We start from the raw sequence: 56,657 nt of genomic DNA, 5'->3' as shown, positions 1-56,657 counted from the left end.
ACGACGAAGCGCCGCACCTCGGCAGCGCGCAACCCCTCGACCAGGGCGTGGTTCAGGGCGAGGAAGGGACCCTCGGGGTCCGAGCCGTCCCGCGGCGGCGCACAGGCGCTCGCCACCGCGTCCGCGCCCGCCACCAGGAAGGTCACCTTCGCCGGGTCCGAGGCGTCCGCCGCGGCGGCGGTCACCCCCGGCACGGGCGACCGCCCGGAGCGGCTCACGGCCATGACCCGGTGGCCGCGCTGCACCGCCTCCCCGGCGATCCGGACGCCCACCATGCCCGTGGCGCCGAACAGCACGATCCTCATGAGGCCCAGCGAAACACGGCCCGGGGGCCCGCGCATCCCGACTTGCCCGCCACCCGGGCCAGGTGTGCCCTGGAGTACGGGGGGAGTACGGGGGGCGAGGCGACACGAGGAGAGGAGCGCTCATGACTCACGCGACACCCGCGTCGGGCACCTCGCGCACAGCCGTCACCCCGGCCCGCGGACCGGTCACCCGCTACCGGCCGCCCGACCTCTTCGACCACCGCGCACACCGGATGGGACGGCTGGCGGTCCCCGTGGCCCTCGGACTCGTCTACGGCTACTGGGCCGCCGCCAACCGCCGTGACGCCGGTGCCATCACCGGCTGGAACATCCTGTTCGGCTTCGTCTGCGCCGTGGTGTTCGCGGCGCTCTGCGCGGGGCTGTACCGGGTGGCGCCGCTGCTGCGGCGCGAACTGCACGCGGTGCTGTGGGCGGCGTTCGCCGGTATCGCGTTCGGCTTCCTGTACAGCCAGACCGGGCACAGTGTGCTGCGGTCCACGGGCGTCTCGCTCGCGGTCGCGGTGGCGGTGTTCGCGTTCAACTTCTACCGCTACTACACCCATGAGGACGCGGCGGGCCGCAGAATCACCTGACCCGGCGCCGAAAAGCCCGAGCCGGAGACCTGGCCGACCGGCCGGTCTCCGGTTCGGGCTACGTGTACTTCGCGTCGGCGTCGGTGCGTCGCGCCCAGGTCCGTCGCCCTTGGCGCACGAGACCCCGGTGCGGTGGCCCATGCCTGGGCGCCCGGGGCCTCATGCGTCTCCCTCACTCACCCGTCGCCCGGAACGTGGCCGCTCCCGGCGCCGGTCGAGGAGCCCTGCGAACGGGAGAGGACACGGCGGGCCGACGCACGGACCGCTCCCCATCGGATGCCGTCCGTTCCTCTCCCACCCACCAGGTAACACCCGTTCGGACGAACCCTCCACTGGAGAGGGCCAACTCCCCGGCCCGGGGCGGACCGGACGGTACCCCGCCTCCGGATCCCGCCCATCGGCCCCCTCGGACTCCCCGCGGGTTCCCCGCGGACTCCCCGCGGACTCCCCGCGGGATCCGCTCGGGCTGCCGTCGGGCTCCCATCGGCTTGTCATATCCACCCATTTGCAGTCATATCGCTGGCCAGAGATGCGGGAACGCGCTTCTCTGGTGACGTGCCTCGACGTGTCCGGAGCCCCCTGTCCGCCCTGCTGGTCTGCCTCGCATGCCTGCTGGTGCCGTTCGGCGTTCTCGCCATGTGGGCGAAGTACGGCGTCGAGGACAGCGCCCGCTACGCCGCCACCACCGCCCCGCTCGCCTCCGACGCCCAGGTGCAGGACGCGATCGCCAGCGCCGTGACCGACGGCATCATGCGCGAAGTGCACGTAGGGCCACCCCTCCAGGGATCCGTGCACGCCTTTGTGCACGACGCCGTCCGCTCGTTCACCGGCACCGATGCCTTCCGCTCCGCCTGGGACACCGCGAACCTCAACGCCCACGACGCGGTGATGCGCGCGCTGCGCGAGGACGACGACAACCCCGTCACCCTCGACCTCGCCCCCGCCACCGAGCAGATCAAACGGCAGCTCGCCGACGAACACGTCCCGTTCGCGGGACGCATCCCGGTCGCCCATACGGAGATCACCCTCCTCCAGTCGAAGGACCTGACAAAGCTCCGGAAGGGGTTCCACGTGCTCGAAGTCGCCGGTGTCTGGCTCCCCGTCGCCTCCGCCTGCTTCGCGCTGACCGGCATTCTCATCTCCGTCTCGCGCCGCCGCGCGGTCCTCGCGACCGGCCTCGGCACCGCCCTGGGCGCCGCGCTGCTCGCCGTGGCCATCGCGGTGGGCCGCAGGATGACGCTGGCGGACCTCCCGCCGGACGTCTCGCACCCCGCGGCGGGCGCGGTCTACGACGCGCTCACCGAAACGCTTCGCCTGGTCTCCTGGGTCCTGATGGGCGTCGGCCTCGCGGTCGCCCTGGGCGCCTGGCTCACGGGCCTGTACCTGCGCCGCAGGCGGGCGTCCACGTCCCCGACGCCCGTGACCACCACCGAGGAGCCGACGCAAGTCCGGGCCTGAACCATCGGGTCCACGGCGGCCACGACCACCCATTCGGCCTACATCATCCTGCGCGCCGCCTCAGCCGGGGGGAACCTGCGGATGAAGGGTCCCAAGGTCCCGAGGAGGCGGCCCCATGGTCCAGCACACCGCACGCACCAGCTCCACCCCGCACGCGAAGCACACGGCCTGGGCCACCGGCGGCACGGCGTTCGCCGGTGTGCTGATGATGGTCAGCGGCATCCTGGGCGTGCTGAACGGCATCGCGGGCATCGCCCTGAACGACATCTACGCCCGCGTCGGCAACTATGTGTACGGGTTCAGCCTCACCACCTGGGGCTGGATCCATGTGATCATCGGCGCCCTCGTGGCGGTCACGGGCTGGGGAGTGCTCCAGGGCCGCGACTGGGCCCGGGCGGTCGGCGTGGGCCTGGCGGCCCTGTACATGGTCGAGTACTTCATGTTCCTGCCGTACGCGCCGGTCTGGTCGGTCATCGCCATCGCCATAGGGGCCTTCGTGATCTGGTCCCTGGTCACGTCGAGCCGCACGGAAGGCATGCCCCGGTCCTCGATGGGCCCGCGCGACAGCCTCTGACTGCCCGGCACACGCCCCGCGGTGGGGCCCCTCCACGGAGAGGGGGCCCCACCGCGGGGCGTTCGGCATGGAGGAGACGGGGGCGCGAGGGGCGTTGCCCGTGGAACGGCCGGTAACGGCGAGATCGCGGTATTGACAACAGCGCTACCGATGACCGGACCCTGCCCAAGATCAGCACCTGCGGCAGCTAACCTTACGTGTCCGTCCTGGCCAGGGATTGACGGGCATCAACTCACGCGAAGGGTTGCGCACATGGGCATTCTCACTCTCCTACGGAATGCGTTCGGCCGCTCACGCAAGGGTCGCACCGCCGAGGAGGAGCCCTCGCGGGAGACAACGGCGACCACGGAATCGGCAGCGGCCGGCACGGTCGTCACCGAATCTCCGGCGTCACCGGAGGTCCCGGCCCAGGCGACCGGGCGGGACGACGAACACGAGCTGGTGTCGGCGGCGTTCGACCAGGTGACGGTCCCGAGGCAGGCGACCCCGAACGAGGGCCCCGCCACGACGGCCACGGAGGAACACCGCTCCACTCCGGACCAGAAGCCGGAACCGGAATCGGTATCGGAGCCGGAACCGGAGCCCGTGGCGGAGACCCCTACGGACACCGAGCCGGAGGCCGAGCCCGAAGCAGAGGCAGAGCCTGTGGCGGAGGCCGAGCCCGATGCCCCTGCGGACGCCGAGCCGGACACCGAGGCAGAGACTGAGCCTGTGGCGGAGGCCGAGCCCGAGGCGCAGGTGGAGGCCGACGCCCCGGTGGAAGCCGAGGCAGAGGCGCAGGTCGAGGCAGAGGCGCAGGCCGAACCCGTAGAGACGGAGCCCGAAGCGGAGGCCGAGCCCGGGGAGCAGCCCGAGGAGGTGGCGTCCGAGAGCGAGACGCCCGCCGAGGCGGCCACCGGGACCCCCGAGCCGGAAGCCGTCGAAGCCACCGAGCCCACCGCGGAGCCGGAACCGGAGCCCGCACAGGCCGAAGCCCCCGTAGCGGCCCCCACCGAGGCCACCCCGGAGCCTGAGCCGACGACGGCCGCGGAGCCTACGACCCCGGAGGCGACGACCGCGGAAGCGGAGCCCGCGCAGGAGCCCGAGCCCGCTCAGGAGCCGGAACCCGAGCCCGCGCAGGAAGCAGCGCCCGAGCCCACCCCGGAACCCGAGCCCACGGCCGCGGAACCGGAGCCCACCCCGGAACCGGCCCCCGAGGCCCCCACCCAGCCCGAGCCGATCACCGCCGAAGCCGAAACGGAGGCCGACGCCGAAGCAGAAGCCGAACCGGAGGCCGAACCCGAACCGGAAGCCGAACCCGAACCGGAAGCCGAACCCGAACCGGAAGCCGAAGCCGAGGCCGAACCCGCAGCAGAGACCGAACCCGAACCTGCGGCCGAAGAAGCCGGAACCCCCGCCCTCGGTCTCGACGGACTGACGTCGCGCGCCCCCGGTCTGGCTGCCGCCTACAAGGCCGCCGCGGGTGTCCTGGACCAGCGCGGCCTCACCGGCACCCGCGCCAAGGTCTATCTGGTGCTGGACCGCTCCGCCTCCATGCGGCCGTACTACAAGGACGGCTCCGCCCAGGCCCTCGGTGAGCAGGCGCTCGCCCTCGCCGTGCACCTCGACCCCGAGGCCGCGGTGCACGTCGTCTTCTTCTCCACCGAGGTGGACGGCACCGGGGAGCTGACGCTCGCCGAGCACGAGAACCGGATCGACGACCTGCACGCGGGCCTCGGCCGGATGGGCCGTACCAGCTACCACGTGGCCGTCGAGGCGGTCACCGGTCACCACGACGCGTCCGCGGACCCCTCGCTGCCCGCCCTGGTGATCTTCCAGACGGACGGCGCGCCGGACGCGAAGACCCCGGCCACCCAGTCCCTCACGGACGCCGCCAAGAGCCACCCCGGTGTCTTCTTCTCCTTCGTCGCCTTCGGAGACCCGGAGAACAAGGCCTTCGACTACCTCCGCAAGCTGAAGACGGACACCACGGCCCACTTCCTGGCCGGGGAGGCCCCGCGCGAGCTGACGGACGCCGAGGTCTACGAGGGCATCCTGGCGAACTGGCGCCCGTAGCACCCCGCACGGACCGCCGGACGATCCGTCCGGATATGCCGCCCGCTTCTCACCCCGTAAAACGGGAAGCGGGCGGCATACCCATGTCGGCTACGATTTCAAGGTTCGTAGACGACACGGACGGCATGAAGACTGCCGGTCGTCACCCCACGTAGCGACTTGGGAGCAGCCCGCGATGGCTCGACACCTCATCACCAGCGCCCTTCCGTACATCAACGGGATCAAGCACCTGGGCAACATGGTGGGGTCCATGCTCCCGGCGGACGTCTACTCCCGCTATCTGCGCCAGCGCGGCCACGACGTCCTCTACATCTGCGCCACCGACGAGCACGGCACCCCCGCCGAGCTGGCGGCCAAGGAGCTGGGCGTGCCGGTCGACCAGTTCTGCGCCCAGGCGCACGACGCGCAGAAGGCGGTGTACGACGGCTTCAACCTGGCCTTCGACTACTTCGGCCGCAGCTCCTCCCCGCAGAACCGCGAGATCACGCAGGAGATCGCCCGCGAGCTGAAGGCGAACGGGTTCATCGAGGAGCGGTCCATCCGCCAGGTGTACTCGAACGCCGACGGCCGCTTCCTGCCCGACCGCTACATCATCGGCACCTGCCCGCACTGCGGCTACGACAAGGCCCGCGGCGACCAGTGCGAGAACTGCACCCGCGTCCTGGACCCCACGGACCTGATCGACGCGCGCTCCGCGATCAGCGGCAGCAGCGACCTGGAGATCCGCGAGACCAAGCACCTCTTCCTGCTCCAGTCGGTGCTGGCGGGCGAGGTGGAGGCCTGGGTCGACGAGCGCGCCGACAACTGGCCGGTGCTGGCCTCCTCGATCGCCCGGAAGTGGCTCACCGAGGGCCTGCACGACCGGGCGATCACCCGCGACCTGGACTGGGGTGTCCCGGTCCCGGCCGACACCTGGCCCGAACTGGCCGCCGAGGGCAAGGTCTTCTACGTCTGGTTCGACGCCCCGATCGAGTACATCGGCGCGACAAAGGAGTGGGCGGACCAGGACCCCGAGAACCGCGACTGGCGCTCCTGGTGGTGGGAGTCGGACGCCGACGTCCACTACACCCAGTTCATGGGCAAGGACAACGTCCCCTTCCACAGCGTGATGTTCCCGGCGACCCAGCTGGGCACCCGCTCGCCGTGGAAGAAGGTCGACGTCATCAAGGCCTTCAACTGGCTGAACTACTACGGCGGAAAGTTCTCCACCTCGCAGAAGCGCGGTGTCTTCACGCACGACGCGCTGGAGATCCTGCCCGCCGACTACTGGCGCTACTTCATGATGGCGAACGCTCCGGAGTCGGACGACACGTCCTTCACCTGGGAGCACTTCACGGCCACGGTGAACAAGGACCTCGCCGACACCCTGGGCAACTTCGTCAACCGGGTGCTGTCCTTCTCCCGCAAGCGCTTCGGCGACGCGGTCCCGGAGGGCGGCGAGCCGGGCGAGGCCGAGGTGCGGCTCGGTGAGGAGATCGCGCGTCTCCTCGCGGAGTACGAGGAGCACATGGAGGCCATCCAGTTCCGCAAGGCAGCGGCCGCGCTGCGCGCCCTGTGGTCGGCGGGGAACTCCTACCTGGAGGAGAAGGCCCCCTGGCTGGAGATCAAGACCAACAAGGAGGGCGCGGCCCTCACCCTGCGCACGGCGATGAACCTGATCCACCTCTACGCGGTGGTCTCCGAGCCCTTCATCCCGACGTCCTCGGCGGCCATGCGCGCGGCCTTCGACCTGGCGGACGACACGGCTCCCTGGGTGACGCCGGAGGAGGCCAAGTCCCTCACCGCGGTCCCGGCCGGGACGCCCTTCACGGTGCCCCCGGTGCTGTTCGCCAAGCTGACCGACGACGACCTGGCCGCGTACAAGGAGCGCTTCGGCGGCGAGGCCGAGTAACACCCACACGCTCATGGTGCCTACGACAGTGGCCCGGAACCGTTCACCGGTTCCGGGCCACTGTCGTTACTGCCTACCGCCTAAGCACTTACCGCCTACTTCGGCTGCGGCTTCCGGACGGACAGGTGCAGCTCGCGCAGGCGCGTCTCGTCCAGCTCCGTCGGGGCGCCCATCATCAGGTCCTGGGCGTTGCCGTTGAGCGGGAAGGCGATCGTCTCGCGGATGTTCGGCTCGTCGGCCAGCAGCATCACCATGCGGTCGACGCCCGGTGCGATCCCGCCGTGCGGCGGGGCGCCGAAGCGGAAGGCGCGGAGCATACCGGCGAACTGCTCCTCGACGGTGTCCCGGTCGTAGCCCGCGATCTCGAAGGCCTTGAGCATGATCTCCGGCTCATGGTTCCGGATGGCGCCGGAGGACAGCTCGACGCCGTTGCAGACGATGTCGTACTGCCAGCCCAGGATGTCCAGCGGGTCCTGGGTCTCCAGCGCCTCCAGGCCGCCCTGCGGCATCGAGAAGGGGTTGTGCGAGAAGTCGATCCGGCCGGTCTCCTCGTCCTTCTCGTACATCGGGAAGTCGACGATCCAGCAGAAGCGGAAGACGCCGTCCTCGAAGTGGCCGGCCCGCTTGGCGGCCTCCACCCGCACCGCGCCCATGATCTTCGAGACCTCGTCGAACTCGCCCGCGCCGAAGAAGACCGCGTGACCGGCGGCCAGCTGGAGCCGCTTGGTGAGCTCCGCGACGTTCTCCTCGGTGAGGAACTTGGCGATCGGGCCGGTCAGCGAGCCGTCCTCACCGACGCGCACCCAGGCCAGGCCCTTGGCGCCCTGCTCCACCGCGTACTCGCCGAGCTGGTCGAAGAACTTCCGGGGCTGCGCCGAGACGTCCGGCACCGGCAGCGCGCGGACGTGCTTGCCCGCGAAGGCCTTGAACTCCGAGCCCTCGAAGATGTCCGTGATGTCGACGAGCTCCAGCTTGGCGCGCAGATCCGGCTTGTCGGAGCCGTACTTCAGCATGGCCTCGCGGAACGGGATCCGCAGGAAGGGGGAGGTGACATGACGGCCACCGCCGAACTCCTCGAAGATCTCCGTCATCAGCTTCTCGATCGGCTGGAAGACGTCTTCCTGCTCGACGAAGCTCATCTCGACGTCGAGCTGGTAGAACTCGCCCGGCGAACGGTCGGCGCGGGCGTCCTCGTCACGGAAGCAGGGCGCGATCTGGAAGTAGCGGTCGAAACCGGAGATCATCAGCAGCTGCTTGAACTGCTGGGGGGCCTGCGGCAGCGCGTAGAAGCGGCCGGGGTGCACCCGGGAGGGGACCACGTAGTCACGGGCGCCCTCGGGGGAGGTGGCGCTCAGGATCGGGGTCGCCATCTCGTTGAAGCCCATCGCCGCCATCTTGTGGCGGATGCTGGAGATCACGGCGGTGCGCAGCATGATGTTGCGGTGCATGCGCTCGCGGCGCAGGTCCAGGAAGCGGTACTCCAGGCGCCGCTCCTCGTTCACCCCGTCCTCGGCGTTGATCGTGAAGGGGAGCGGGGCGGCCGCGCCGAGCAGCTCGACCTCGCCCACCTCGACCTCGATCTCACCGGTCGGCAGGTCCGGGTTCACGTTCTCGGTGCCGCGGGAGACGACCTTGCCGTCGATGCGGACGGTCGACTCCTTGGAGACCTTGTCGAGGGCCTCGTACGCGGGCGTGCCGGGACGGGCGACGAGCTGCGTGATGCCGTAGTGGTCGCGCAGATCGATGAAGAGGATGCCGCCCAGGTCGCGCCGATTGTGCAGCCAGCCGCTCAGCCGGACGTCGCTGCCGACGTCAGAGGCGCGGAGCTCGCCGCAGGTGTGGGACCTGTACCGATGCATCGTCGTTCATCCAGTCTTCGCGGGTCGGGTCTTTCCCGGGGCCGCTCGCCCCGGCACCTCCGGGCGGGCACGGCCCGGACCTACCAAGGGTACCGGCCGCCCCGGCGTCACCTCCCCCCGATAACGGGGCGACGCTCCGCGAAGACATCCGGAGGCGATATGCACAGAGGCGCGGCAATCGTCATATTTTCACCTTCGGTGGCATGGTTCGATCACCTCTTCTTACAGTGGGGCAATGCGCACTGGTGAGCCCCCGCCCGCCGTGGGGGAGCTGCTGGCCGCTCTCGCGACCGGCCTGTGGCGCTACGACGCCGCCGCGGGGGTGGTCACCCTGGACGCCGAGGCCGCGCGGCTGGTCGGACTGCCCGCCCGGCCGACGCGGCTCACGGAGGCGGGCATCCGGGCCCGCTTCCACCCGGTGGACTGGAACGAGGTCGACGGGATCGTCCAGCTCGCGCTGGCCGAGGGCACCCTCGCCGAGGTCCGGATGCGGATCATGGACGAGCAGCGGCGGGTGGTCCGGACCGTCCGCAGCCGGTCCAGGCCGTCGGTGGACCCGAAGTCCGGGAGGTACCGGCTGATCGGCACCCTCCAGGAGGTCGGCGAGCCCCCGGGCGGGGCCGCGCGCTCCCCCGTCACCGGCGACTGGCGGCGCTCCCGGGAGGCGTTCCTGCTGGACGCGGGGCGGGCACTGGCCGAGGCGCGGTCCACGGAGGAGGTGCTGCGGGTGGCGGCCGGGCTGTCGATGCCCGGCTTCTCGCCGGACGGCCTCGCGGTCTTCGGGGCCGAGGCCGACCGGCTGACCGTCGTCGGCCACTACGGGCAGAAACCCGGCGACGAGGGACCCTTCACCCAGATGTCGCTGGACACCGACTACCCCGCCGCCGAGGTCGTCCGCACCGGCCGCGCCGTCTATCTGTCCTCGCCCCGCCAGTACCGCAGCCGCTACCCGGTGTGCTGGCCGCTCGCCGAGCACTTCAACCGCCACTCCTGGGCCTTTCTGCCGCTCACCGTGGCGGGACGCACGATGGGCGCCTGGATGGCGGCGTTCAAGAACCCGGTCACCTTCACACCCGACGAGCGCTCGGTGCTCACCACGGTCGCCCGGATGCTCGCCCAGGCCCTCTCCCGGGCCGGTGCCGCCGAGACGGAACGGGAGCTGACCGACGGGCTCCAGCGCTCGATGCTGCCGACCCTGGGCCCGCGGATACCGGGCATGACCGTGGCCGCGCGCTACATACCCACCGGCGGCGGCCTCCAGGTCGGCGGCGACTGGTACGACATGATCCAGCTGCCCGGTGCCCCCTCCGGCACGGCGGGCGGCCGCTTCGCGCTCGTCATCGGCGACGTCCAGGGGCACGACGTGCGCGCGGCCGGGCTCATGGGCCAGCTGCGGATAGCGCTGCGCGCCTACGCCTGTGAGGGCCACCGCCCGGACGCGGTCCTCTCCCGCGCCTCCCGCTTCCTGCACGGGATGACCTACGGCACCGAGGGCACCGACCTGCGCTTCGCGACCTGCCTCTACGCCGAGGTGGACCCGGCGAGCGGCACGCTGGAGATCGCCCGCGCCGGACACCCGGATCCCGCGGTCCGCATGGCCGACGGGACGGTGCTGATGCGGCCGACCGCGGGCGGGATGCCACTCGGGATCGACCCCGACGTCGACTATCCGACCACCCGGCTCGTCCTGGAGCCGGGCGAGGCCATGCTGCTGTGCACGGACGGGCTGATCGAGACCGGCGGCCACGATCTGGACACCGGCTGGCGGCGGATCCGGCAGATCATGGAGGAGCGCCACGAGGACGCGGAGGCGCTGGCCGACGCCCTGGCCCAGGCCGTCCACGGGCCCTCCTCGCACCATGCCACCGGGCCGCTGACCGACCGCCGCGAGGACGACATCGCGCTGCTGCTGCTCAGCCGCACGGACGAGCGGGGCCGCGCCGGGCGCCCCGCGCCGGTGCGGCGCACGATGCTGACGGTCGCGCAGGCCGAGCCCGAACGGGTCTCCGGCGCCCGGCGGCAGCTGCGCGAACTGCTGCACGACTGGTCCTCCCCGGACCAGGTGGACTCGGCCGAGCTGCTGGCCTCCGAGATGCTGACGAACGTCCTGGTGCACACCGACACGGACGCCCTGCTCGTCGCCGAGGTGTCCGCCGCCGGGAACGACAGCGACGGCCCTGGCGGGCGGCGGATGCGGGTGGAGGTCGCCGACGCCGGGGACGACCTGCCCCATCTGCGCCACCCCGGCGAACTGGCCTCCTCCGGCCGGGGCCTGCTCCTCACGGAACTGCTCGCGGACGCCTGGGGGGTGGAACCGCGGGGCCAGGGCAAGAGCACCTGGTTCGAACTGCACGAGCCACCACCGTGAGCCCCCGGCCCCTCGCTTCGCTCTCCCCACTCCTCACGCGGGCGGTTCCCCCCGCGCCGCCGCTTCCGGGCCGTCCCGCCCGTAGCGTTCCCGCAGTTCATGGCCGACGCCGAAGGCCGCCGCGGTCAGCGGCACCGCCAGCAGCATGCCGAGGATCCCGGCGACCGACGCGCCCGCGGTGAGCGCCAGCAGCACCGCCGCCGGATGCATCCGCACGGTGCGGCTCTGCACCACCGGCTGGAGCACATGCCCGTCCAGCACCTGCACGGCGACCACCACACCGAGCGCCCACAGGGCGATGACCAGCCCGCGGTCCGCGAGGGCGACCAGGATCGCGACCGCGCCGGAGAGGAAGGCCCCGAGGTAGGGGATGTAGGCGCCCACGAAGACCAGCGCGCCCAGGCCGATCGCCCCCGGCACGCGCAGCACCAGCAGCCCGATGGTGGTCAGCGAGGCGTCGATGAGAGCGATGACCGTGGTGCCCCGCATAAAGCCCTCGACGGCCTCGAAGGCCCGGCGCGCCATCGCCTCCACGGCGTCGCCGGTGCCGCCCGGGGCGAGCGAGCGGACCTGGTCGGCCACCCGGTGGGAGTCGCGCAGGAAGAAGAAGACGAGCAGCAGGGCGAGCACGGCCATGGCGATGTACTCGGCCACCACGCTGACCCCGCTGATCACATTGGAGGCGGCGGTGCCCCCGAACTTGGAGATCAGCTCCCGGGAGTTGGTGGTGAGATCGTCCAGGGAGGTGCCGGCCGCCCCGAAGTACCCCGCGAGCGATGTCGCGGCCCGCTTCAGCGAGGCCAGGATCTGGTCGCCGGTGTCCACCAGCGCGCCGACGACGATGTAGACGGCGCCGCCGACCACGACCACCACGGCGACGCAGGTGATCCCGGCGGCGAGGGAGCGGTGGACCCCGGCCCGCACCAGCCGCCGGTGCAGCGGCCCGAGGAGCGCGGTGCCGAGCAGCGCGAGCAGCACCGGCACCACGGCGGTACGGAACTGGGCGCACAGCCGGATCACGATCCAGACGACCCCGGCGACCAGCAGGATCGCGGCGCACCACGCGGCGAGCCTGCGGACGGGGTCGGGAAGGAGCTGCACCCTCCCAGCCGATCATGCGAGGGGCGGGCTGTCCTGTGCGGACAGCCCGCCCGAGTGAACGCCGCGGCGCGGTGCCGCCGCCGTGCCGCCGTTCCGCCTGCCCCCCGGTCAGGCGTCCTGCGGTCCGCTCGCGGTCATCCCGTGCACGGCGGGGACGGAGCCGAGGCGCCCCTTCTGGAAGTCCTCGAAGGCCTGCTGGAGTTCTTCGCGGGTGTTCATCACGAACGGTCCGTAGTGCGCCATGGGCTCCCGGATCGGCGCCCCGCCCAGCAGGATCACCTCCAGGTCCGGCGTGTGGGAGTCCTGCCGCTCGTCGGCGCGGACGGTGATCGAGGAGCCCGCGCCGAACACGGCGGTCTGGCCGAGGTGCACCGGCCGCCGCTCCGCGCCGACGCTGCCGCGTCCGGCGAGGACGTACGCGAGGCCGTTGAAGTCCTCCCGCCAGGGCAGGGTGACCTCCGCGCCCGGTGCCACGGTGGCGTGGACCAGGGTGATCGGCGTGTGGGTGATGCCGGGGCCCTGGTGGCCGTCCAGCTCTCCGGCGATGACGCGGAGCAGCGCGCCGCCGTCGGGGGTGGTGAGCAGCTGGACCTGGCCGCCGCGGATGTCCTGGTAGCGCGGGGCCATCATCTTGTCCTTGGCCGGCAGGTTGACCCAGAGCTGGATGCCGTGGAAGAGGCCGCCGGACACGACGAGCGACTCCGGCGGGGCCTCGATGTGCAGCAGGCCCGAGCCCGCGGTCATCCACTGGGTGTCGCCGTTGGTGATGGTGCCGCCACCGCCGTGGGAGTCCTGGTGGTCGAAGACGCCGTCGATGATGTAGGTGACGGTCTCGAAGCCCCGGTGGGGGTGCCAGGGGGTGCCCTTCGGCTCGCCCGGCGCGTACTCCACCTCGCCCATCTGGTCCATCATGATGAACGGGTCGAGGTGGCGGTAGTGGATCCCGGCGAACGCGCGGCGGACCGGGAAGCCCTCGCCCTCGAAGCCGCTGGGCGCGGTCGTGACACCGAGCACGGGACGGGACACCGCGTCGGCGGACGCGGCCACACGGGGCAGGGTCAGCGGGTTCTCGACGGTCACTGCAGGCATGTCGGTACCTCCTTGTGCTCCCACTTTAGTTGACTGTTGAACTTTCTGCCAGCCGTAACGCAGAAAGCCCGGAGGGCATTCCCTCCGGGCTTCCGTGCGGCAGCGGGCGACGTCCGCGCGTACGGCGCCTACCCGTACATCCGGCGCATCGCGAACTCCACCATCTGCTCGACCGCCTTCGCGTCGAACACCATCCGGTGCTCCCCCTCCATGTCGAGCACGCACCCGTACCCCGTCGGCAGCAGGTCGATCACCTCCGCCCCGGTGATCACGAAGTACTTCGACTCCTTGCCCGCGTACCGCCGCAGCTCCTTGAGCGAGGTGAACATCGGGATCACCGGCTGCTGGGTGTTGTGCAGCGCCAGGAAACCGGGGTTGTCACCGCGCGGGCAGTACACCTTGGAGGTGGCGAAGATCTGCTGGAAGTCCTCGGCGGACATCGACCCCGTGGTGAACGCGCGGACCGCGTCCGCGAGCGACGGCGGCGACGGCTCGGGGTAGAGCGGGGGCTGCTGGCCGTATCCGCCGGGCATCTGGCCGCCCGGCATCTGCTGCCCCGGCATCTGCTGCTGCGGCGAGGCGTACTGCTGCTGCGCACCCGTGTTCTGGTAGCCGTACATGCCCCAAAGAGTAGTGGGCCACATATGACCCATGAGGGGTTGCTTCTTATTACCGACGGGTAGCATCATCGGAGCTACTAGTCAGTACGCACCACCCGGACGCGAGGATCCAGTGCCTCGCCAATTCCTCTACGGAGCCGTCGCCATGGGGCACTACAAGTCGAATCTCCGCGACATCGAGTTCAACCTCTTCGAGGTGCTCGGCCGCGACAAGCTGTACGGCACCGGCCCGTTCGCGGAGATGGACACGGACACGGCCAAGAGCGTCCTCGAGGAGCTGACCCGTCTCTCGGAGAACGAGCTGGCGGAGTCCTTCGCGGACGCCGACCGCAACCCGCCCGTCTTCGATCCCGAGACGAACACCGCGCCCGTCCCCGCGTCCTTCAAGAAGAGCTACAAGGCCTTCATGGACTCCGAGTACTGGCGTCTCGGCCTGCCCGAGGAGATCGGCGGCACCACCGCCCCGCCGTCCCTGATCTGGGCGTACGCGGAGCTGATCCTCGGCGCGAACCCCGCGGTCTGGATGTACTCCTCCGGCCCGGCGTTCGCCCGCATCCTCTTCGAGGAGGGCACCGAGGAGCAGAAGAAGTGGGCCCAGATAGCCGTCGACAGGACCTGGGGCTCCACCATGGTCCTCACCGAGCCGGACGCCGGTTCGGACGTCGGCGCGGGCCGCACCAAGGCCGTCCAGCAGGAGGACGGCTCCTGGCACATCGAGGGCGTGAAGCGCTTCATCACCTCCGGTGAGCACGACATGGAGGAGAACATCCTCCACTACGTCCTCGCCCGCCCCGAGGGTGCCGGTCCCGGCACCAAGGGCCTGTCCCTCTTCCTCGTCCCGAAGTACCACTTCGACTTCGAGACCGGTGAGCTGGGCGAGCGCAACGGCGTCTACGCCACCAACGTCGAGCACAAGATGGGCCTGAAGGCCTCCAACACCTGCGAGATGACCTTCGGCGACCGCCACCCCGCCAAGGGCTGGCTGATCGGCGACCGGCACGACGGCATCCGCCAGATGTTCCGGATCATCGAGTTCGCCCGCATGATGGTCGGCACGAAGGCGATCTCCACCCTGTCCACCGGCTACCTGAACGCCCTGGAGTACGCCAAGGAGCGCGTCCAGGGTCCGGATCTGGCCAACTTCATGGACAAGACCGCGCCCAAGGTCACCATCACGCACCACCCCGATGTGCGCCGCTCGCTGATGACGCAGAAGGCGTACGCGGAGGGCATGCGCGCGCTCGTCCTCTACACCGCCTCCGTCCAGGACGCGATCGCGGTCAAGGAGGCGAACGGCGAGGACGTCTCCGCCGAGCACGCCCTCAACGACCTGCTGCTGCCCATCGTCAAGGGCTACGGCTCCGAGAAGGGCTACGAGCAGCTCGCCCAGTCGCTCCAGACGTTCGGCGGGTCGGGCTTCCTCCAGGAGTACCCGATCGAGCAGTACATCCGCGACGCCAAGATCGACACCCTCTACGAGGGCACCACCGCGATCCAGGGCCAGGACTTCTTCTTCCGGAAGATCGTCCGCAACCAGGGCGCCGCGCTGAACTCGCTCGCCGAGGACATCAAGAAGTTCCTGGCCATCGGCACCGGCGGTGAGGAGCTGGCGGGCGCCCGCGAGCACCTGGCCAAGGCCGCCGTGGAGCTGGAGGCGATCGTCGGCCTGATGCTGACCGACCTCGCGGCCGCCGCGGAGGACGCCAAGCAGATCTACAAGGTGGGTCTGAACACCTCCCGCCTGCTGCTGGCCTCCGGTGACGTGATCGTCGGCTACCTGCTGCTGAAGGGCGCCGCGATCGCCGCCGAGAAGCTCGAGACGGCCTCCGCCAGGGACCGCGCCTTCTACACCGGCAAGATCGCGGCGGCGAAGTTCTTCGCGGCCAACGTCCTGCCCGGCCTCACCCTGGCCCGCAGGATCGCCGAGGGCGTGGACCTGGACCTGATGGACCTGGACGAGGCCGCGTTCTAGTCCACCCGGTTTGCGGGCGTCGCAGCCGGACCGGTCGGTCCGCCGGGCGCCCGCCAACCTCCACATCCTCCTTACGAGGGCCCGCTCCCGACCACCGGGAGCGGGCCCTCGCCCGTCGTTAAGGTGAACCCATGAGCACAAGCCCTCGCTTCGACCGCGGACACACCGACGACCTCATGTCCTTCCTGGCGGCGAGTCCGTCGCCGTACCACGCCGTGGCGCACGCCGCCGAGCGGCTGGAGAAGGCCGGATTCCGACAGGTCTCGGAGACCGAGGCATGGGACGCCACCAGCGGCGGCAAGTATGTGCTCCGCGGGGGTGCGATCATCGCCTGGTACGTCCCCGAGGGCGCCGACGCGCACACCCCCTTCCGGATCGTGGGCGCGCACACCGACTCCCCGAACCTGCGGGTCAAGCCGCGGCCGGACAGCGGCGGCCACGGCTGGCGCCAGATCGCGGTCGAGATCTACGGCGGCCCGCTGCTCAACTCCTGGCTGGACCGCGACCTCGGCCTGTCGGGCCGGCTCACCCTGCGCGACGGCTCCACCCGCCTGGTGAACGTCGACAGACCGCTGCTGCGCGTGCCCCAGCTGGCCGTGCACCTGGACCGCTCGGTCTCCTCGGAGGGGCTGAAGCTCGACAAGCAGCGCCATCTGCAACCCATCTGGGGCCTGGGCGACGAGGTGCGCGACGGCGATCTCATCGCCTTCCTGGAGCAGGAGCTGAGCCTGTCCGCGGGCGAGGTCACGGGCTGGGACCTGATGACCCACTCCGTCGAGCCGCCCGCCTATCTGGGCCGGGACAAGGAGCTGGTCGCGGGCCCCCGGATGGACAACCTGCTCTCCGTGCACGCGGCCACCGCGGCCCTCGCGGCCGTCGCCGGCTCCGCCACCGGCCCCTCCTGCATCCCCGTGTTCGCCGCCTTCGACCACGAGGAGAACGGCTCCCAGTCCGACACCGGCGCCGACGGCCCGCTGCTCGGCTCCGTCCTGGAACGCTCGGTCTTCGCCCGCGGCGGCACCTACGAGGACCGCGCCCGGGCCTTCGCCGGCTCGGTCTGCCTGTCCTCCGACACCGGGCACGCCGTCCACCCCAACTACCCGGAGCGGCACGACCCGACCCACCACCCCCGCGCGGGCGGCGGCCCCATCCTCAAGGTGAACGTCAACAACCGCTACGCCACGGACGGTTCGGGCCGCGCGATCTTCGCCGTGGCGTGCGAGAAGGCGGACGTCCCCTTCCAGTCCTTCGTGTCCAACAACGCCATGCCCTGCGGCACGACCATCGGCCCCATCACGGCGGCCCGCCACGGCATCAAGACGGTCGACATCGGCGCGGCGATCCTCTCGATGCACAGCGCCCGCGAACTCTGCGCCGCCGACGACCCCCACCTGCTGGCGAACGCACTGACGGCATTCCTGGAGGGCTGACGCCGCCGGACCTGCGCCCCGGCCCGGTACAGCGGTCCCGACCGTCGCAGCGGCCGTGACCGGGGCTCGGTCGTCCGTGGGATCCCCCGGCATGGCCGCCGCCTTCCCGGGTACCCGGGTTGCGGGCCGGAAGGACCGGACCCACTGGGAGGGCAGGGCTCATGGGCCTGGGAGGATGCGTCATCCTGATCGCCGTGGGGGCCATCCTCGCGTTCGCGACCGACTGGCACATGCAGGGCGTCAACGTTCACCTGGTCGGCTTCATATGCATGATCGCCGGTCTGATCGGGCTCGCCACCTTCAGCAGCATCTACCGCCGCAGGCGGGTCGTGGTGCCGCCCACCCCCGTCGTCGAAGAGGAACGGCACCGCCCCGGCGACGGCTACGGCATCTGACCGGACACCTGCTCCTCCTCCGCGTCCATGCCCGCCAGCACCAGCGGAAGCCGGGCCGCCCCACCGTCCGTGACCCGGACCGGGACACCCCAGTCCTGCTGGTGGACGTGGCACGCCGGATACTCGTTCGCCGGGTCGTCGTCGCAGGACGCGGCCATCGCCGAGACATGCAGGACACCCTCGGACACGGACGGGTTCAGCTCCAGGTCGCGTGCCAGGTCCGTGCCGGCCCCCTCGCCCTTGAGCAGCAGCCCGGGCGGGGTCGAGGAGACCAGCAGACGGGTCGAGGGACCGTAGCGCGTGTCCAGCTTCTGTCCCGCCGGAGCCTGGAAGACCACGTCCAGCCGGAGCCCCCCGGGCGCCACCTCCGTCGCCGCGCGCCGGGTGCGGTGGGCGACCGCGTCGACCCGGACCGCCTCCTCGGGCAGCCGCAGCCGGGTCAGCCGGTGGCGGGCGGACTCCACCACCACGATGTCCTCACCCGCCAGCACCGCGTCCGAGGGCTCCCGCAGATCCGTCGCCAGGGTGGTCACCTCGTCCGTCGCCGGGTCGTACCGCCGCAGCGCATGGTTGTAGGTGTCGCTGACCGCCACCGAACCGTCCGGCAGCGCGGTCACGCCCAACGGGTGCTGGAGCAGCGCCTGTCCGGCCGCGCCGTCGCGGTGCCCGAAGTCGAACAGCCCCGTGCCGACCGCCGTATGGACCGCGCCCCGGCGGTCCACCCAGCGCAGGGCGCTCGTCTCGGAGTCCGCGAGCCACAGCCGCTCCCCGTCGGCGGACACCGCGAGACCCGAGGGCTGCGCGAACCATGCCTGTGCTCCCGGGCCGTCCACCAGCCCCTCGTTGGTGGTGCCCGCCGCCACCTCGACCGTGGCGGTGTCCGGGTCGTACGCCCACAGCTGGTGCACGCCCGCCATGGCGATCCACACCCGGCCGCCGAAGACCGCCACGTCCCACGGCGAGGAGAGGTCCACCTCCCGGGCCGGGCCGGACGTCGGGGAGCCCTGCCACCACTGGGCACCGGTGCCCGCCAGTGTGCCGACCTCGCCGGTGGCCAGGTCCAGGCGGCGCAGCGCGTGGTTCACCGTGTCGGCGACGACCACCGTGCCCTCGTCCAGCAGTGCCAGGCCCTGCGGCTCGCTGAACGCCGCCGCGTCGGCCGGGCCGTCCAGGAAGCCCCGCAGGCCCGAGCCGATCCGCCGCACCACCGTCTCGCCGTCCGCAGCCAGTTCCACCAGCTGGTGCCGGGTGGTGTCGCTGACCAGGAAGGTGCCGGAGGGCAGCAGCAGCGCCTTGCCCGGGAAGCGGAGGGTGGTGGGCTCCGGCTCCGGCGCCACATAGGGGCCGTCGCCGCGGCGCAGGGTGCCCTTGGCCGCGTGCTCCTGCTCCAGCTCCTCGACGAGCCGCGCTATCGCATGGGCATGGCCCTCGCCCGCGTGCTGGGCGACCACATACCCCTCCGGGTCGATGACCACGAGGGTGGGCCAGGCGCGGACCGCGTACTGCTTCCAGGTGGCCAGCTCCGGGTCGTCGAGGACCGGGTGCTCCACCCCGTACCGCTCGACGGCGTCCACCACCGCCTGGTGCTCCGCCTCGTGGACGAACTTCGGGGAGTGCACGCCGATGATCACCACGGTGTCGCGGTGCTTCTCCTCCAGCTCGCGCAGCTCGTCCAGGACGTGCAGGCAGTTGATGCAGCAGAACGTCCAGAAATCGAGGATGACGACACGTCCCCGCAGATCGGCGAGGCTGTACTGCTCACCGCCCGTGTTCAGCCAGCCGCCCTTGCCGATCAGCTCGGGGGCACGGACACGGACGCGACGCGGAGTGGAGTCGTTCATGGCTCAAGGGTGCCACCTGTGCGCGGCGGCCCGGGAAGCCTGTGGACAACCCGGTGACCGTGGGAAGCGGTTCCGTGCCACGGGAGGACGGCGGCCCGGAAACACCTCAGCCCCTCGGCGTACGGGCGGCGTTTCGGAACGGTCAGGGGGGAAGTCCTTCACGTATGAGATTCCTTGTGCGGGACCGGCTCCTCGGCATCGGCGACGACTACTGGATCGAGGACCAGCACGGCAACAAGGTGTTCCTGGTCGACGGCAAGGCGATGCGGCTGCGGGACACCTTCGAGCTGAAGGACACGCAGGGGCGGGTCCTGATCGACATCCATCAGAAGATGTTCGCCCTGCGCGACACGATGGTCATCGAGCGCGACGGCGAAGTGCTGGCCAAGATCAGGCGCAAACGCCTTTCCCTGCTGCGCAACCACTACCGCGTCGCCCTGGCGGACGGCACGGAACTCGACGTCAGCGGCAAGATCCTCGACCGCGAGTTCGCCATCGAGTACGACGAGGAGCTGCTGGCGCAGATCTCCCGCCGCTGGCTGACCCTCCGCGAGACCTACGGCGTGGACATCGTGCGCGAGGACGCGGATCCGACCCTGCTGATCGCGGTGGCCGTCTGTGTGATCCACCTGGCGGACAAGGAGCGGGAGGAGGACTGAGCCGCCCCACGGAACCCGCGGGGCCCCACGGCCCGGGCGCTGCACACCGGCCGGGCGCCGCAACCGGTCGGGCGCCGCACACCGGCCGGGCCCCGGGATTCCCGGACCGCCCGGTCCCTCGGGCCGCCGGGGCGCCGGGCCACCGGGCCGCCCGGGCCGCCCGGGCCGCTACCTGGTGACCGCGAACGCCAGCAGGATCGCCGCTGTCAGCTCCGGGTCGCCCTCGGCCTTGATGCGGTCCGCCACCAGGTCCGCGGTGACGCGGCCGCAGGCCAGGCGGACATAGGTCTCCCAGTCCAGCGTGAGCGACACCGCCGGGCCCAGCGAGGGCGTGCCGTCGACCGAGCCGCGCCCCTCCGCGTCGATCCGGACCGTGCGCAGGAACTCCACGGGTCCGTGGACGTCGAGGACGACCGCCGAACCGGCCGGTGCCCCGGCTCCCTCCGCCACCACGGCGGGCAGCGCGGCCAGCAGCTCGTCCCGGGCGATGAGCGCACCCGGCGAGTCCAGGTTCCCCGGCTGCCCCAGCGCCGCCCGGAGGTCCTGCTCGTGCACCCAGAGGTCGAACGCCCGGTAGCGCATGGCCTCCTCAAGGGTCTGCTCGCTGCCGAACGGTCCCCGCACCGTGGTGCCCGGGTCCCGCGACTCGTTCCGCAGCTGGCGGTTGCGGCGGATGACCGTGTACTCCAGCTCGGAGGTCATCTCCGGCGCCGTATGGTGGCGGCGCACATCGACCTGCATCTCCGTGTAGCGCTGATGCTCGTTCGTCACATGGAACAGGTCGCGCGGGAGGGTGTGGATCGGCCGGGGGTCGCCGAGCATCTCGCAGTCCATGCCGATGACATGGGAGACCACGTCCCGCACCGACCAGCCGGGGCAGGGTGTCCGCCGGTTCCACTCGCCTTCCACGAGTGACCCCACCAGCCCGGATATCGCTTCGATGGAGTGGGTCCAGGCGTCGGCGTAGGGCTGGAGGGTGGGATGCAGACTCACGGAACGGGACCCCTCGGGCGGTCGGTGCACGGGCGGTTGAACAGCTGTGTCGACGGGAGGCGACTGACGGCGGGTGTCGTGGAACGTTAAGTTACGCTGCTGAGAGGCACCCCGGCAGTGCTTTCGTGTGACGATCGTAGGCCTGAAGAGCAGGATCGAATGCCAGGACGGTGGTAGTGTGCGCGCCTCCCTGATTCAGATGCGGGTGGACAAGGACGAATCGGTAGCGGCACGTCGCCGACGGGCCGCCTCCCTGGTACGGGACCAAGCCGGAGCGGATCTCGTGGTGCTGCCGGAGCTGTGGAGCACCGGCGCCTTCGCTTACGAGGACTTCGGGACCGAGGCCGAACCGCTCGACGGGCCCACCCATGAGGCGATGGCGAAAGCCGCGGGCGACGCGGGCGTCTGGCTGCACGCGGGCTCGATCCCCGAGCGCGATCCCGAGGGCCCCCTCTACAACACGTCTCTCATCTTCTCCCCTTCCGGTGAACTGGCCGCCGTCTACCGCAAAATCCACCGCTTCGGCTTCGACGAGGGCGAGGCCGTGCTGATGGGCGCGGGCAGCGAGCTGGTGACGGTGCGTCTGCCGGAGACCACCATCGGGCTGGCCACCTGCTACGACCTCCGCTTCCCCGAGCTGTTCCGCTCGCTCGTGGCCGCGGGGGCCGAGACGCTGGTGGTCCCGGCGGGCTGGCCGGAGCGCCGCCGGTCCCACTGGACGCTGCTGGCCCAGGCGCGGGCGGTCGAGAACCAGGCGTACGTCCTTGCCTGTGGAACGGCCGGGACGCACGCGGGAGTTCCACAGGCGGGTCACTCGATCGTGGTGGATCCGTGGGGCGAGGTCCTCGCGGAGGCCGGTCCCGACGAGGAGATCCTGACGGTGGAGTTCGACGCGGGGAGGGTCGCGGCCACCCGGGAGCAGTTCCCGGCCCTGAAGGACCGTGTTCTGGGCCTGGACCGCCCCCGGCGCTGACCGGCGCTACGCCGGTACGTGGACCGTTTCCACCCGGCTGGCGACCAGCCGCTCCTGCTCCCTGCGGGCCGCCTGGCCGCGCAGCCGCAGGATCTGGCTGAGCCCAAGGGCCTGGAGGACGAACACGGCGGAGAACGCCACCCGGTAGTCGTCACCGGTCGCGTCCAGCAGCACGCCGATCGCCAGCAGGGTCGTCATGGAGGCGATGAAACCGCCCATGTTGGTGATGCCGGAGGCGGTGCCCTGACGCTCCGGCGGATTCGCCGGGCGCGCGAAGTCGAAGCCGAGCATCGAGGCGGGTCCGCAGGCCCCGAGCACCGTGCACAGCACGGCCAGCAGCCACATCGGGGCGTGCGGGCCCGGGCAGAAGAGCACGGCCGCCCACAGCGCCGCCGTCGCCCCGACCGTGCCGAGCGCCAGCGGCAGCCGCGCGGAGTGGTGCCGGGCCACGATCTGGCCGTAGACCAGTCCGACGACCATGTTGGACAGCACCACGAGGGTGAGCAGTTCCCCGGCCGTCGCCCGTGACAGGCCCTGGGCCTGGACCAGGAACGGCAGGCCCCACAGCAGCAGGAACACCATCGCCGGGAACTGGGTGGTGAAGTGCACCCACATGCCGAGGCGGGTGCCGGGCTCCCGCCAGGACGCGGCGATCTGCCGCCGCACATAGGCCGACCCGTGGTGCGGGAACGGCTCCGGCTCGTGCCCCTCCGGGTGGTCCTTCAGGAAGAGGAGCAGCAGCACCAGGACCACGACCCCGGCGAGCGCGCTGCCGCCGAACGCGGCCGTCCAGCCGATCCCGTGCAGCAGCCGGGCCAGCACCAGGGTGGAGACCAGGTTGCCCGCCATGCCCACCAGACCGGCGAGCTGGGCGACCAGCGGCCCCCGGCGGGCCGGGAACCAGCGGGTGCCCAGGCGCAGCACACTGATGAAGGTCAGGGCGTCGCCGCAGCCGAGCAGCGCACGCGAGGCGAGCGCCGTGCCGTAGGTGGGGGAGAACGCGAAGCCGACCTGTCCGGCGGTGAAGAGCACCACCCCCATGGCCAGCACCTTCTTGGTGCCGAGCCGGTCCACCAGCAGGCCGACGGGTATCTGCATGCCCGCGTACACCAGGAGCTGGAGTATCGAGAAGGTGGACAGGGCGGACGCGTTCACATGGAAGCGGTCCGCGGCGTCCAGCCCGGCCACGCCCAGGGAGGTGCGGAAGATGACGGCGACGAAGTAGACCGAGACGCCTATCGCCCAGACCGCGACGGCCCGGCGGCCGCCCGGCGGGTCCCCGGGCAGCGAGACCGGGCGGGAGTGGGGGGTGCGGGAGTTCATCGGACCTCACCCCGCGCCAGGTGGGAGAACCAGCTGACATGGCGGTGGACGACCTCCACGGCCGCCTCGGTGTCGCCGGAGCGCAGGGCCTGGAGGATCTCCTCGTGCTCGGTGAGCGTCTTGGCGATCCGGTCGGGGTGCGAGTGCATCACCGCGACTCCCATCCGCAGTTGGCGGTCGCGGAGCTGGTCGTAGAGTCGGGAGAGGATCTCGTTGCCGCCGCTGCGCACGATCTCGGCGTGGAAGGTGCGGTCGGTGACCGCCGCCCCGGCCAGGTCTCCTGCGGCGGCCTGCTCCTTCTGACGGGCGAGCAGTTCCTCCAGCCTGCGGATCAGGGCGGGCGGGGCGGGCACGGCCTTGCGGGCCGCGTGTTCCTCGACGAGCTGGCGGGTCTCCACCACGTCCGCGATCTCCTGCGCAGAGACGGGCAGCACCAGGGCCCCCTTCTTCGGGTAGAGCCGGATCAGCCCCTCGACCTCCAGCCGGAGCAGCGCCTCGCGCACCGGTGTCCGCGAGACCCCCACCGCTTCGGCCAGCTCTCCCTCGGTGAGCAGGGTGCCGCCCTCGTAACGCCGTTCCAGGACACCGCGTTTGACGTGGGTGTAGACCCGGTCGGCGGCGGGCGGCTGTTTGGCGGACGAGGTCTCGGGAACGGGGGCGGCGGGAGGCGCGGCAGGCATGCGCACATCATAGATACAACACGTACGCAAGCCGGTGGAACGTCCACCATGCGGACCTGGCACACTTCTTTTCTCAACCGTCCCGGCAACTGCACATCTTCTTGTGCTAGTTACGAGTCTCATGAGAAGGCGGTCGTGTCATCGGACCGTCCTTCAGGGGCATGTGGATGCATTCAGTGCATCAGAGACGCAATCGGAGCGTTCAACTTGATTACCGGCATTAAGGGCGCGCGAGTCCGCAGGGCGGCCGCAGCAGTGTTCACCACCGGCGCCGTGCTCTCCGCCGCCGCCCTCACCGCGGCACCCGCACAGGCCGTCACACAGCCCACGATCACCGCCAAGGGCGGCTTCGTGATGAACAACGGCACCGGCAAGAGCCTGTACACCAAGGCCGCCGACACCAAGCTGTCCACCGGCTCCACCACCAAGATCATGACCGCCAAGGTCGTGCTGTCCCAGTCCAATCTGAACCTGGACTCCAAGGTCACGGTCCAGAAGGCCTACAGCGACTACGTCGTCAAGAACAACGCCTCCCAGGCCCATCTGATCGTCGGCGACCAGGTCACCGTCCGTCAGCTGCTGTACGGGCTGATGCTGCCCTCCGGCTGTGACGCGGCCTACGCGCTGGCGGACAAGTTCGGCTCCGGCTCGACGCGCGACGCACGCGTGAAGTCGTTCATCGGCAAGATGAACACCACCGCCCGGAGCCTCGGCCTGACCAACACGCACTTCGACTCGTTCGACGGCATCGGCAACGGCAACAACTACTCGACGCCGCGCGACCTGACGAAGCTCGCGAGCAACGCCATGAAGAACAGCACCTTCCGCTCGGTCGTCAACACCAGGTCGACGCAGCAGAAGGCGACCACCAAGAGCAAGGGCTACCGCTACTACAACTGGTCGAACACCAACCCGCTGCTCGGCACCTACAGCGGCGCCATCGGTGTGAAGACCGGCTCGGGCCCGGAGGCCAAGTACTGCCTGGTCTTCGCCGCGACCCGGGGCGGCAAGACCGTCATCGGCACGGTCCTGGCGTCGTCCACGATCGACAACCGCACCGCCGACGCGAAGAAGCTGCTGGACTACGGCTTCGCCGTCTGACCGGCCCGCACAGCATCAGAAGGGGCCGGCCGCTCTGTGCGGCCGGCCCCTTCTGTGTGCGCTCTCCGGGCGCTCTCCGGGCGCTACGCCCAGGTGATCAGCCGCTTGGGCTGCTCCAGGATCGCCGCGACATCCGCGAGGACCTTGGAGCCCAGCTCGCCGTCGACCAGGCGGTGGTCGAAGCTCAGCGCCAGGGTGGTGACCTGGCGGGGCTTGACCTTGCCCTTGTGGACCCAGGGCTGGAGCTTGATCGCGCCGACCGCGAGGATCGCGGACTCGCCCGGGTTGAGGATCGGCGTACCGGTGTCGACGCCGAAGACGCCGACGTTGGTGATGGTGACCGTGCCGCCCTGCATCGCGGCGGGCGCCGTACGGCCCTCACGGGCCGTGGACACCAGCTCGCCCAGCGCCTCCGCCAGCTGCGGAAGGGTCTTCTCGTGCGCGTCCTTGATGTTCGGCACGATCAGACCGCGCGGGGTGGCCGCCGCGATCCCCAGGTTCACATAGTGCTTGCGGACGATCTCCTGGCTGGCCTCGTCCCAGGCGGCGCTGATGTCCGGGTTCCGCCTGATCGCGACCAGCAGGGCCTTGGCGATGAGCAGCAGCGGGTTGACCCGCAGACCCTGCATCTCCTTGTCCTGCTTCAGCTCCTCGACCAGCTTCATCGTGCGCGTCACATCGACCGTGACGAACTCGGTGACATGCGGTGCGGTGAAGGCGGAGCCGACCATCGCCTGCGCGGTGGCCTTGCGGACGCCCTTGACCGGGACACGGGTCTCCCGCGCCGCCGCGGACACCGGGGCGGCCGGGGACTCCGCCGCGGGCGCCGGGACCGACGGGGCCGGGGCCGCCGCGGGGGCCGCCGCCGCGTGCACGTCCTCCCGGGTGATGATCCCGTCCGGGCCGGACGGGACGACCGAGGTCAGGTCGACACCCAGGTCCTTGGCGAGCTTGCGCACCGGGGGCTTCGCCAGCGGGCGGCTCTTCGCACCGTGCCCGTTCAGCTCGCCCTGGAGGGCCGTGACCGCCTGGACGGCCTCCTCGCCCACCACCACGGTGGTCTTGCGGGGGCGGCGCCTGGTGGAGGACTCCGCGACGCCGTACCCGACCAGGACCGGCTGGCGGCCCGCCGGCTTCGGCTCCTGGGGTGCCGCGGCGGGCTCCGCCTGCGGCTCCGCGGCAGGCGGAGCCGCAGGCGCCCCGGCGGGCGCGCCGCCCGCCACGTCGACCGCGATGATCGCGGTGCCGACGTCCACCGTGGTGCCCTCGGGGAAACGCAGCTCCCTGACCACCCCGTCGTACGGGATCGGCAGCTCCACCGCCGCCTTGGCGGTCTCCACCTCGCACACGACCTGCCCGTCGGTGACCGTGTCCCCGGGCTGGACGTACCACTTGAGGATCTCGGCCTCCGTGAGGCCTTCGCCCACGTCGGGCATCTTGAACTCGCGCACGGACGCGTCAGTCATCGTCGTCACGGCCCTCTCCTCAGTACGCCAGGACACGGTCGACGGCATCCAGGACCCGGTCCAGGCCCGGCAGGTACTCCTCCTCCAGCCGCGCCGGAGGGTACGGGGCGTGATAGCCGCCGACCCGCAGCACGGGCGCCTCCAGGTGGTAGAAGCAGCGCTCCGTGATCCGGGCGGCGATCTCCGCTCCCGAGCCGAAGAACACCGGTGCCTCGTGCACCACCACCAGGCGGCGGGTCTTCTCCACCGACGCCTGCACCGCGTCGAAGTCCAGCGGGGAGACCGAACGCAGGTCCAGGACCTCCAGGGACCGGCCCTCCTCCTGGGCGGCCGCGGCGGCCTCCTGGCACACCTTCACCATCGGACCGTAGGCGGCCAGCGTGACATCCGTGCCCTCACGCACCACCCGCGCCTTGTGCAGGGGATACGGAATGGCCTCGGCGTCCACCTCGGACTTGTCCCAGTAGCGCCGCTTCGGCTCGAAGAAGATCACCGGGTCGTCGCTCTGGATCGCCTGCTGCATCATCCAGTACGCGTCCGACGCGTTCGACGGGGACACCACCTTCAGCCCCGCCACATGCGCGAACAGCGCCTCCGGGGACTCGGAGTGGTGCTCCACCGCGCCGATGCCGCCGCCGTAGGGGATACGGATGACGACCGGCAGCTTCACCGTGCCCAGGGACCGGGCGTGCATCTTCGCCAGCTGGGTCACGATCTGGTCGTAGGCGGGGAAGACGAAACCGTCGAACTGGATCTCCACCACCGGCCGGTACCCGCGCAGCGCCAGGCCGATCGCCGTGCCCACGATGCCCGACTCGGCCAGCGGGGTGTCGATGACCCGCTCCTCGCCGAAGTCCTTCTGGAGGCCGTCGGTGACCCGGAACACGCCACCGAGCTTGCCGACGTCCTCGCCCATCACCAGGACCTTGGGGTCCGACTCCAGGGCCTTGCGCAGCGACTCGTTGATCGCCTTGGCGAGAGCCATCTTCTCCGCCACGTCACTTGCCCCCTTCAACGTCCGCGAACGACGCCTGGTAGGCGGCGAACCGGGCCCGCTCCTCGTCGACGAGCGCATGCCCGTCCGCGTACACGTTCTCGAAGATGGCGAAGTGGTCCGGGTCCGGCATCGCACGGACCGCCTCACGCACCCGCCTACCCAACGCCTCGCTCTCCGCTTCGAGTTCCGCGAAGAATCCCTCGTCCGCGTGGTGTGCGGCGAGGAGATGGGCGCGCAGCCGGATGATCGGGTCCTTCGCCTCCCAGGCGGCCCGCTCGTCGTCGTGGCGGTAGCGGGTGGGGTCGTCGGAGGTGGTGTGCGCGCCCATCCGGTACGTGAACGCCTCCACCAGGGTCGGGCCCTCGCCGTTGCGCGCCCGCTCCAGCGCCCACTTGGTGACCGCGAGACAGGCCAGGACGTCATTGCCGTCCACCCGCACGCCCGGGAAGCCGAAGCCTTGCGCCCGCTGGTAGAGCGGGACGCGCATCTGCTTCTCGGTCGGCTCGGAGATCGCCCACTGGTTGTTCTGGCAGAAGAACACCACCGGCGCGTTGTAGACCGCCGCGAAGGTGAAGGACTCCGCGACGTCGCCCTGGCTGGAGGCACCGTCGCCGAAGTACGCGATCACCGCCGAGTCCGCGCCGTCCTTGGCGACGCCCATGGCGTAGCCCGTGGCGTGCAGGGTCTGCGAGCCGATGACGATCGTGTAGAGGTGGAAGTTGTTGCTGGCGGGGTCCCAGCCGCCGTTGTTCACACCGCGGAACATGCCGAGGAGATTGGCCGGGTCGACCCCGCGGCACCAGGCGACACCGTGCTCGCGGTAGGTCGGGAAGACGTAGTCCTCGTCGTTCAGGGCACGTCCCGAACCGATCTGGGCGGCCTCCTGGCCGAGCAGCGAGGCCCACAGGCCCAGCTCGCCCTGGCGCTGAAGGGAGGTGGCCTCCGCGTCGAAGCGTCGGGTCAGCACCATGTCCCGGTAGAGACCTCGCAGCTCGTCGGGCGTGATGTCCTCGACGTACCGGTCGTACTCGGGATGCGCGACGCGCTCGCCCTCCGGCGTCAGCAGCTGGATGAGATCGGCGTCGGCGCCCTTCTTGGGCGTGGTGCGGGTGGTGCGTTTGGTGCCGGTGGTGCCGGCCTTGCTACCGGCGCTGCGTCGCGGCCTGCGCGCGGCAGTGCTCTCCACGGTCACGTGTGCTCCTCCGTCGGTCCGGCCCCCGGGTTCGCCGGGTGCCTGGGGGTCCCCTCGGCCCACTGGGGGCCGGTGAGAGCGGCTCGCCTGCAGCGCACGGACGCACGGGGTGGGTGCGACGCGTTCGAGACAGACGTGACAGGTGCCCCGGCGGCAGCCCTGCAAAGGGCACGTTACCCAGTGCGCGACATTTCTGTGAAACCCCTCCTGACCTGGGATTTTGCTTGGATATCCAAGTAAATCGAGTAAGTCGGGCACAGATGCTGGTCACAGCGTTGCAGGGGACCGGAACAACGGCACGTTATCCCGCTCACCTGGAGCACGGGAAGATGTCTTTTCGGGGTGATCCCGGTGTGGCGCCCTCGACCTGCGCGCGACCCGGACCGCCCCGGGCGCGCCACCTGGGCAAACGGAAGCGCGCGTGGAGCCCGTCTCCGGGTCCCACGCGCGCCTGTGGCCGTTTCCGGGGCGGCCCGCCCCCTGCTGCTGCGCTCCGTGCGGCTCAGGGCACCTGGGGGATGCCCGCGCCCGTGGTGTTCCCGCCGTCCGGCGCGGTCGGCCCCGAGGTGTCGCCGCCGTCGTCCGTGGGGGTGTCCGTCGGGTTGTCCGTGGGCGTCGTGTCGGAGGGCTCGTCGCTCGGCTGGTCCGGCGACGTGGAGGGCTGCGGCGGCGGCTGCTCGCTGTAGCTCTGCGACGGCGTGTCCGAGGGCGTCCAGTCCTGGCCGCTGCCCGTCTCCGAGCCGTCACCCGTGGAGGAGTCGGTGGCCTCGTCGCTCGGCGTCTCGGGGGACTGCTTGTCGTCCTGGGACTTCGACGGGGGCGGGGACTGCGTGGTGCCCGGGTCGGCACTGCCGCCGCCCGTGTTGTTCATCGCCAGCGCGACACCGCCGGCGATGGCGATCACCGCGAGCACCGCGAGGATCCACAGCTTGCCGCGGCCGCTGCCCCGGTTGCCGTGCCCCTCGAAGCCGCCGTCGTCCCCGCCGCCGTAGCCGGAGGGCAGGATGGGCTGCGGGATCTGCGTGGTGCCGGACTCGCCGGGGTGCGGCATCGCCGTCGTACCGGCGAAGCCGCCCGCGGGCGTGTGCCGGCCCTCGTGCGCCTGGACCGGGCCGGTGTTCCAGGTGCCGGTGTGGCCGCCCTGGTCGTACAGCATCTGGAGCGCGTACTGGATCAGGCCGCGCATCTCCTCCGCGGTCTGGAACCGGTCGTCCGGGTCCTTCGCCAGGGACCGCATGACCAGGCCGTCCAGCTCCGGCGGGGCCGCGGCCTCCGAGATCCGGGACGGGGGCACCGGGATGTCCTGGACGTGCTGGTACACCACGGACAGCGGGGTCTCGCCGACGAACGGCGGCCGCAGCGACAGCAGCTCGTACAGCAGGCAGCCCGTCGCGTACAGGTCCGAGCGGTGGTCGACGGCCTTGCCGAGCGCCTGCTCCGGGGAGAGGTACTGCGGCGTGCCCATGACCATGCCGGTCTGCGTCATCGTGGTGGACGCCCCGTGCAGGGCGCGGGCGATGCCGAAGTCCATCACCTTCACGGCGCCGTTGTGGGTGATGATGACGTTCGCGGGCTTGATGTCGCGGTGCACGATGCCGTGCTGGTGCGAGTAGGCGAGGGCCTCCAGCACGCCCGAGACGATGATCAGGGCCTGCTCGGGTCCGGGTGCTTCCGCGTTGAGCAGCAGGTCGCGGATCGTCCGGCCCTCGACCAGCTCCATCACGATGTACGGCACCGCCTGGCCGGCCACCTGGTCCTCGCCGGAGTCGTACACGGCGACGATCGCGTGGTGGTTGAGGCCGGCCACCGACTGGGCCTCGCGGGTGAAGCGGGCCTTGGAGACCGGGTCCTCGGCGAGGTCCGAGCGCAGCAGCTTGACCGCGACGGTCCGCCCGAGGCGCACGTCCTCGGCCGCGAACACCTCGGCCATGCCGCCCCGGCCGAGTCTGTGGGTCAGCCGGTACCGGCCGTCCCCGACGAGCCCCCCGTTGCCCCAGTTCTCCGGCGCGTCCGACATCCCGCCGCCAGTCGCCTCGGGGTCGGACGGGCCCTGGGCGCGCTGCGTCTGTGCCATCAGTCCTCGCCGTCGTTTCTGCCCGCGGTCTGCGCGGTCGTTGTCACGGTCTCCGACGGGCCACGCTACAGGCTCCACGCCAGGCGCCGGTCCGGGATTCGTCCGAGACGGACCGGCCATCAAACCTCGCGTCCCGTCCCGAGTGCAAATTCCGTGCAGAGGCCGTTCGACCCCCGTAACGCTTCCGCGAAGCTTCTTGCGCGTACGGTCACGAACGGGCGGGAGCAGGGCATCTTCGCACCCCGCGGCAGAGTTGGCCGGAAGGTGTCAGTCGATCGCGGAGCAAACGGTTCCAGATCACCGGCGGCCCGACGGGGATCATGAACAGCGAGGCGCGGGGGCCCTGTTGCCACCGGGGCGAACGGCCCGGGTGGAGGGGGCACCCCTGGCAGCCCGTCCGCCGCGCACGGTGTTCGCGCTACCACACACCGTGCCGTTCCAGCAGATCATGATCAGGACACTTCACAGCGCGTCGAGTCGCGAACGGGCCGTCCGGGGGCGGGTGAACCGCGCGGGCGCTCCGTGGCGAAACTCACGTGTGCCCACGAGCGTACGTGAGCGCCCGCGTGCGCTCGCCTGGGCGCGCATACGCGGAGGGGCCGCACCGGGAACCTGATCAAGGCCGCCGCGTCCGCGCGTACGCGGAAGGGCCCGGCACCGTGGTGGTGCCGGGCCCGGGGGGGGTCGCAGTCGTGCGGGTCAGAGGTACGGGCCGCCCGTGCGGCCGCCCGCATGGTGGTCCTCTTCGCCGTCCGGGGAGCCGACACCCGGCGGGAGGGCGCGGCGCATCTGCTCCAACTGGGCGCGCGCCGCCATCTGCTGGGCGAACAGCGTGGTCTGGATCCCGTGGAAGAGGCCCTCCAGCCAGCCCACCAACTGCGCCTGCGCGATGCGCAGTTCCGCGTCGCTCGGGATCGCCTCGTCCGTGAAGGGCAGGGAGAGCCGCTCCAGCTCCTCGACCAGTTCGGGAGCGAGACCGTCCTCCAGCTCCTTCACCGAGCTGGCGTGGATCTCCTTCAGGCGCTGGCGGCTCGCCTCGTCCAGCGGGGCGACGCGCACCTCCTCCAGCAACTGCTTGATCATGCTGCCGATGCGCATGACCTTCGCGGGCTGCTCCACCTGGTCCGTCACCGGGATCTCCCGGGAGCCATCGTCTCCGGTGCCGCCGAGCGCCATTCCGTCCTGGCCCACGACCAGGATTCTCGGGGCGTTCTCCGACGAGCTTTCGTTCCTCGGCATCTCCATGCCGCCATTCTCTCGTACCCGTACTCGACATCAGCCATGTGCCCTCGGTAAGCGATGATCCACCCTCTGTCCGCGCCCCGACCGCACCCCGACCGGGCCGCGGGCTTGCCTCTGTCGGGGCTCGATCGGGGCTGGGGCTCGGTCGGGGCTCGATCGGGGCTGGGCGGAGCCTCAGCCGGTTCCGCTCGGGTGTTCCGTGTCCGGTGCCCCGGGCAGGCGTTGCAGTCTGGCCTCGCAGTGTTCGAGCCAGAGCAGCCGGGCCTCGGCGGTCAGCACCATCCGGTCCAGGACCAGCAGCCGGGCCACCTCGTCCCGGTGGGAGGGGAGTTCGGCGAGGGCCTCACCGCGCCTGCGGGCGAACTCCCGCAGGGACTCCCTGAGCTGTCGGCGCTGGGTCTCGACCACGGCCCGTACGTCGACACCGGGCGCGCCCACGGCCATCACCAGCTTGACCGTCAGCTCGTCGGGGGCCGGGTCCCCGCCCTCCACCGGGCGGGCGTACCAGTCGCGCAGTTCGGCACGGCCCGCCGCGGTGAGCGCATAGCGCGCCCGCGGCTCCGTCTCCCGCCTCTCCCGCACCACGAGCCCGTCCCCCTCCAGGGCCGCCAGGGTGGCACGCAGCCGGGCGGGTTCCGGGGCCCACGGCTCTCCGGTCCGCGCCGCGAACTCCGCACGCAGCCGGGCCCCGCTCCGGGGACCGTGCTCCAGCAGCGCCAGCAGACCGTGGCGTATCGACATGCCGTATCTGTAGCCCGCGGGAGGGGAGAGCGCCAGCGGGGATACGGGGGTGGGGGTGGCGGGAGCGGGGCGAGGGCGGTTGGGGCGAGGGGTGGCGGGAGCGGGGCGAGGGCGGTTGGGGCGAGGGGTGGCGGGAGCGGGGCGAGGGCGGTTGGGGCGAGGGGTGGCGGGAGCAGGGCCGGGGCTTGAGTGCCGGGCCGGTCGGGGGCTTGGGCCGGGTGGATCGGTCGAGATGCCGGATATGGGGAGCCGTGTGAGGCTGAGGGCGTTGATCTTGCGCTCCGAGCACGGGAGGGGGTCACACGCGTGACTCCAAGGCTGCGTACGCCGTCCACGTTCCGCACGCTCCGCGCCGCCGCCCTGCCGCCGGTCCTGACGACGACCGCCGTCCTCGGCGTCTACGCGATATCCGCCGCGCAGGGCATGACGCCCGGCTCCGGGATACGCCCCGCCCACGGCGCCCGGGCCGCCTCGTACTCCGTACAGACCACGATGCGCACCCTCGCGGACCCCCCGGCACGGCCGACGGCCCTGCCGCTCGCCGGACCCGGCGGCCGGGTCGGGGAGCAGCCGTTCGCCGAGCCCATATCGTCCGACGGCGGGTCCTCCTCCGGCGGCGGACCCTCCGAGACGCGATCCGCGCTCGTCCTCCGCGGCCCGTCCGCGGGCCCCGGGCAGCCCCGGCTCGGCGCGGCCGGTCTTCGCTCCATCCGGCCCTCCTCGGCGTCCGCCCGGCCCTCCTCGGCCTCCGCCCGGCCGTCCACGACAGCGCCCGCCACCTCTTCGCACGGCCCTGCACCCCAGACGTCCGTGCCCCTCGGACACACGACGGCCACCGGGAGCGGCAAGGCGACCGGAGCCTCCCGGGGAACGGCCGCGGCGGGCCCCGCGTCAGCGGGGGCGCCCGCCCGGACGGCCGCGCCGGGTCACTCGGGGGCCGCCGCCTCCGCCCGCCCCGCCGCTCCCGGAGCCAAGTCCCCCGCCGGTAGCGGCCGGACGCCCGCCCCGGGACACCCCGCCGCTCTCCCCTCCCGCTCCGCCTCGCCCCCGGCCGCACCCTCCCGGGCCGGGAACTTGGCCGGCAAGAGCCAGGTGGGGCCCGGGCGGCCGGACCCCGACCCGGAGGAGGACGAGGGCGACGACCCCGCATACGCCGACCCCCTCACCACCGGCCCCGCCGGGACGGCATCGGCGAGCGAGGACAGCACGGTCCCGGCGGACCCCGACTCGACCTCCGAGGACCCCGACTCCGATGACCCGGACGCCGACAGGGAGGCCTCCCTCGGGGCGGGCCTTCCCCCGGGGACCCCGCCCGCCCCTGCCCAGACGTCCGCCGTGCCCGCCCGGGGGACCACCGCCTCACGGCCGATGGTCGAGGTGCTGCCCCTCGGCAGCGGTCTGATGCTCATCGGCCTCGGTCTGGCGATCGCCCTGCTCGGCCTGCGGGTGCGCCGGGAGTGACCCGGCCGTCCCCCTGCTGCCCCCTCTCAGGGCGCCACCAGCAGCACCTTCCCGATGTGGCCGCTCTCGTCCAGCAGTTGGTGGGCCGTGCCCGCCTCGCTCATCGGCAGTTCACGGTCCACGACCGGGCGCACCCGGCCGGAGGCGATCAGCGGCCAGATGTGCTCCCGTACCGCCGCCACGATCGTCGCCTTCTCCCCGAGCGGGCGGGCGCGGAGCGAGGTCGCGGTGATCGCCGCCTGCTTCCGCAGCAGCGCGCTGATGTTCAGCTCGCCCTGCACCCCGCCCTGCATACCGATGATCGCCAGCCTGCCGTTCAGCGCGAGCGCCTGGACATTGCGGTCCAGATACTTCGCGCCCATGTTGTCGAGGATGACGTCCGCCCCGGCCCCGGCGGTGGCCTGCCGGACCTCCTCCACGAAGTCCTGCTCGCGGTAGTTGATCAGCACATCCGCGCCCAGTCCGGCGCAGTAATCCAGCTTCTCCTTGCTGCCCGCCGTGACCGCCACCCGGGCGCCCACCGCCTTGGCCAACTGGATCGCCATGGTGCCGATGCCGCTGGAACCGCCGTGCACCAACAGCGTCTCGTCCGGGCGCAGATGGGCGACCATGAAGACGTTCGACCAGACCGTGCAGGTCACCTCCGGCAGCGCGGCCGCCCGGCGCAGTTCGACGCCTTCGGGGACGGGCAGCAGCTGTCCGGCCGGGACCGCGACCTTCTCGGCGTAGCCGCCGCCCGCGAGCAGTGCGCACACCTCGTCGCCGACGGCCCAGCCGGAGACTCCGGGGCCGAGCGCGGCGATCCGGCCGGAGCATTCGAGTCCGGGGTACGGCGACGAGCCGGGCGGCGGTGCGTAGAGGCCCTGACGCTGGAGGAGGTCGGCCCGGTTGACGGCACTGGCCACCACCTCGATCAGTACTTCGCCCTCGCCGGGAACAGGATCGGGGACCTCGGCCCACACCAGCGCCTCGGGCCCACCGGGTTCAGGAATCGTGATCGCGTACATGGGAGGGACGCTACTCCTGGCGGTGCGCCCCTCCGCCCCGGAGTTCCCGGTGGCGGAGGGAGATGCCTCGGGTGGGTGGGGCAGGGGGCCGGTCCGCGCCCGTCGGCGGCACACGGCGGGGATGTTTCACGTGAAACACGTCCCGCTGCACCCCGGCTTCGGGCCTACTCCGCCCACATCCAGGGCAGGTCCAGCAGCTCCCGTTCCGGGCCGGACCGGGCGCCCACCGGTGGTACGACCGCCAGGGCGTCCGCGGCGGCGATGCCCCGCAGCATGGCGGGGCCGCTGTAGTGCAACGGAACCGCATGGTCGGCCCGCACGGTCACCGGGACCAGCCGGGTGTCGTGCGGGTGGCCGTGGGCGGAGTCGCTCAGCGGCAGCGTGTACGGCTCGGGCGTCGTACGGCCCGTCAGACCGCGCAGCAGGGGCTCGGCGAGGGTGAGCAGTCCGGAGACGGCCGCGAGGGGGTTGCCGGGCAGCCCGACGAGGTGCTGGCTCTCACCGGTGCGTGCCAGGAGCATGGGGTGCCCCGGGCGCACCCGTACCCCGTCCACGAGGAGTTCGGCACCGAGGCGGCGCAGCGTGGGGTGCACATGGTCGACCGGTCCCCCGGCCGTGCCGCCGGTCGTGAGGACCATGTCGGCCGTCGAGGCGGCCACCGCCCGGTACAGCGCCTCGGCGTCGTCACCGAGCCTGTGGACGGCCACCACGTCCGCGCCCAGCGCACGCAGCCACGGCGGCAGCATCGGGCCGAGCGCGTCCCTGATCAGACCGCCCCTGGGCGGACCCTCGGTGAGCAACTCGTCCCCCAGCACCAGGACGTCGACCCGGGGTCGCGGCCGTACCCGCACGGTGTCGTACCCGGCCGCCGCGGCGAGCCCGAGCACGGCAGGGGTGACCAGGGCTCCGGGCGGGAGCAGTTGCTCGCCGGCATGGCACTCCTGGCCGCGCGGCCGGATGTCCTGGCCGTGCGCGACCGTGGCGGTCCCCGCCGTCCGGGAGGAGCCGGGGGCCGGGGGAAGAGCGGCGTGCAGCCTGCCCTTGTCGTCGGTCCGCCCGTGTTCGCTGCGCAGGACCGCGGTGGTGTCCGGGGGGATACGGGCGCCGGTGGCGATCCGTACGGCCTCGCCGTCCTCCAGGGGAGCGGGTTCGGTGTGCCCGGCAAGGACCCCCTCCGCCCGTACGTCCCAGGGGCCGGGGCCCGCCACCGCCCAGCCGTCCATGGCGGAGGTGTTGAAGGAGGGCAGGTCGGTCAGTGCGGTGAGCGGCGCGGCGAGCACCAGGCCGAGGGCGGCGTCGAGGGGCAGGTCGACGGGGTCGCGGCGGGGCACGGAACGGGCCGCCCGCGCGGCGGCGGCCCGGGCCTCGGGCCAGGGCATGGCCGGGTGAGCTGTGTGGCCCGAGTCGGCCGGGTGGCGTCCGGCCCGGCCCGGTGCGGAGGGTGCGGCTTCCTCCGGGCCGTCCTGGCCGCGGTGCCGGGTACCGGACGCGTGACGGGCGCCGGGATCCGGCGCGGGTGTCCCGGACCGGGTCCCCCGCGGGCCGGGGTCCCGCACCAGCGCCAGGGCCTCTTCGAGGTCCCGGTCGTGCTGATCCGGGTCGGGCCGCTTGCCGGACGGGCGGGTGGAGCGGGCCTCGCCCGGGCGGCCGCGTGCACCGCTGTCGTCGACCACGGCCAGAGCCTCCTCCACATACCGATCGTCGGTGTCCGGGCCCCACGCCCGAACGCCTCTCCCCGTCATCCGGCGTCCGGCTCGGCCTTGGGGGACTCCTCGTCCGCCCAGCGCAGGGCGAGCGCGGCGGCCTTGCGGGCGGCCTCGGCAACGGTCTCGGGACCGCCTCCCGCCTGTGCGGCGGCGTAGCCGACGAGGAAGGTCGTCAGGGGGGCCGCGGGACGGGCCACGCTGTGGGCGGCGTCCCGGGCGAGGTCGAGGAGCGCACCGGTGTCGACGTCGAGGTCGAGGCCCAGTTCGTCCTTGACTGCGGAAATCCATTCATCCAACACGTGCCCATGCTCCCTGATGCGCGACCGGGCGGCCGCGATGTCGTCCCAGGTGTCGCAGTCGAAGGAGGCCACCGGGTCGGGGACCCGGGTGAGGCCGAGCCGGTCCGTGAGCCGCCGCAGCGGAAGACCGGCCAGCCCCGGGTGCGGAGGGCTCGCGGAAGCCTCTTCGCCGGTGGCCAGTCCGGCGAGTGCGCGCCGCAGTGCCTCGCTCCGGTAGGCGGCGACCAGGGGCTGGTCGCGGCCCTCGGGATCGGTGAGCACCGCCCCTTCGGCACCACTCGCCCGCACCGCGGCCAGCAGCCGCCGTACCGTTCCCGCCCGGAGGAACGGCAGATCGGCGGAGAGCACCACCACACACTCGGCGGTGGTGCGCCGCAGCCCCGCGTCGAGCGCGGCGACCGGTCCGCCGCCCGACGGCTCCTCCCGCGCCCAGACGACGGGACGCGGGGTGGGCCGGGGGTCGGCGACGACGACGGTGGTGGCCGCGTCGGAGCAGGCCCCCAGGACGCGGTCGAGCAGCGGCCGTCCGCCGACCCGCACCCCCGGTTTGTCGGCACCGCCGAGGCGCCGGGCGGCACCCCCGGCCAGCACCACGGCGTCGTAGACAGCGACGTCCGGCTCGCCCGGAAGCCGCTCGTAGTCGGTCATGCCCCCGAGTATGGGCGCCGTCCGGGCCGGTGCCACCTCCTGCCCGGGGACCGCACGCGGAGACGGCGCACGCAGACCGGCACGCGAACACCCCGGGTGTCCCGGACCGTACGGACGCCCCCGGTGTCCCGGACCGGCGGAGGCTCCGGGCCCGGTCGGGCCGGTCGGCCCGGTCGGGCCGGTCGGGCCGGATTCCCCGGGCCTCAGAGCGTGCGCAGCAGCACCGCGGGCTGTTCCACGCAGTCCGCGACATACCGCAGGAAGCCGCCCGCCGTTCCGCCGTCGCAGACCCGGTGGTCGAAGGTGAGCGACAGCTGCACGACCTGGCGCACCGCCAGCTCCCCCTGGTGCACCCATGGCTTGGGCACGATCCGGCCGACGCCGAGCATGGCCGCCTCGGGGTGGTTGATGATCGGTGTGGAGCCGTCGACGCCGAACACCCCGTAGTTGTTCAGGGTGAAGGTCCCGCCGGTGAGGTCCGCGGGGGTGAGCGAACCGGCGCGGGCCGCCTCGGTGAGCCGGGCGAACTCCGCCGTGAGCGACTCGGCGTCCCGGGTGTGCGCGTCCCGTACGACAGGGACGACGAGCCCCCGTTCGGTCTGGGCGGCGAACCCGAGGTGCACCCGGTCGAGCCGGACGATCTCCCGGGCCTCCAGGTCGACCGTGGAGTTCAGCTCGGGGAAGCGGGCGAGGGCGGCCGTGCAGATACGGGCCAGCAGGGCGAGCAGGGCGACCTTGGGGCCGCCCGCCGCGTTCATGGCGGTCCGCGCCCGCATCAGCTCCGTGGCATCGGCGTCCACCCAGCAGGTCGCGTCGGGGATCTCGCGCCGGCTCCGGGAGAGCTTGTCGGCGACCGCCCCGCGGACGCCCTTGAGGGGGATCCGGGTGCCGCCGGTGGCCGTCCTGTCCGCCGCCGCGTCCACCCCGGGGGCCGTGTGCGCCGGGGCGGTGGTCGGCGGTGCGGTGGTCGGCGGATGGGTGCCGGTCCGGGCACCCGGTGCCGCTCCGGCGGCCGTGAAGGCGGTGGCCCCTGTCGCGCCCGGGCGGGACGCGGCGGCCCTGAGGGCGTCCTCCACATCGGCCCGCAGGATCAGCCCGTCGGGCCCGGAGCCCTCCAGGTGCCGCAGATCGAGCCCGCCCTCCCGGGCGAGCCTGCGGACCAGCGGGGAGATCACCGGGACGGGTCCTTCGGGGTGCCGGACGCCGTCCGCGTGGAGGGTGCGTGCCTCCACTGCGGGAGCCTGGGCCGCGGCAGGCAGCACCGCGGCCGGGGCGGCGGACACGGTCCCGGCCGGGGCGAGTCCGTCGACGGAGTCGACCATGTGCGGGACTCCGTCCGCGGGGCGGGCGCCGGGCCGGGGTGGCCGGACCCGGCGGCGCCGGGCGGGAGCCGCCGATGTGCCGTACCCGACCAGCACATTCCCCGAGGAGTCGGCGTCCCCGTCCGCGTCCGCGGCACCGCCCACGGCGACCGTCAGCAGCGGGGCACCGACCGGCAGTTCCGTGCCCTCCTCGCCGAAGCGGGCGGTGACCACACCCCCATAGGGGCAGGGCACCTCGACCATCGCCTTGGCCGTCTCCACCTCGACGACCGGCTGGTCGACCGTGACGACGTCCCCGACCTTCACCAGCCAGCGGACGATCTCCGCCTCGGTCAGCCCTTCGCCGAGGTCCGGCAGCCTGAACTCCAGCACCTGCGCCATCAGCCCTCCGCCTCCCACTGAAGGCGCCCCACGGCGTCCAGGATCCGGTCGACACCGGGCAGATGGTGCCGCTCCAGCATCGGCGGCGGATAGGGGAGGTCGAAACCGGTCACCCGCAGCACCGGCGCCTCCAGATGATGGAAGCAGCGCTCGGTGACGCGGGCGGCGATCTCCCCGCCCGGACCGCCGAAGCCGGTCGCCTCGTGCACCACCAGGGCCCGGCCCGTGCGGCGCACGGACGCGGTCACCGTCGCGTCGTCGAACGGCACCAGGGAGCGCAGATCGACGACTTCGAGGTCCCAGCCCTCCTCGCGGGCCGCCTCGGCGGCCTCCAGGCAGACGGGGACGGACGGCCCGTAGGTGATCAGCGTCGCGCTGCTGCCCGGACGCCGCACCACCGCGCGGCCCAGGGGCTCCACGGTCTCGGGCTCCTCGGGGTTCCAGGAGTCCTTCGACCAGTACAGCCGCTTGGGTTCGAGGAAGACGACCGGGTCGTCGGAGGCGATGGCGGCGCGCAGCAGCCCGTAGGCGTCCGCGACCGTCGCGGGGGTGACCACATGGAGGCCCGGGGTCGCCATGTAGTAGGCCTCGGAGGAGTCGCTGTGGTGCTCGACGCCGCCGATGCCGCCGCCGTAGGGGATCCGGACCGTCAGGGGCAGCGGCATCGCGCCGCGGGTGCGGTTGCGCATCCGCGACACATGGCTGACCAGCTGCTCGAAGGCGGGGTAGGCGAAGGCGTCGAACTGCATCTCCACGACCGGCCTGAGGCCGTACATCGCCATGCCGACGGCCGTGCCGAGGATCCCGGCCTCGGCGAGCGGGGTGTCCGTGCAGCGGGTCTCGCCGAACTCCTTGGCGAGGCCGTCGGTGACCCGGAAGACGCCGCCGAGCGTGCCGACGTCCTCGCCCATGACGTGCACGGACGGGTCGGCCGCCATGGCGTCGCGCATCGCCCGGGTGAGGGCCTGCGCCATGGTGGCCGGCTTGAGGGCAACGGTCGTCATCGCCCGGCTCCTTCCGGTCCGGCCGCGGCCGCGTCCAGCTCGGCCTGCAACTGCGCCTGCTGTTCGAGGAGTTGGGCGGTGGGCCGGTCGTACACATGGGCGAAGAGGTCCATGGGGTCGAGCACCGGGTCCTGGTTCATGCGCGCCCGCAGGTCTGCGGCGAGCGTCTCGGCGTCCTCGCGGGCGGCCCGTATGCCGTCCTCCCCGAGCAGGCCGCGCCGGGTCAGCTCCCGCTCCAGCAGCACGACCGGGTCGTGGGCCTGCCAGGTCTCGACCTCGGCGTCGCCGCGGTAGCGGGTCGCGTCGTCGGCGTTGGTGTGGGCGTCGATGCGGTACGTCACCGCCTCGACCAGGGTGGGGCCGCCGCCCGCGCGCGCATGCCGTACGGCCTCGGAGAGGACCTCGTGCACGGCGGCCGCGTCGTTGCCGTCGACCAGGCGGCCCGGCATGCCGTAGCCGACCGCCTTGTGCGCCAGGGACGGCGCCGCGGTCTGCTTGGCGAGCGGTACGGAGATCGCGAAGCCGTTGTTCTGGACCAGGAAGACGACCGGGGCCTGCCACACCGCGGCGAAGTTCAGCGCCTCGTGGAAGTCGCCCTCGCTGGTGCCGCCGTCGCCGACCAGGGCGAGCGCGACCACGTCGTCGCCCTTCAGCCGGGCGGCGTGCGCGAGGCCCACGGCGTGCGGCAGCTGGGTGGCGAGCGGGGTGGACAGGGGGGCCACCCGGTGCTCGTACGGGTCGTAGCCGGTGTGCCAGTCGCCGCGCAGCAGGGTCAGGGCCTCAACGGGGTCGACGCCGCGTGCGACGACCGCGAGGGTGTCCCGGTAGCTCGGGAAGAGCCAGTCGCGCTCCTCCAGCACGAGCGCGGCGGCGACCTGGCAGGCCTCCTGCCCGGTGCTGGAGGGGTAGACGGCCAGGCGGCCCTGCTTGGTGAGCGCCGTCGCCTGCGCGTTGTACCGGCGGCCGCGCACCAGCTGGGTGTACAGCCGGTGCAGAAGCTCCGGGTCGGCCTTCGCGGCGGCCTCGGTGCCGAGGACGCGGTACGGCAGCGCGTCGGGCAGCAGCGGAGCGGGGTCGGTACGGGGCTGCCAGGCGGGCGGCGGGGTCGGCCGGTAGGCGTCCCGCTGCTCCATGACCGTCATGACGGCACCTCCTCGTGGGAGCGGCTTCGGGCGCGCCACGGGGGTGATGCGCCTCACCTACCGATTGTTCGGTCGACGGCACATTTTGGCTACAGGCACCTCAAGGCTGTGGACAGACGGTCCTCCACAACCTGAGATGGACGCAGTACGTCCATGGTAGAGAGGCGGGGGCACATGGCACCTGAACAAATGGCCGAGCAGACGGAGCACGGCCCGGTACCGCCCCCCGCACGCCCCCTGGACGCCATCGACCGCGACATCCTGCGGATACTCCAATCGGACGGCCGGGCCTCCATACGCTCGGTCGCCGAGCAGGTCCATGTGTCCCGCGCCAACGCCTACGCGCGGATCAACCGGCTCGTCGAGGACGGCGTGATCCGTGGCTTCGGCGCCCGGGTGAACCACGAACGTGCAGGTCAGGGCACTTCGGCGTACATCACCCTGAAGATTGTCCAGAATTCCTGGCGCACGGTCCGCGAGCAGTTGCGCGTCCTGCCCGGCGCCTCCCACATCTCCCTGGTGGGCGGCGATTTCGACGTGCTGCTCCTGGTGCACACCCCGGACAACAGAGCACTGCGCGAGCTGGTCCTCACCCGGCTCCAGGCGATCCCCGAAGTGCTCAGTACCCGCACCCTGCTGGTGTTCGAGGAAGAGGACCTGGAGCCGGAGGGCTGAGGGACCTGAAGCATGGCGCGCGGCGCGTCCCCGGAGCGGTCTCAGTGCTCGGAGCGGTCTCAGTGCTCGGAGCGGCCTCAGTGCTCGGAGCGGTCTCAGTGCTCGGTGCGCAGCCCGGCGAAGACCAGCCGGACCACCGCGTCGGCGACTTCCCGCTCGCCCATGCCGCGCGCGTCCGGCCGGTACCACTCGACGATCGAGTTGATCATCCCGAAGACGAGCCGGGTCGCGAGCCGCACCTCCACGTCCCCGCGCACGTCCCCCTCGGCCGCGGCGGCCTTCAGCAGCTCGGCCACCTGGTGGTCGAACTCGCGGCGCCGCTCCAGCGCCCACCGCTCGGTGGCGGTGTTGCCGCGCACCCGCAGCAGCAGCGTCACATACGGCAGCTCGGCGGTGAGCACCTCGACCATGCGCCGCACCACGTACTCCAGCCGCTCCACGGCGCGGCCCTCGCGCGCGCGGTCCTCACCGAGGATCGCGAAGAGACCGTCGAGCGCCCGGCTGACGGCCCGGCGCAGCAGCTCCTCCTTGCCCGCGACATGGTGGTAGATCGAGGACTTGGAGATACCGGCGGCCTTGGACAGGTGTTCCATGGAGGTGCCGTCGTAGCCGCGCTCGTTGAAGACCTGCACGGCGACGGAGAGCAGGCTCTCCGGGGTGTAGGTGTCGCGCTTGGTCGTGGTCATGGGGTGCCCTCCCGCTTTTCCGAGGCGTAGGCGTGGCGGTAGAGCGCGAGAGAGGGGGCGTACCGCCCGGAGGGGTCGCGCAGATGCAGGTCGTCCAGGAGGTCGTAGGCCCAGCCGCGGCCGAGGCTCCGGCTCCATTCGAAGGGGCCGAGGGGGTAGTTGACGCCGAGGCGCATCGCGGTGTCGATGTCCTCCTCGGTGGCCACGCCCTTGGCGACGGCGTCGTGCGCCAGGTCCACGATCCGGGCCACCGTCCGGGCGACGATCATGCCGGGCACGTCCCCGATGACGCTGACGTCCTTGCCGAGCGCCTGGAAGAGCCCGATGGCCTCGGTGAGGGTGGTGTGCGAGGTGTCCTGGGAGGCGGACAGGGCGATCCGGGTCGCCCGGCGGTAGTCGAGCGCCAGATCGAAGTAGACGACGTCCCGGAACTCCACGGAGGTCTGACCGTCCGCGAGGACCAGCTGGCCGCCACCGGGCAGGACCAGGCGGGTGCCGTGCTCCTCCTCTTCCCCGCGGACGCCGATGCCCGCCTCGCGGATCAGCGCGAGCAGCTCCGCGGCGGGACCGAGGTCGCCCTCGGCGACCACGTACGCGGGCGGGGGCGCCTGCTCCGCGGTGTGCGGCTCGGGGCGCTCGGCGCCGTCCCCGTAGTCGTACCAGCCGTGTCCGCCCTTGCGGCCGAGCCTGCCGGACTCCACCAGCCGCCGCTGGGCGAGGGAGGGTGTGAAGCGCACGTCCTGGAAGAAGGACTCCCACACCGAGCGGGTGACCGATTCGTTGACGTCCTGGCCGATGAGGTCGGTCAGTTCGAACGCGCCCATGCGGAAGCCGCCCGACTCGCGCAGCACCGCGTCGATGGTGGCGGGGTCGGCGGCCTGCGCCTCGTACACCGCGAACGCCTCGGCGTAGAAGGGGCGGGCGATGCGGTTGACGATGAAGCCCGGGGTGTCCGCGCAGGCGACCGGGGTCTTGCCCCAGGCGCGGGCCGTCTCGTACGCGCGGGTGGCCGAGGTGACGTCGGTGGCGAACCCGGAGACGACCTCCACCAGCGGCATCAGCGGCGCGGGGTTGAAGAAGTGCAGGCCGACGAGGCGGCCCGGGGCGCGCAGGGCGCCGCCGACGGCGGTCACGGACAGGGACGAGGTGTTGGTGGCGAGCAGGCAGTCCTCGCCGACGACGTCCTCCACCTCCCGGAACAGCCGCTGCTTGACGTCGAGGCGTTCCAGGACCGCTTCGACGACGAGTGAGCAGTCCGCGAGGCCGGCCAGGTCCTCGACGGGCAGCAGGCGGGCGCGGGCGGTGTCCCGCTCGGCGGCGGTGAGCCGCTCCTTCTCGACGAGCCGGTCGAGGCGGGCGCCGATGGCGTCGGCCGCCTCACGGGCGCGGCCCGGCACGGCGTCGTACAGCCGCACGGGATGTCCCGCGACCAGCGCGACCTGGGCGATGCCCTGGCCCATGGTGCCGGTGCCCACCACAGCCACCGGGCTGCTGAGGTCGAGTGCTGTCATGTGCGCGATCCTCCCGCACGGGGTTTTCCACAGATACGGCAGGCCCCCTTGTCCCGACCGATCGTTCGGTTACTCTAGCCCTGTCCGCCTGATCCTGCCCAGGTCATGAACTCGACGAAGAGCTCTTGAGACGAGGAGTTGGTCCCGCATGGCCGCCGAACTCACCGCGCACCAGCTGATCGCCCAGCACCGGCCCACCCTCGACCAGGCGCTGGAGGCCATCCGCACCCGCGCGTACTGGTCCCCGCACCCCGAACACCCCAAGGCCTACGGGGAGCACGGCAGCCTGGACGCCGCGGCCGGCAAGGCCGCCTTCGACGCCCTCCTCGGCAGCCGCATCGACCTCGGCCAGCCCGGCACGGACGACTGGACCGGCGGCGAGGTCTCGCCGTACGGGATCGAGCTGGGCGTCACCTACCCGCACGCGGACATCGACGTCCTGCTGCCCGCCATGCGCGCCGGACAGCGCGCCTGGCGCGACGCGGGCGCCGAGACACGCGCCGTGGTGTGCCTGGAGATCCTCAAACGCATCAACGACCGCACGCACGAGTTCGCGCACGCCGTCATGCACACCAGCGGCCAGGCGTTCATGATGGCCTTCCAGGCGGGCGGCCCGCACGCCCAGGACCGCGGCCTGGAAGCCGTCGCCTACGCGTATGTGGAGCAGGTCCGCACACCCGAGACCGCGGAGTGGACCAAGCCGCAGGGCAAGCGCGACCCGCTGGTCCTCACCAAGGACTTCGTGCCCGTCCCGCGGGGCGTCGCGCTGGTCGTCGGCTGCAACACCTTCCCCACGTGGAACGGCTACCCGGGCCTCTTCGCGTCCCTGGCCACCGGCAACGCGGTCCTGGTCAAGCCGCACCCGCGCGCGGTGCTCCCGCTCGCGCTCACCGTCCAGGTGGCCCGCGAGGTGCTCGCCGCGGCGGGCTTCGACCCCAACCTGGTGGCACTGGCCGCCGAGCGCCCCGGCGAGGGCCTCGCCAAGACACTCGCGGTGCGCCCGGAGATCCGGATCATCGACTACACCGGCTCCACGGCCTTCGGCGACTGGCTGGAGGCCAACGCCCGCCAGGCGCAGGTCTACACGGAGAAGGCGGGCGTCAACACGGTCCTCGTCGACTCCACCGACGACTACAAGGGCATGCTGTCGAACCTGGCGTTCTCCTTGTCCCTGTACAGCGGCCAGATGTGCACCACCCCGCAGAACCTGCTGATCCCGCGGGACGGCATCACCACCGACGAGGGCCCGAAGTCCTACGACGAGGTGGTCGCCGATCTCGCGCGCTCGGTCGACGGCCTGCTGGGCGACGACGCCCGGGCGAACGCGCTGCTCGGCGCGATCGTCAACCCGGATGTCAAGGCCCGGCTGGAGGCGGCGGCCGGACTCGGCGAAGTCGCCCTGGCCTCCCGGGAGATCACCAACCCGGAGTTCCCGGACGCGATCGTGCGCACCCCGGTGATCGTGAAGCTGGACGGCGCCAAGCCGGACGACGAGGCCGCCTATATGAGCGAGTGCTTCGGCCCGGTCTCCTTCGCCGTCGCGGTCGACTCGGCGGCGGACGCGGTGGAGCTGCTGCGCCGCAGCATCCGGGAGAAGGGCGCGATGACCGTCGGCGCCCACACCACCTCCGAGGAGGTCGAACGGGCCGTCACCGAGGCCTGCCTGGAGGAGTGCGCCCAGCTCTCGCTGAACCTGACCGGCGGGGTGTACGTCAACCAGACGGCCGCCTTCTCCGACTTCCACGGCTCCGGCGGCAACGCGGCGGCCAACGCGGCCCTGTGCGACGGCGCCTTCGTGGCGAGCCGCTTCCGGGTGGTGGAGGTGCGCCGGGAGGTGTAGCGGCGGCTCAGGCCGGGGCGCCCCCGGCGGCACTCCAGTGGTACAGCGTCATGGCCACACTGGTGGCCAGGTTGTAACTGGAGACCTGGGGGCGCATCGGCAGGGACACCAGATGGGCGGCGCGGGCGCGGAGTTCGGCCGACAGGCCGGTGCGCTCGGAGCCGAAGGCGAGCACCGCGTCGTCGGGCAGCTTCAGCGCCCGCAGGTCGTCGCCCTCCGGGTCCAGGGCGAACACGGGGCCCGGGGGCAGCTCGGCCACGGACAGCCGCTCCACGGCCGTGGCGAAGTGCAGCCCGGCGCCGCCCCGCACCACCGTGGGGTGCCAGGGGTCGAGGGTGCCGGTCGTGACCACGCCGGTCACGCCGAAACCGGCCGCCAGCCGGATCACCGCTCCCGCGTTGCCGAGGTTGCGCGGATTGTCGAGGACGACGACGGGGGCGGTGCGGGGGGTGTGCCGCAGCGTCCGGAGGTTGTCCTCACGGGCGGGGCGTACGGCGAGGGCGGCGACCGCGGTGGGATGCGGGCGCGGCACCAGACTCCGGTAGGTGTCCTCGGGGACCTCCGTCAGCAGCGCCGCCAGCGCCTCCCGCACATCGGGCGCCAGTTCGTCGGCGAGGGCGAGCGCCGCCCGCCGGTCGGTGGTGACGGCGGCGGGCACCCGCGCCCCGAAGCGCACCGCGTGCTTGAGCGCGTGGAAGCCGTCGAGCAGCACGGAGGCATCGGCAAGCCGGTGCCAGGCGTCCAGCGGATCGGCGGTGCTGCGGCGGGGGTCCGTCATGCGGAGCAGCCTACGTGCGCGGGGGGCCGGGGGCGGTTCGGGGCGGGGCTTCGGGGCGGGGCTTCGGGGTGGCGCGCTTCCGGCTTGTGCGGGCCGGGCCGGGGGTGCGGCTCACGCCGGGCCGGGGGTGCGGCTCACGCCGTGGGGCTCGCCTGCGGGTGGTCCGACGGCCCCCCGGCGGGTGGCCGGGGTCGGCGCGGGCCGGGCAGGGGGATCCGGGTGCCGGATCGCGCGAGGCGTCCGCGCAGGCGGAGTGTCCATCCGCCCAGCCTCCGCAGGAAGGACGTCGGCAGGAACACGGCGTCGGCGGCGATCATCGCCAGCGAGAAGAAGGGCAGTCCCAGCACCACGGCGATCACCGCGTGCTCGGCCATCATCACCACCAGCAGGACGTTCTTCACCCGCCGGTTGAACAGGGTGAAGGGGAAGGCGACCTGCGCGACGACGGTGCCGTAGGTCACCAGCATCACGGCCAGACCGTGCGAGGACAGCAGCTCGGACAGGGCGGGCCAGGGCGAGAAGTAGTCGAGGTGGAGCGGGTAGTAGACCGCGGTGCCGTCCTGCCAGCGCGAACCCTGGATCTTGTACCAGCCGGCGGTCGAGTAGATCAGACACGCCTCCGCCATGATCACGAGCAGGGCGGCGTTGTGGACCAGATTGCCGATGACGTCCAGCAGCACACCCGCCTCGGCGTGGGGCGCGCGCCGGACGGCGTACCACCACAGGCCCTGGACGCCCCACAGGCCCCAGAACAGCACGAGCCAGCCGGTGCTGAACCGGCCCGCGCCGGTGGCCAGGGCCAGCACAAGACCCAGCGCGGTCCACAGAGCCGGGCCCACCCGGTCGGGCCGGGGCGGGGAACCCTCCTGGGACGCCGTACGGGCCCGCCGGGCGCGGCGCGCGTCCAGCGACCACACCTGACCGCAGCGCGTGAAGACCAGGTAGATCGCCATCAGATGGATGACGTTGTCACCGCCGTCGCCCACGAAGACACTGCGGTTCTGCAAGGACAGCACGCCCACCATGAACAGCACCGACATCGTGCGGGTGCGCCATCCGGCCAGCAGCAGGGCGCTCGACAGCACGGCGAGGGCGTACACGGTCTCGAACCACGCCCGGCTGTCGGACCACATCAGGACCGTGAAGGCATGGTTGCCGGCGATCAGCTGCCGGGCCAGACTCCAGCTCCAGGGCCCGTCGGGCCCGTACAGCTCCTGGCGGTGCGGGAACTCGCGCAGCAGGAACAGCAGCCAGGTGGCGGCGAAGCCGATGCGGACGACCGCGGTCTGGTACGGGCCGAGAGCGGCGTCGGTGACCCGGGCGACACCGCGCGAGACGCAGCCGGTGATCCGGTTCATCGGGCGACCTCCCCCGCCGCCTCGCCGTCCGGCAGCGGCCACCAGGGCAGCCGGTGGTAGACGGGCGCGGTGCCGACCCGCTCACCGCTCCACTTCGGCGGCGGCACATTGGTGGTGCGGGAGCGGACCTGGACGCTTTCGACCCTCTCGCCGGACTTCGCCGCGTGCGCGCGGTCCAGGCGCAGCGCGGCGACCCGGCGGAGATAGTCCTCGGACAGGGCGCCCCGCAGACCCGCGGGGCGGTTCCGGCCGTCGTGCGAGGTCACATAGAAGTCCCAGGCGCGGCGCAGTTCGTTCTGCTGGGTGTGGCTCGGCAGCAGGTTGCCGTCGATGGCGGCGCCGTCCAGCGCGGACAGGTCGTACCAGCCGGTGGTGCGGGCGGCGCCGTCCGGGGTACGCAGTTCGGCCCGGGCCTGGACATCGATGTTCTGCTGGAGGGGGTTGGGCGCGAAGAGTTTCCAGTTCTGCTCGAACTCGGGGTAGATCCAGTCGTCCACCTCCTTGCCGTGCTCCTTGGTGAGCACGTTCGCGGGCGCGACATGGAGGAAGACCATCCCGAGGTGGACACAGGCGGCGAGAGCGACCACCGCGAGCGCCAGCGCGGCGGCGATCCGGTAGGGGAGGGAGAGCGCGGCGACACCGGCGGGGGCGAGGGCGGCCTGTGCGGGAGCGTCGTGGCCGGGGTCCGCGGGCAGGGGGGACACCGCCGGGGCGGGGACGGGCCGTGCGGGGACGTCGTGGCCGGGGTCCGCGGGCAGAGGGGACGCCGGGGCGGGGACGGGCCCTGCGGGTGCGTCGTGGCCGGGGCTCGCGGGCGGGGGTGCGGCCGGGGCGTCCGGCCTCTCCTCACGCCGGGTGCCCGGCCCCTTGTCGTATGCGTCCATCCCGCCCCGTCTCCCGAGCCTTCCCGCTCCCGGTGCCGTCCCGTGCCGCGGACCCGTCCCTCGCGCCGTGTCCGCCGGGCGGCCCGCCTCACCCGAGCGCAGCACCCGACGGTGTGCGCACGGGAACGCTACTGGGACCCACTCGCCCCGCACAGCGCATTGGACACAGCGGCCGGACGACTGCCCGGAGGTTCTCCACAGCGGTTGACACCCTACGGCGCCACGTTCCACCATTGAACCAACACGACCGAACGATCGGTCGGGCGAGATGGGTCGAGGGGGATCGCATGGCGACAGCAGCAGCACACCGCACGCCCCGCGCGGACGGCACGGCAGAGATCGACACGGCGGCCTTCGAGGCCGCCTTCGACGCCGCCGTCGCCGCCGACGAGCGCATCGAACCGCGCGACTGGATGCCCGACGCCTACCGCGCCACCCTGGTCCGCCAGATCGCCCAGCACGCCCACTCCGAGATCATCGGCATGCAGCCGGAAGCCAACTGGATCACCCGGGCCCCCTCCCTCCGCCGCAAGGCGATCCTGATGGCCAAGGTCCAGGACGAGGCAGGCCACGGCCTGTATCTGTACAGCGCGGCGGAAACGCTCGGCACCAGCCGCGACGAGCTGCTCGACAAGCTCCACACCGGCCGCCAGAAATACTCCTCGATCTTCAACTACCCCACGCTGACCTGGGCCGACGTCGGCGCCATCGGCTGGCTGGTGGACGGCGCCGCGATCACCAACCAGGTCCCCCTGTGCCGCTGCTCCTACGGCCCCTACGCCCGCGCGATGGTCCGCGTCTGCAAGGAGGAGTCCTTCCACCAGCGCCAGGGATACGAGCTGCTGATGGCCCTCAGCCACGGCACACCGGAACAGCACGCCATGGCGCAGGACGCGGTGGACCGCTGGTGGTGGCCGTCCCTGATGATGTTCGGCCCGCCCGACGACGAGTCGGCGCACTCCGCCCAGTCGATGGCCTGGAAGATCAAGCGCCACTCCAACGACGAGCTGCGCCAGCGCTTCGTGGACATCTGCGTCCCCCAGGCCGCCTCGCTGGGCCTCACCCTCCCCGACCCGGACCTCACCTGGAACGAGGAACGCGGACACCACGACTTCGGACCCATCGACTGGACGGAGTTCCGGGACGTCCTCAAGGGCAACGGCCCCTGCAACGAGCAGCGGCTGAACCAGCGCAGACAAGCACACGACGAGGGCGCCTGGGTACGGGAGGCGGCCGCGGCCCACGCGGCGAAGCACCACGGGACGAGCACGGCCGACGCGCCCGCGCGGACAGCCGGCGCACCCTCGGCCCCCACGGCCGACCACAACGGAAAGGCGTGACCATGACGACCGAAGAGTGGCCGCTGTGGGAGGTCTTCGTGCGCTCGCGCCGAGGACTCTCGCACACCCACGCCGGCAGCCTGCACGCCCCGGACGCCGAACTGGCCCTGCGCAACGCCCGCGACCTGTACACCCGGCGCGGCGAAGGCGTCTCGATCTGGGTCGTCCCCTCCGCCGCGATCACCGCCTCCTCCCCGGACGAGAAGGACCCCTTCTTCGAACCCGCAGCCGACAAGCCCTACCGGCACCCCACCTTCTACGAGATCCCGGAAGGGGTGAAGCACCTGTGACCGCCACCCGGCACCTCACGGCCGCCCTGGCCCTCGGCGACGACGCCCTGGTGCTCTCGCACCGCCTGGGGGAGTGGGCGGGCCACGCGCCCGTACTCGAAGAAGAGGTGGCCCTCGCCAACATCGCCCTGGACCTGCTCGGCCAGGCCCGGTTCCTGCTGTCCCTGGCCGGCGACGAGGACGAACTGGCCTACCTCCGCGAGGAACGCGCCTTCCGCAACCTCCAGCTCGTGGAACAGGAAAACGGCGACTTCGCCCACACCATCGCCCGCCAGCTCTACTTCTCTACCTACCAGCGGCTCCTGTACACCCAACTGGCATCGGCGGAAAGCGAGTTCACCCCACTCGCCGCCAAGGCGGTCAAAGAGGTCGCCTACCACCAGGACCACGCCGAACACTGGACCGTGCGACTCGGCGACGGCACGGACACCAGCCACCACCGGATGCAGAACGCGTGCACGGCCCTGTGGCGGTACACCGGCGAGATGTTCCAGCCCGTCGAAGGACTGGACGTCGACGTCGACTGGGCGGCGATGAAGACCGCGTGGCTGGAATCGGTGGGGTCCGTCCTGCACCGCGCCACCCTCGACCTGCCCGAAGGCCCCCAGTCCGGGGCATGGACCGCGGGTGCCGGACGGCAGGGCCTGCACACCGAACCCTTCGGACGGATGCTCGCCGAAATGCAGCACCTGCACCGCAGCCACCCGGGGGCGTCATGGTGACCACCACCGCCCTCGAAGACGAACTGCGGCAGCTCGCCGGGTCCGTCCCCGACCCCGAGCTGCCCGTGCTCACCCTCCAGGAACTCGGCGTGCTGCGAGCCGTCCACGCACACGGCCCCGACACGGTGGAAGTCGAACTCACCCCGACCTACACCGGCTGCCCCGCCATCGAGACCATGGCCCTGGACATCGAGCGCATCCTCCACCAGCACGGGGTCGCCCACGTCGTGGTCCGCACGGTACTCACCCCCGCCTGGTCCACCGACGACATCACCGACGAAGGCCGCCGCAAACTCAGGGAGTTCGGGATAGCTCCGCCCCGGGCACTGCCGCGCTCCGGACCCGTACCCCTGGAACTCGGCCCCACCCGCACGGTCGTCACGGACTCCCCCGGCCCCGAAGAAGCCCTGCGCTGCCCCTTCTGCGGATCCACCGAGACCGAGCTGCTCAGCCGCTTCTCCTCCACCGCGTGCAAGGCGCTGCGCCGCTGCCTCGACTGCCGTGAGCCCTTCGACCACTTCAAGGAGCTGTGATGGCCCGGTTCCACCCGCTCCCCGTGGCCGCCGTCGACCGGCTCACCGACGACTCCGTGGCCCTGACCTTCACCGTGCCGCCCGCCCTGCGCGAGGAATACCGGCACACCCCCGGCCAGCACCTGGCCCTGCGCCGCACCGCCGACGGCACAGAGGTCCGGCGCACCTACTCCATCTGCTCCCCCGCACCGGCGGCGGACGGCGCAGGACCCGCTACCCTCACGGTCGGGGTACGGCTCGTCGACGGAGGCGCCTTCTCCACCTACGCGCTCAAGGAGATCGCCGTCGGCGACGAGCTGGAGGTGATGACCCCGGCGGGACGGTTCACCCTGGAGCCCGCCCCCGGGCTGTACGCGGGGATCGTCGGCGGCAGCGGCATCACCCCCGTGCTGTCCATCGTGGCCACCTTGCTGGAGCGGGAACCCCGCGCCCGGTTCTGCCTCGTACGCAGCGACCGCACCGCCGCCTCCACGATGTTCCTGGAGGAGGTCGCCGACCTGAAGGACCGCCATCCCGAGCGGTTCCAGCTCGTCACGGTGCTCTCCCGGGAGGAGCAGCAGGCAGGGCTGCCGACCGGCCGCCTGGACCAGGAGCGGCTGTCCGGGCTGCTTCCGGCACTGCTGCCGGTGGACCGGGTGGCGGGCTGGTTCCTGTGCGGGCCCTACGGACTGGTGCAGTCGGCGGAGCGCGCACTGCGCGGACTCCAGGTGCCGAGGACCCGTATCCACGAGGAAATCTTCCACGTCGACGCGGGCTCCACGGTCGCCGCCCCGGCACCCGTCCCCGTCCACAGCACGGTGACCGCCCGGCTCGACGGCCGCGGCGGGACCTGGCCCGTGGCCGACGGCGAATCGCTGCTGGAGACGGTCCTGCGCAACCGGGCCGACGCCCCCTACGCATGCAAGGGCGGAGTGTGCGGAACCTGCCGGGCCTTCCTGGTCTCCGGCGAGGTGCGCATGGACCGCAACTTCGCACTGGAACCGGAGGAGACCGAAGCGGGTTATGTGCTGGCGTGCCAGTCGCACCCCGTCACGGAGAAGGTGGAGCTGGACTTCGACCGGTGAACGTCACGGGACCGGGAGCACACCGGCTCCCACACCACCGGCTCCCCTACGCGGCTCGTGCATGTCCGGCCCTCCGAGCCGTACCCCTCCCGAGCCGTTCCCTTCTCGTAGAACCTGTTCTATCTTGACGCTCCGTCAGATCAGCGGGGCCGACGGGAAGGACAGGCCGTGGACTTCACCTTCAGCGAAGAGCAGCAGGCGGCACTCGAAGCGGCGAAAGCCCACTTCGCCGCGGTCGCTCCGGACGCCGTACCCAGCCCCGCACTCACACCCGGCGCCGTCGCCGACGACTTCGACCGCACCCTGTGGACCCACCTCGCCGACGCGGACCTGCTCAGCCTGCTCCTCCACACCGAATACGGCGGCGCCGGACTCGACCCCATCGCCCTCTGCCTCGTACTCCGGGAATCCGCCAGATCACTGGCCCGCATCCCCCTCCTGGAGAACACGGCCGCGGCCACCGCCCTCCAGGCCCACGGACACCCCGACACCAGAAAAGAACTGCTCACCCGGGCAGGCCGCGGAGAACTGGTCCTCACCGTCGCCGCCCACGGCCGCACCGGCCACGACCCCGCCGAACTCGCCGTGACCGCACGCCAGGACAACGACGGCAACTGGACACTCGACGGCATCCAGACCGCAGTGCCCTGGGCGCACACCGCCGACTACGTACTCCTCCCCGCCCACACCCACGACACCGCCCGCACCGTCCTCGCCCTCGTCCCCCGGACCCACCCGGGCATCCGGCTCGCCGAGCAGTACTCCACCACCGGCGAACGCCTCGCCGAACTGCGCCTGGACTCCGCACGGATCCCCGCACGGCACCTGCTCGACGCCGACGGGGCCTGGGAGGAACTCCGCCTCCTCCTCACCACCGGGACCTGCGCACTCGCCCTCGGCCTCGCCGAGAAAGCACTCGAGATGACCAGCCGCTACACCAGCGGGCGAGAACAGTTCGGCCACCCCCTCGCCACCTTCCAGGCAGTCGCCGTCCAGGCCGCCGACCGGTACATCGACCTGCGCGCCATGGAAGCCACACTCTGGCAGGCAGCCTGGCGGATCAGCTCCCGCGCACCCGGCGCACTGCCCGCCGCCGGTGACGTGGCCACAGCGAAAATCTGGGCATCCGACGGCCTGCGCCGCGTCGTACAGACCGCACAGCACCTGCACGGAGGCTTCGGCGCCGACACCGACTACCCCCTGCACCGCTACCACGCCTGGGCCAAGCACCTGGAACTCTCACTCGGCCCCGCCGCCGCCCACGAGGAAACCCTCGGCGACCTGCTGGCAGCACACCCGCTGGCATGACCCGCCCGCGGCCTCCGGACGGAGACACGGGCAGATGGTTTCCCCGGCGGGACTACAGCACGAAGCCCGACTCACCCCGGGCATCCAGGACCGGACGGCCCTCCGCGGCCCACACCTGCATACCGCCGTCGACGTTCACCGCGTCGATGCCCTGCTGCACCAGATACATCGTGACCTGCGCCGAACGCCCACCGGAACGGCAGATCACATGAACCCGGCCGTCCTGCGGCGCGGCCTCGGTGAACTCACCGAACCGAGCGACGAACTCACCGAGAGGAATGTGCAGCGCCCCCTGGGCGTGACCCGCCTGCCACTCGTCGTCCTCACGGACGTCCAGCAGGAAATCGCCGTCCTTGAGATCCGCGACCTTGACCGTGGGCACACCAGCTCCGAAATGCATACCCCCGACGCTACCCGACCCGGCCCCGAAGCGGCCCCGGCCCACTCCACCGCCCCGCACCCGGCGGATCAGCCGCGCATCGCCGCCAGCTCCGCTTCCTTCTCCGCGACCTGCGCCATCAGCTGATCGGCGATCTCGTTCAGCAGAGTGTCGGGATCGTCAGCAGCCAGCCGCAGCATCGAACCGATCGCGCCCTCCTCCAGCTCCCGGGCCACCAACGACAGCAGATCCTTCCGCTGAGCCAGCCACTCCAGGCGGGCGTACAGCTCCTCACTCCGGCTCGGCCTGCGCTCCTCGGGCACCGGACCGGCCGCCCACTCCTCGGAAAGCTCCTGGAGCTGCGCCTCGTCACCACGCGCATACGCGGCATTGACCCGCGCGATGAACTCGTCCCGCCGCTTGCGCTCCGCCTCGTCCTGAGCCAGGTCCGGATGCGCCCTGCGTACCAGCTCGCGATACAGCCTGCGCGCCTCCTCGCTGGGGCGCACCCGCTGCGGAGGCCGCACGGGCTGATCCGTCAGCATCGCCTGAGCCTCCGGGAACAGCCCCTCGGAGTCCATCCAGCCGTGGAACAGCTCCTCCACGCCCGGCATCGGCATGACCCGGGAGCGCGCCTCATGAGCACGCCGGATGTCCTCCGGATCCCCGCTGCGGGCGGCCCGCACCTCGGCGATCTCGGCCTCCAGCTCGTCGAGGCGCGCGTACATCGGCCCCAGCTTCTGGTGGTGCAGCCGCGAGAAGTTCTCGACCTCGACGCGGAAGGTCTCCACGGCGATCTCGTACTCGATCAACGCCTGCTCGGCGGCCCGTACCGCCTTCTCCAACCGCTCCTCGGGCCGCGGGCCGCCCCCGTCCCCGCCTTCAGCGGCACCGGCACCGGCATCGGCACCGGCACTGGGTGAGTCGTCGGCCGTCATCGGGCTCCCTTCAGGAACGGCGCCGCCTTCGGCAAGCGGCTCCTGGGCAGCGGACACAGACTCGCTCTGCTCGGCGTCGGGCGTCGTCACCGGACCAGCGTATGACACGGGGGGAGGGGGACTGGGGGGTCCGTCGGGGGGCGGGGCCCAGAACGATCGGCGCGGGCTTGGGGGGGCGGCCCCCCCCCCCCCCCCCCCCCCCCCCCCCCCCCCCCCCCCCGGCCCCCCCCCCCCCCCCCCCGCGGGGCCCCGCCGGGGGCCGGGTGCCCCCCCCGGGCACGCACCCGGGGGTTTTGCCAATGCCTTTTGTTTTCCCCGGGGGGGGGGGGGGGGGGGGGGGGTTTTCGGGGGGGGGGGGGGGGGGGAGCGGGGCGAGGGCGGTTGGGGCG

General features: G+C 72.1%; 49 protein-coding genes (1 of these 49 running past the window's edge). 21 read left to right on the top strand and 28 right to left on the bottom strand.

Annotation, left to right across the window (positions count from 1 at the left end; translation table 11 throughout):
- Positions 1-305 carry the 5' end (the start) of an NAD(P)-dependent oxidoreductase gene (locus tag ACIHAA_RS22780; protein ID WP_399819975.1) on the bottom strand. It extends 331 nt beyond the left edge of the window, so the window shows 305 of its 636 coding nt (coding positions 1-305); it begins with the start codon at positions 303-305; its stop codon lies off the left edge, out of view.
- 122 nt (positions 306-427) lie between these two features.
- On the opposite strand from ACIHAA_RS22780, the gene ACIHAA_RS22775 reads away from it, so the two are divergent.
- From ACIHAA_RS22775 to metG, 5 genes are all read left to right on the top strand, one after another.
- On the top strand, positions 428-898 hold the full coding sequence (locus tag ACIHAA_RS22775) for a hypothetical protein (RefSeq protein ID WP_399819973.1): 471 nt from the start codon (positions 428-430) through the stop codon (positions 896-898).
- 555 nt (positions 899-1,453) lie between these two features.
- Positions 1,454-2,356: a hypothetical protein gene (locus ACIHAA_RS22770; protein ID WP_399819970.1), complete on the top strand. Its 903-nt coding sequence runs from the start codon at positions 1,454-1,456 to the stop codon at positions 2,354-2,356.
- Between the two features lie 115 nt (positions 2,357-2,471).
- A complete protein-coding gene (locus tag ACIHAA_RS22765) occupies positions 2,472-2,930 on the top strand; it encodes a hypothetical protein (RefSeq protein WP_399819968.1) in 459 nt (152 codons plus the stop codon).
- A 252-nt stretch (positions 2,931-3,182) separates the two neighbouring features.
- Positions 3,183-4,985: a VWA domain-containing protein gene (locus ACIHAA_RS22760; RefSeq protein ID WP_399819966.1), complete on the top strand. Its 1,803-nt coding sequence runs from the start codon at positions 3,183-3,185 to the stop codon at positions 4,983-4,985.
- Positions 4,986-5,160: 175 nt separating this feature from the next.
- The gene (metG, locus tag ACIHAA_RS22755) at positions 5,161-6,876 is read left to right on the top strand and encodes a methionine--tRNA ligase (protein ID WP_399819963.1); all 1,716 of its coding nucleotides are present in this window, start codon (positions 5,161-5,163) and stop codon (positions 6,874-6,876) included.
- A 95-nt stretch (positions 6,877-6,971) separates the two neighbouring features.
- Here the strand turns inward: metG and aspS are convergent, their stop codons facing one another.
- A complete protein-coding gene (gene aspS / locus ACIHAA_RS22750) occupies positions 6,972-8,735 on the bottom strand; it encodes an aspartate--tRNA ligase (protein ID WP_399819961.1) in 1,764 nt (587 codons plus the stop codon).
- 235 nt (positions 8,736-8,970) lie between these two features.
- On the opposite strand from aspS, the gene ACIHAA_RS22745 reads away from it, so the two are divergent.
- Positions 8,971-11,103, top strand: coding sequence for a SpoIIE family protein phosphatase (locus tag ACIHAA_RS22745; RefSeq protein WP_399819959.1), 2,133 nt, complete (start codon positions 8,971-8,973; stop codon positions 11,101-11,103).
- A 33-nt stretch (positions 11,104-11,136) separates the two neighbouring features.
- Here ACIHAA_RS22745 and ACIHAA_RS22740 read toward each other — a convergent pair whose 3' ends face one another.
- From ACIHAA_RS22740 to ACIHAA_RS22730, 3 genes are all read right to left on the bottom strand, one after another.
- Complete coding sequence (locus ACIHAA_RS22740; RefSeq protein WP_399819957.1) at positions 11,137-12,204, bottom strand: AI-2E family transporter; 1,068 nt, start codon at positions 12,202-12,204, stop codon at positions 11,137-11,139.
- A 108-nt stretch (positions 12,205-12,312) separates the two neighbouring features.
- The gene (locus tag ACIHAA_RS22735; RefSeq protein WP_399819955.1) at positions 12,313-13,293 is read right to left on the bottom strand and encodes a pirin family protein; all 981 of its coding nucleotides are present in this window, start codon (positions 13,291-13,293) and stop codon (positions 12,313-12,315) included.
- Between the two features lie 128 nt (positions 13,294-13,421).
- Positions 13,422-13,913 (bottom strand): SseB family protein, encoded by a 492-nt coding sequence (locus tag ACIHAA_RS22730; RefSeq protein ID WP_399819953.1) that lies wholly within the window; start codon positions 13,911-13,913, stop codon positions 13,422-13,424.
- 145 nt (positions 13,914-14,058) lie between these two features.
- On the opposite strand from ACIHAA_RS22730, the gene ACIHAA_RS22725 reads away from it, so the two are divergent.
- From ACIHAA_RS22725 to ACIHAA_RS22715, 3 genes are all read left to right on the top strand, one after another.
- Positions 14,059-15,885 carry an acyl-CoA dehydrogenase gene (locus tag ACIHAA_RS22725; RefSeq protein WP_399820198.1) on the top strand — a complete coding sequence of 609 codons (1,827 nt, stop codon included), beginning with the start codon at positions 14,059-14,061 and terminating at the stop codon, positions 15,883-15,885.
- A 131-nt stretch (positions 15,886-16,016) separates the two neighbouring features.
- The gene (locus tag ACIHAA_RS22720; RefSeq protein WP_399819951.1) at positions 16,017-17,315 is read left to right on the top strand and encodes a M18 family aminopeptidase; all 1,299 of its coding nucleotides are present in this window, start codon (positions 16,017-16,019) and stop codon (positions 17,313-17,315) included.
- A gap of 161 nt (positions 17,316-17,476) precedes the next feature.
- Positions 17,477-17,710 (top strand): DUF6458 family protein, encoded by a 234-nt coding sequence (locus ACIHAA_RS22715; RefSeq protein WP_399819949.1) that lies wholly within the window; start codon positions 17,477-17,479, stop codon positions 17,708-17,710.
- On the opposite strand, the gene ACIHAA_RS22710 is transcribed toward ACIHAA_RS22715, so the two are convergent.
- Positions 17,698-19,551: a thioredoxin-like domain-containing protein gene (locus tag ACIHAA_RS22710; protein ID WP_399819946.1), complete on the bottom strand. Its 1,854-nt coding sequence runs from the start codon at positions 19,549-19,551 to the stop codon at positions 17,698-17,700. The two genes, ACIHAA_RS22715 and ACIHAA_RS22710, sit on opposite strands and share 13 nt — an antisense overlap.
- A gap of 164 nt (positions 19,552-19,715) precedes the next feature.
- Here ACIHAA_RS22710 and ACIHAA_RS22705 point away from each other — a divergent pair, with 164 nt between their 5' ends.
- A complete protein-coding gene (locus tag ACIHAA_RS22705; RefSeq protein ID WP_399819943.1) occupies positions 19,716-20,210 on the top strand; it encodes an LURP-one-related/scramblase family protein in 495 nt (164 codons plus the stop codon).
- 168 nt (positions 20,211-20,378) lie between these two features.
- Here the strand turns inward: ACIHAA_RS22705 and ACIHAA_RS22700 are convergent, their stop codons facing one another.
- The gene (locus tag ACIHAA_RS22700; RefSeq protein WP_399819941.1) at positions 20,379-21,203 is read right to left on the bottom strand and encodes a maleylpyruvate isomerase family mycothiol-dependent enzyme; all 825 of its coding nucleotides are present in this window, start codon (positions 21,201-21,203) and stop codon (positions 20,379-20,381) included.
- A gap of 178 nt (positions 21,204-21,381) precedes the next feature.
- Here ACIHAA_RS22700 and ACIHAA_RS22695 point away from each other — a divergent pair, with 178 nt between their 5' ends.
- A complete protein-coding gene (locus ACIHAA_RS22695) occupies positions 21,382-22,176 on the top strand; it encodes a carbon-nitrogen family hydrolase (RefSeq protein WP_399819939.1) in 795 nt (264 codons plus the stop codon).
- A gap of 6 nt (positions 22,177-22,182) precedes the next feature.
- Here ACIHAA_RS22695 and ACIHAA_RS22690 read toward each other — a convergent pair whose 3' ends face one another.
- Together ACIHAA_RS22690 and ACIHAA_RS22685 are read right to left on the bottom strand one after the other, a co-directional pair.
- Positions 22,183-23,499: a nitrate/nitrite transporter gene (locus ACIHAA_RS22690; RefSeq protein WP_399819937.1), complete on the bottom strand. Its 1,317-nt coding sequence runs from the start codon at positions 23,497-23,499 to the stop codon at positions 22,183-22,185.
- The gene (locus tag ACIHAA_RS22685; protein ID WP_399819935.1) at positions 23,496-24,179 is read right to left on the bottom strand and encodes a GntR family transcriptional regulator; all 684 of its coding nucleotides are present in this window, start codon (positions 24,177-24,179) and stop codon (positions 23,496-23,498) included. Before ACIHAA_RS22685 ends, ACIHAA_RS22690 begins: the two co-directional genes overlap by 4 nt.
- Before the next feature lie 207 nt (positions 24,180-24,386).
- On the opposite strand from ACIHAA_RS22685, the gene ACIHAA_RS22680 reads away from it, so the two are divergent.
- Complete coding sequence (locus ACIHAA_RS22680; RefSeq protein ID WP_399819933.1) at positions 24,387-25,280, top strand: D-alanyl-D-alanine carboxypeptidase family protein; 894 nt, start codon at positions 24,387-24,389, stop codon at positions 25,278-25,280.
- Positions 25,281-25,363: 83 nt separating this feature from the next.
- On the opposite strand, the gene ACIHAA_RS22675 is transcribed toward ACIHAA_RS22680, so the two are convergent.
- From ACIHAA_RS22675 to ACIHAA_RS22650, 6 genes are all read right to left on the bottom strand, one after another.
- Positions 25,364-26,755 (bottom strand): dihydrolipoamide acetyltransferase family protein, encoded by a 1,392-nt coding sequence (locus tag ACIHAA_RS22675; protein ID WP_399819931.1) that lies wholly within the window; start codon positions 26,753-26,755, stop codon positions 25,364-25,366.
- A 10-nt stretch (positions 26,756-26,765) separates the two neighbouring features.
- Positions 26,766-27,743 carry an alpha-ketoacid dehydrogenase subunit beta gene (locus ACIHAA_RS22670; protein WP_399819929.1) on the bottom strand — a complete coding sequence of 326 codons (978 nt, stop codon included), beginning with the start codon at positions 27,741-27,743 and terminating at the stop codon, positions 26,766-26,768.
- Between the two features lies 1 nt (position 27,744).
- A complete protein-coding gene (gene pdhA / locus ACIHAA_RS22665; protein WP_399819927.1) occupies positions 27,745-28,935 on the bottom strand; it encodes a pyruvate dehydrogenase (acetyl-transferring) E1 component subunit alpha in 1,191 nt (396 codons plus the stop codon).
- A gap of 502 nt (positions 28,936-29,437) precedes the next feature.
- Entirely contained in the window at positions 29,438-31,009 is a 1,572-nt protein-coding gene (locus tag ACIHAA_RS22660; RefSeq protein WP_399819925.1) for a protein kinase, read from the bottom strand.
- Between the two features lie 699 nt (positions 31,010-31,708).
- On the bottom strand, positions 31,709-32,254 hold the full coding sequence (locus ACIHAA_RS22655) for a bacterial proteasome activator family protein (RefSeq protein WP_399819923.1): 546 nt from the start codon (positions 32,252-32,254) through the stop codon (positions 31,709-31,711).
- Between the two features lie 171 nt (positions 32,255-32,425).
- Entirely contained in the window at positions 32,426-32,992 is a 567-nt protein-coding gene (locus tag ACIHAA_RS22650; RefSeq protein WP_399819921.1) for a PadR family transcriptional regulator, read from the bottom strand.
- 306 nt (positions 32,993-33,298) lie between these two features.
- Here ACIHAA_RS22650 and ACIHAA_RS22645 point away from each other — a divergent pair, with 306 nt between their 5' ends.
- On the top strand, positions 33,299-34,453 hold the full coding sequence (locus ACIHAA_RS22645; RefSeq protein WP_399819919.1) for a hypothetical protein: 1,155 nt from the start codon (positions 33,299-33,301) through the stop codon (positions 34,451-34,453).
- Between the two features lie 26 nt (positions 34,454-34,479).
- On the opposite strand, the gene ACIHAA_RS22640 is transcribed toward ACIHAA_RS22645, so the two are convergent.
- The 6 genes from ACIHAA_RS22640 to pdhA (ACIHAA_RS22615) all read right to left on the bottom strand — a co-directional run bounded on the left by ACIHAA_RS22640 (position 34,480) and on the right by pdhA (ACIHAA_RS22615) (position 41,962).
- Complete coding sequence (locus tag ACIHAA_RS22640) at positions 34,480-35,460, bottom strand: NAD(P)H-quinone oxidoreductase (protein ID WP_399819916.1); 981 nt, start codon at positions 35,458-35,460, stop codon at positions 34,480-34,482.
- Positions 35,461-35,624: 164 nt separating this feature from the next.
- Positions 35,625-37,202 (bottom strand): molybdopterin molybdotransferase MoeA, encoded by a 1,578-nt coding sequence (locus ACIHAA_RS22635; RefSeq protein WP_399819914.1) that lies wholly within the window; start codon positions 37,200-37,202, stop codon positions 35,625-35,627.
- On the bottom strand, positions 37,199-38,113 hold the full coding sequence (locus ACIHAA_RS22630; protein ID WP_399819912.1) for an NTP transferase domain-containing protein: 915 nt from the start codon (positions 38,111-38,113) through the stop codon (positions 37,199-37,201). The genes ACIHAA_RS22635 and ACIHAA_RS22630 overlap by 4 nt, the downstream gene beginning before the upstream one ends.
- A 203-nt stretch (positions 38,114-38,316) precedes the next feature.
- Positions 38,317-39,816 (bottom strand): dihydrolipoamide acetyltransferase family protein, encoded by a 1,500-nt coding sequence (locus ACIHAA_RS22625; protein ID WP_399819911.1) that lies wholly within the window; start codon positions 39,814-39,816, stop codon positions 38,317-38,319.
- Positions 39,816-40,820, bottom strand: coding sequence for an alpha-ketoacid dehydrogenase subunit beta (locus ACIHAA_RS22620; protein ID WP_399819908.1), 1,005 nt, complete (start codon positions 40,818-40,820; stop codon positions 39,816-39,818). Before ACIHAA_RS22620 ends, ACIHAA_RS22625 begins: the two co-directional genes overlap by 1 nt.
- Positions 40,817-41,962 carry a pyruvate dehydrogenase (acetyl-transferring) E1 component subunit alpha gene (pdhA, locus tag ACIHAA_RS22615; protein ID WP_399819906.1) on the bottom strand — a complete coding sequence of 382 codons (1,146 nt, stop codon included), beginning with the start codon at positions 41,960-41,962 and terminating at the stop codon, positions 40,817-40,819. The genes ACIHAA_RS22620 and pdhA (ACIHAA_RS22615) overlap by 4 nt, the downstream gene beginning before the upstream one ends.
- A 189-nt stretch (positions 41,963-42,151) precedes the next feature.
- Between pdhA (ACIHAA_RS22615) and ACIHAA_RS22610 the strand changes: the two genes are divergently transcribed.
- Complete coding sequence (locus ACIHAA_RS22610) at positions 42,152-42,637, top strand: Lrp/AsnC family transcriptional regulator (protein WP_399820196.1); 486 nt, start codon at positions 42,152-42,154, stop codon at positions 42,635-42,637.
- A 95-nt stretch (positions 42,638-42,732) separates the two neighbouring features.
- On the opposite strand, the gene ACIHAA_RS22605 is transcribed toward ACIHAA_RS22610, so the two are convergent.
- Positions 42,733-43,323, bottom strand: a complete 591-nt coding sequence (locus tag ACIHAA_RS22605; RefSeq protein ID WP_399819904.1) for a TetR/AcrR family transcriptional regulator — start codon at positions 43,321-43,323, stop codon at positions 42,733-42,735.
- Positions 43,320-44,834 carry a 3-hydroxyacyl-CoA dehydrogenase gene (locus tag ACIHAA_RS22600; RefSeq protein WP_399819902.1) on the bottom strand — a complete coding sequence of 505 codons (1,515 nt, stop codon included), beginning with the start codon at positions 44,832-44,834 and terminating at the stop codon, positions 43,320-43,322. The genes ACIHAA_RS22605 and ACIHAA_RS22600 overlap by 4 nt, the downstream gene beginning before the upstream one ends.
- A gap of 148 nt (positions 44,835-44,982) precedes the next feature.
- On the opposite strand from ACIHAA_RS22600, the gene paaN reads away from it, so the two are divergent.
- A complete protein-coding gene (gene paaN / locus ACIHAA_RS22595; RefSeq protein WP_399819900.1) occupies positions 44,983-46,674 on the top strand; it encodes a phenylacetic acid degradation protein PaaN in 1,692 nt (563 codons plus the stop codon).
- A 7-nt stretch (positions 46,675-46,681) separates the two neighbouring features.
- On the opposite strand, the gene ACIHAA_RS22590 is transcribed toward paaN, so the two are convergent.
- From ACIHAA_RS22590 to ACIHAA_RS22580, 3 genes are all read right to left on the bottom strand, one after another.
- Positions 46,682-47,452 (bottom strand): TrmH family RNA methyltransferase, encoded by a 771-nt coding sequence (locus ACIHAA_RS22590; protein ID WP_399819898.1) that lies wholly within the window; start codon positions 47,450-47,452, stop codon positions 46,682-46,684.
- A 134-nt stretch (positions 47,453-47,586) separates the two neighbouring features.
- On the bottom strand, positions 47,587-48,810 hold the full coding sequence (locus ACIHAA_RS22585) for an HTTM domain-containing protein (RefSeq protein WP_399819896.1): 1,224 nt from the start codon (positions 48,808-48,810) through the stop codon (positions 47,587-47,589).
- The gene (locus ACIHAA_RS22580; protein ID WP_399819893.1) at positions 48,807-49,694 is read right to left on the bottom strand and encodes a DUF5819 family protein; all 888 of its coding nucleotides are present in this window, start codon (positions 49,692-49,694) and stop codon (positions 48,807-48,809) included. The genes ACIHAA_RS22585 and ACIHAA_RS22580 overlap by 4 nt, the downstream gene beginning before the upstream one ends.
- A gap of 287 nt (positions 49,695-49,981) precedes the next feature.
- On the opposite strand from ACIHAA_RS22580, the gene paaA reads away from it, so the two are divergent.
- The 6 genes from paaA (at position 49,982) to ACIHAA_RS22550 (ending at position 54,951) form a co-directional block, all read left to right on the top strand.
- Positions 49,982-51,034 (top strand): 1,2-phenylacetyl-CoA epoxidase subunit PaaA, encoded by a 1,053-nt coding sequence (paaA, locus tag ACIHAA_RS22575; RefSeq protein ID WP_399819890.1) that lies wholly within the window; start codon positions 49,982-49,984, stop codon positions 51,032-51,034.
- Positions 51,035-51,036: 2 nt separating this feature from the next.
- Positions 51,037-51,324: a 1,2-phenylacetyl-CoA epoxidase subunit PaaB gene (gene paaB / locus ACIHAA_RS22570; RefSeq protein ID WP_265561137.1), complete on the top strand. Its 288-nt coding sequence runs from the start codon at positions 51,037-51,039 to the stop codon at positions 51,322-51,324.
- Positions 51,321-52,046, top strand: coding sequence for a 1,2-phenylacetyl-CoA epoxidase subunit PaaC (paaC, locus tag ACIHAA_RS22565; protein WP_399819888.1), 726 nt, complete (start codon positions 51,321-51,323; stop codon positions 52,044-52,046). Before paaB ends, paaC begins: the two co-directional genes overlap by 4 nt.
- Positions 52,040-52,579, top strand: coding sequence for a 1,2-phenylacetyl-CoA epoxidase subunit PaaD (paaD, locus tag ACIHAA_RS22560; protein WP_399819886.1), 540 nt, complete (start codon positions 52,040-52,042; stop codon positions 52,577-52,579). Before paaC ends, paaD begins: the two co-directional genes overlap by 7 nt.
- Positions 52,579-53,643 (top strand): 2Fe-2S iron-sulfur cluster-binding protein, encoded by a 1,065-nt coding sequence (locus ACIHAA_RS22555; RefSeq protein WP_399819883.1) that lies wholly within the window; start codon positions 52,579-52,581, stop codon positions 53,641-53,643. The genes paaD and ACIHAA_RS22555 overlap by 1 nt, the downstream gene beginning before the upstream one ends.
- A gap of 168 nt (positions 53,644-53,811) precedes the next feature.
- Positions 53,812-54,951 carry an acyl-CoA dehydrogenase family protein gene (locus tag ACIHAA_RS22550; protein WP_399819881.1) on the top strand — a complete coding sequence of 380 codons (1,140 nt, stop codon included), beginning with the start codon at positions 53,812-53,814 and terminating at the stop codon, positions 54,949-54,951.
- A gap of 52 nt (positions 54,952-55,003) precedes the next feature.
- Here the strand turns inward: ACIHAA_RS22550 and ACIHAA_RS22545 are convergent, their stop codons facing one another.
- Both ACIHAA_RS22545 and ACIHAA_RS22540 read right to left on the bottom strand, forming a co-directional pair.
- Complete coding sequence (locus tag ACIHAA_RS22545; RefSeq protein WP_399820194.1) at positions 55,004-55,333, bottom strand: rhodanese-like domain-containing protein; 330 nt, start codon at positions 55,331-55,333, stop codon at positions 55,004-55,006.
- An 86-nt stretch (positions 55,334-55,419) separates the two neighbouring features.
- Positions 55,420-56,358, bottom strand: a complete 939-nt coding sequence (locus ACIHAA_RS22540) for a hypothetical protein (protein WP_399819879.1) — start codon at positions 56,356-56,358, stop codon at positions 55,420-55,422.
- Between the last annotated feature and the right edge of the window lie 299 nt (positions 56,359-56,657).

The sequence above is a fragment of the Streptomyces sp. NPDC052040 genome, from assembly GCF_044548405.1.
Classification (GTDB): Bacteria; Actinomycetota; Actinomycetes; order Streptomycetales; family Streptomycetaceae; genus Streptomyces.
The sequence above is the reverse complement of the archived record's forward strand: the minus strand, read 5'-3'. Positions and strand labels throughout refer to the sequence as shown.

Coding starts and splice junctions, on each gene's coding strand:
- paaD (WP_399819886.1), top strand. CDS start 52,040: ATGGTGACCACCACCGCCCTCGAAGACGAACTGCGGCAGCTCGCCGGG.
- ACIHAA_RS22555 (WP_399819883.1), top strand. CDS start 52,579: ATGGCCCGGTTCCACCCGCTCCCCGTGGCCGCCGTCGACCGGCTCACC.
- ACIHAA_RS22720 (WP_399819951.1), top strand. CDS start 16,017: ATGAGCACAAGCCCTCGCTTCGACCGCGGACACACCGACGACCTCATG.
- ACIHAA_RS22765 (WP_399819968.1), top strand. CDS start 2,472: ATGGTCCAGCACACCGCACGCACCAGCTCCACCCCGCACGCGAAGCAC.
- ACIHAA_RS22660 (WP_399819925.1), bottom strand. CDS start 31,009: ATGGCACAGACGCAGCGCGCCCAGGGCCCGTCCGACCCCGAGGCGACT.
- ACIHAA_RS22610 (WP_399820196.1), top strand. CDS start 42,152: ATGGCCGAGCAGACGGAGCACGGCCCGGTACCGCCCCCCGCACGCCCC.
- paaA (WP_399819890.1), top strand. CDS start 49,982: ATGGCGACAGCAGCAGCACACCGCACGCCCCGCGCGGACGGCACGGCA.
- ACIHAA_RS22580 (WP_399819893.1), bottom strand. CDS start 49,694: ATGGACGCATACGACAAGGGGCCGGGCACCCGGCGTGAGGAGAGGCCG.
- pdhA (WP_399819906.1), bottom strand. CDS start 41,962: ATGACGGTCATGGAGCAGCGGGACGCCTACCGGCCGACCCCGCCGCCC.
- paaN (WP_399819900.1), top strand. CDS start 44,983: ATGGCCGCCGAACTCACCGCGCACCAGCTGATCGCCCAGCACCGGCCC.
- ACIHAA_RS22725 (WP_399820198.1), top strand. CDS start 14,059: ATGGGGCACTACAAGTCGAATCTCCGCGACATCGAGTTCAACCTCTTC.
- ACIHAA_RS22710 (WP_399819946.1), bottom strand. CDS start 19,551: ATGAACGACTCCACTCCGCGTCGCGTCCGTGTCCGTGCCCCCGAGCTG.
- paaB (WP_265561137.1), top strand. CDS start 51,037: ATGACGACCGAAGAGTGGCCGCTGTGGGAGGTCTTCGTGCGCTCGCGC.
- ACIHAA_RS22590 (WP_399819898.1), bottom strand. CDS start 47,452: ATGACGGACCCCCGCCGCAGCACCGCCGATCCGCTGGACGCCTGGCAC.
- ACIHAA_RS22585 (WP_399819896.1), bottom strand. CDS start 48,810: ATGAACCGGATCACCGGCTGCGTCTCGCGCGGTGTCGCCCGGGTCACC.
- ACIHAA_RS22600 (WP_399819902.1), bottom strand. CDS start 44,834: ATGACAGCACTCGACCTCAGCAGCCCGGTGGCTGTGGTGGGCACCGGC.
- ACIHAA_RS22635 (WP_399819914.1), bottom strand. CDS start 37,202: ATGACGGGGAGAGGCGTTCGGGCGTGGGGCCCGGACACCGACGATCGG.
- ACIHAA_RS22775 (WP_399819973.1), top strand. CDS start 428: ATGACTCACGCGACACCCGCGTCGGGCACCTCGCGCACAGCCGTCACC.
- ACIHAA_RS22625 (WP_399819911.1), bottom strand. CDS start 39,816: ATGGCGCAGGTGCTGGAGTTCAGGCTGCCGGACCTCGGCGAAGGGCTG.
- ACIHAA_RS22730 (WP_399819953.1), bottom strand. CDS start 13,913: ATGTACGGCTACCAGAACACGGGTGCGCAGCAGCAGTACGCCTCGCCG.
- ACIHAA_RS22760 (WP_399819966.1), top strand. CDS start 3,183: ATGGGCATTCTCACTCTCCTACGGAATGCGTTCGGCCGCTCACGCAAG.
- ACIHAA_RS22745 (WP_399819959.1), top strand. CDS start 8,971: ATGCGCACTGGTGAGCCCCCGCCCGCCGTGGGGGAGCTGCTGGCCGCT.
- ACIHAA_RS22655 (WP_399819923.1), bottom strand. CDS start 32,254: ATGGAGATGCCGAGGAACGAAAGCTCGTCGGAGAACGCCCCGAGAATC.
- ACIHAA_RS22650 (WP_399819921.1), bottom strand. CDS start 32,992: ATGTCGATACGCCACGGTCTGCTGGCGCTGCTGGAGCACGGTCCCCGG.
- ACIHAA_RS22685 (WP_399819935.1), bottom strand. CDS start 24,179: ATGCCTGCCGCGCCTCCCGCCGCCCCCGTTCCCGAGACCTCGTCCGCC.
- aspS (WP_399819961.1), bottom strand. CDS start 8,735: ATGCATCGGTACAGGTCCCACACCTGCGGCGAGCTCCGCGCCTCTGAC.
- ACIHAA_RS22735 (WP_399819955.1), bottom strand. CDS start 13,293: ATGCCTGCAGTGACCGTCGAGAACCCGCTGACCCTGCCCCGTGTGGCC.
- metG (WP_399819963.1), top strand. CDS start 5,161: ATGGCTCGACACCTCATCACCAGCGCCCTTCCGTACATCAACGGGATC.
- ACIHAA_RS22620 (WP_399819908.1), bottom strand. CDS start 40,820: ATGACGACCGTTGCCCTCAAGCCGGCCACCATGGCGCAGGCCCTCACC.
- ACIHAA_RS22630 (WP_399819912.1), bottom strand. CDS start 38,113: ATGACCGACTACGAGCGGCTTCCGGGCGAGCCGGACGTCGCTGTCTAC.
- ACIHAA_RS22640 (WP_399819916.1), bottom strand. CDS start 35,460: ATGTACGCGATCACGATTCCTGAACCCGGTGGGCCCGAGGCGCTGGTG.
- ACIHAA_RS22605 (WP_399819904.1), bottom strand. CDS start 43,323: ATGACCACGACCAAGCGCGACACCTACACCCCGGAGAGCCTGCTCTCC.
- ACIHAA_RS22715 (WP_399819949.1), top strand. CDS start 17,477: ATGGGCCTGGGAGGATGCGTCATCCTGATCGCCGTGGGGGCCATCCTC.
- ACIHAA_RS22690 (WP_399819937.1), bottom strand. CDS start 23,499: ATGAACTCCCGCACCCCCCACTCCCGCCCGGTCTCGCTGCCCGGGGAC.
- ACIHAA_RS22705 (WP_399819943.1), top strand. CDS start 19,716: ATGAGATTCCTTGTGCGGGACCGGCTCCTCGGCATCGGCGACGACTAC.